The following is a 55,630-nucleotide window of genomic DNA, read 5'->3' as shown; positions in this document are numbered from 1 at the left end:
CCTTTTCCTTCCCGTTCAATTTGAGCGAGAGCGGCATGAAGCTGCGGACCGCAGTCACAGCGACAAGATCCAAAGACATCGCCAGTTAAACATTCAGAATGTACACGTACAAGAGTTGGTTCACCTGTAGAAATATCTCCTTTTACAAGAGCGATATGTTCTTTATCGTCAAGAGAATTGGAGTAGCCAATTGCTTGGAATGTACCAAAATCCGTTGGTAAAGTAATTTCGACTTCGCGCTGTACAAGTGTTTCATGATGACGGCGATATGCAATTAAGTCTTCGATTGTAATCATTTTAAGATTAAATTGCTTTGCAATCTCTAATAAATCAGGAACTCGTGCCATCGTACCATCTTCATTTATAATTTCACAAATAACGCCTGCTGGTTCTGCACCGCATAATTTTGCTAAATCTACAGCAGCCTCTGTGTGCCCAGCGCGGCGGAGAACACCACCTGCTTTTGCGATTAAAGGAAAAATATGTCCAGGGCGCTTAAAATCACTTGCTTTAGCTTTAGGGTTTAGTAGCTCCTGTACAGTTGTCGCACGTTCATGAGCACTAATACCGGTTGTTGTTGAAATGTGATCGATGCTAACTGTAAAGGCAGTGCCGTGAGAATCTGTATTATGTGAAACCATTGGCTTTAGTTCCAAACGATCGGCATAGTCTTCTGTAATCGGAACACATACAAGACCGCGCCCGTGTGTAATCATGAAATTGATTGTTTCCGGTGTAATGTACTCACCTAAGGCAATAAAATCCCCTTCGTTTTCTCTATTTTCATCATCACATACGATGACAACTTTTCCTTGCTTTAAATCTTCTAGCGCTTCTTCAATACGATGAAACATTTCATTTCCTCCCTTATAGGAATCCGTTGTCTTGTAAAAAGCTTTCTGTAAGCGAGCTTTTTTTAGGTGCTGCCTGCGTAATAAAACGTTCAATATATTTTCCAATCATATCGCATTCAATATTCACGATATCGCCGGCAGTTTTCTTTCCGATTACTGACTGACTTAACGTATGTGGAATGAGAGAGATTGTAATGGATGAGTCATCAACACCAAAAATCGTAAGACTCGTACCATCGATGGCAACGGATCCTTTTTGTAAACAATAACGAAGTAGTTCATTGGGTAATTGTATTTTGTAATATACGGCATTATAGCTTCGTTTTTTATTAACAATTGTTCCAATACCGTCAATATGTCCTGTAACGAAATGTCCACCAAAGCGACCATTTGCACTCATAGCGCGCTCTAAATTTACCTCTGCACCGCGGCTAAGAGTTTGCAGCGAAGTTGCTCGCATCGTCTCCGGCATAACATCAACGGTAAAAGAGTGTGTTGTAAAAGAAGTGACAGTTAAACATATCCCGTTTACAGCAATGCTGTCGCCTAAGTTTACATCCGACAAAATAGTTTGTGCGGAAATTGTAAGTTGCATTGCTTCGCCGGTTTGCTGCATGTTAGCAATTGTTCCAAGTTCCTCAACAATTCCTGTGAACATAAGGCACCTCTTTTCTTGGTGTGGCAACGACTTTTATGTCATCGCCGATTTGTTCCATCGATTGAATGTGCAAGGTAAGTGCATCTTGCAGTTTTGTGAAACCATTTCCGCCAAACCATGTTGGAGCATCTTTACCGCCAATTAGTTTTGGACTAATATACGTAATCAGTTCCTGAAAGCATTTCGCTTCTAAGAAACTCGCATGAATAGTTTGTCCGCCTTCGACAAAGAGAGAAAGAATATTTTTTTCTCCAAGAAGATCAAGCATTTCGTTTATTTCAATGTTACTTGTCTTCATTTGCAATACGGATACCATATCAGATTGAAATTTTGCAATTTTTTCTTTTGAAACGCTATTTCCAACAACAATCCATGTGGGCACCTCTCCATCTGTAATCACATGGGATGAAAGTGGAGTTCGTAAATGTGTATCAAGTACGATGCGAATCGGATTTTTTCCGCCATTTACAAGGCGCGTTGTTAAATACGGATTATCAGCAATGATTGTATTTACACCAACGAGAATGGCATCGTGTGTATGACGATAACGATGTACATCAGCCCGCGATGCTTCACCTGTAATCCATTTACTTTCTCCTGTACGAGTAGCGATTTTTCCATCTAGACTCATTGCTGTTTTTAAGGTTACAAATGGACGCTTTGTTTTCATGTAGTGAAAAAAGTAACGATTTAATTCTGTTGCTTCCTTTTCGAGTACACCAATTGTTACGTCAATTCCAGCCTCTTGTAAACGCTTGACACCTTGACCTGAAACAAGCGGATTACTATCGAGCACTGCAATGACTACTCGGCTTACGTTCTTTTTTATAAGTAAATCACAGCAAGGGGGGGTTCTTCCGTGATGACTGCATGGTTCTAACGTTACATATACTGTTGCACCATGGGCATTTTCACCCGCCATGTGTAGAGCGTGAACTTCAGCGTGTTCAGTTCCTGCTCGTAAATGAGCTCCTACTCCAATGATATTTCCATCTTTTACAACAACAGCACCGACCATTGGATTAGGACTTGTTTGACCAGCTGTATTTTTTGCTAATTGCAAAGCAAGTGCCATATATTCTTGATCTGTCATAAACTCACCTCTCTTAAAAAATCAAAAAACCCCAAGGACATAATCCTTGGGGTGAGAGAGACGATGTTTCTAGAAATATAAGAAGGATACGAGAGTATGCTTAAGAAACCTAGCAAATATCGATTTTTTCACATGCTAGTGTTATCCCGTTATTTCAGCAGAGAACCAAATGGTATACGAAAGAAAACAAGTGTATGTTTAAAAATAAACAATACAAATGCACATGCTGAAATAAACGTTGTATCCTATTATACGTACTAGAAAACATATCCTTCTCCCATCCAGACTATACTGTCGGTTCTAGATTCTCACTAGATCCACCGTTTTCAACTTGAAAACGGGTCACGGACTTAGAAGTGTGAACTTCATCACCGCCGGTTGGGAATTTCACCCGACCCCGAAGGATGCTGTTTGCTCACATTATAGCACAAAAAAGAAAAAAGGCTATAAAAAATATTTGAATGTGAAGAATTACATGAAAATAAAAGAGGAGCTAAAGCTGCATTAGCGGCGGGATTAATTTGCTATACTAGTGTAGCAAAGGTTTTATATCGTGTTTAAAACGAGGTGAGAGTATGAAAAAATATATTGCTGTAGGAATAGGCGGTATTATTGGAGCTTTGGCTCGCTATGGAGTAGGCCAATTGCTTGAACCAACATCTTCTGCTGGTTTTCCATTAGCAACATGGTTAGCCAATATGAGTGGTAGCTTTTTATTAGCATTTTTAACGATGTCTATTTTTCGGATGAAACAAGTTTCACCGCTTATGATAAGTGCTGTTGGTACAGGAATAATTGGTGCGTTTACAACATTTTCAACGTTTAGTGTGGAAACACTGAAGCTACTACAGCATGAAGCATTCACAATGGCATTTTTATATGTGGGCGCAAGTATGATAGGGGGATTACTTTTAGCTTTTAGTGGATTTTATGCTGGGAATATGCTGTATGAACGCAGGTTGAGGGAAGAAGGAGACATATGAGTATTCTACTTGTCAGTATCGGGGGCTTTTTCGGTGCAATTACACGTTTTTTTATTAGTACTGTAGCGAAAGAAAAGTACGGAAATGCTTTTCCATATGGAACATTTTTTATAAATATAATCGGCTCATTTTTACTTGGTATGTTAAATGGTGCTGAAGTAGCTAAAATGTGGATATTGTTATGTGGTACAGGATTTATGGGAGCATTTACGACGTTTTCAACATATCAGCTAGAAATGGTACAACTTATACATACACGAGAAGGGAAAAAGGCATTACTATATTTTGTTATGAGTTATGCAATAGGTATTGGCAGTGCTTTTGTTGGATTTTATATTGGGAACATGTAAAAATACGCGCACATTTTCTTGTGCGCGTGTTTTTTATTCTTTCGGTGCACGTACAACAGATTCAAATTTTCCTTTATGTGAACCATCGCAATACGGCATATTCTGGGATAATCCACAACGGCATAGAGAAAATGCCGGTTTAGCTGGAAATACATTCCCTTCAGCATCGATTAGTTCCACATCCCCTGTAATACGGAACGAACCATTATTATTTACTTTAATTTGTACTTTTTCCATTGTTACACCTCCTTACCAAACGCTTATGTCTATCATATACTTACTAGAATTACTTGACAATGTTTAGAAACAATGCTTTTTGTGAGAAAATAGAAATGATATAATAAGTCATATACTGAAAAGATATTAAGGTGAATATAAACATGAACAAACAATTACGTACATTACAAAACATTGCAAAAGAGCGAACGTGGGTATCATTTTTAAACAATAATCATCCATACAGCTTACTTCATTGGTCGATTGCTGGTGTGCAGCAAGAAGTAAAGGATGTATGGTTATTACAAGATGAAGTAACATTTCAAACAACAGAATTCCCATCGCTTGATGAAGCGGTAAAATGGATTTCTGAAAATATGGATCAAGTTACAGACGTATTGGCGTAACATAAGCTTGCTATTAGTAGGTACTTGATATAATAAGACTTCTGTTGTTGGTTGAGATAGGAAAAAGGCTAATTCATTAAGGGATGAATTAGCCTTTTTGTATAATTTCACAGGTTTTATCCCGCATTAACGGGCAGTAATACCTTCACCTCAAGATTCAGAGAAGAGCGAAGAAGATAGGTGGGGGATAACTGCCCGTAAAAGCCCGATTGGTTCAACTAACCATCAGTGGGGGATGAAGCCCCTACTGATGGAAGTTTCACTGTATTCCATATGTATAAAAACGTACAATGTGTACATCATACAATCGATAGAAACAGCAAAAGAAGGTGGAAGTTGTTGCGGAAACGATTGAGTATAATAAGTATCATCATGTGTTTTTGTATTGCCGGGTGTAATAGAGAGGAACAGGTTAATAAATCAAGTGTCAAAGGGGTTTTATCCGCCGATCAAATCGAATTTGATATTAAAAATATAAGCCGTGTAGCGCATTATGATGTGTGGACTGCGAAACAAAACCACACGCTTCTTGTTATAAACTTTTCTTTAGAAAACAATAGAAACAAAAGTATTGTTGTTAAACCTGCGCAGTTTAATGTTATTTCAACGACTGGAAAAATATACGGGGCCGTTCAAACGAAAAGGAATCCAAGTATATTGCATGATAGAAGGCTAAAATCATACGATTCATTGCAAACGAGCATTATATTTGAAATGCCTAAAAAAGAGGTGGAATCTGAATTGTTGTTTGCTCCTGATTTTGCTAAAGATGAACCGATTGTTCTTTCGTTAAAATAAATTGAAATTTCCATTAGTGGGAGGTTTTTATTCTTCACTGATGGAAAGCTCTCACTGCCCAAAAGTAGCGAAGTAAAAAACAGGCTTATGCAAGCCTGTTTTTTGTTTCGTTTACGTATGTTGTTAAAAATTGATCAATTGCTGTTTCATATGCTTCTTTATTTTCTGCATAAGAACAAGCGTGAGCGCCTTTTTCTGCAATAAAGAGTTCTTTTGCGCCTTCTTTTGCTTCATGCAATGCTTGTGTCATTTGGCATAAAATGTATTCATCGTCTTTACTGTGGATGAACAATACAGGATTTTTAATGTTTTTCACACAATCAATAGGAGAAACTTCCTGAATTGTATAACCATCACGCACTTTTAAAAAGGCATTAGCGAGTGGTAAAAGAGGCCATTTTGGTAAATGAAACTCAGCCTTTAAACGATAATGAAGCTGTTCGTAAAAATCAGAGAATGGACAGTCAGCAATGTAAAAATCAGCTCCGTCCTCAACCATGCCTGCATATTGTAATAACGTTGCTGCTCCCATGGATTCACCATGAATACCAAGTGTAATATTTGAACCGAATCGTTGTTTGAGCCAATCCACTACCGTCTTTAGATCGTGTTTTTCGTAATAGCCGTAACTTGTTGTTTTGCCTCCTGTTTGACCGTGGCGGCGATGATCATAAATAAACACGTTGAATCCTCTGTTTAAAAATAAATTTGCATACTTTATAGAATTCATTTTATTGACGGTGACGCCGTGGCAGAAAATCATGAACTTATTTGAATTGTTAACAGGAATATAGTAGCCATGAATGTTATAACCAAATTGCGAAGAGAGGTATACTTCTTCTTTCTGTAGAGCTTCAAAATCCTCCAAGCGAAAATGCTGTTTTGTTTCACGTTCTAAAATTTCTTCTTCTGTTTTTTTCTTTAAATACATGACTGCATTTGTGAAGAAAATGCCAATCCCAATAAGAGTACCCAATATCGTTAGTAATGCTGTCCAAAACGCTTTCATACTCCATCCTCCAAGCTACAATACATATGATACAATTATATTGTATCATAACAATCTGTAAAGGTGAGAGAAGTGAGTATGATGAGAATTCAAAATATAACAGCAGAGATGCGAGAAGAAATTGGTCAATTTATGCAAGAAAATTGGGGCAGTACTGTAATGGTTTCAAGAGGACATATCCATCAATTAGATCGATTACCAGGGTTTCTTGTAGTAGAAAATAACGAAATAATAGGAATTATCACATATTATATCATTGATAAAAATTGTGAAATTGTATCACTTGATAGTTTCAAAGAAAAAAGAGGGATTGGTACACAGCTTGTAGAGTGTGTAATAGATGCGGCAAAGAAACAATTTTGTGAAAAAATTTGGCTTATCACGACAAATGATAATGTAAATGCGATGCGATTTTACCAGAAACGAGGATTTACTATGACAAATCTATACATAGATGCTGTACAAGAAGCTCGTAAGTTGAAACGAGCAATTCCGATTATTGGCTATGAGGGAATTCCAATCTTACATGAAATTGAGTTTGAAAAAAAAATATGTCAAATTAAAAGTTAGATAAGCTAAAATATATGCTCTTATTTTATAAATAGGAAGTTTTTTTATTATAGGAATTTATTAGGAGAAAATGAATGTGATAATTACATGAATGTGCTAATTTGATAATTTCACAGACTAGTATACATCATATATAATTATAATGATTCTAATGATTAGGATGAGAAAAGGAGAGATGAGATGATATTTTTCTTTCAATTAGCAGTAATTTTGCTAAGTACAAAGCTTGCGGGTGACTTAAGTGTCAGGCTAGGGCAACCGTCTGTACTTGGAAAACTTATTGTTGGTATTGTGATTGGTCCAGCAGTATTGGGATTAATTGATAATACAGATTTACTGAAGCAATTAAGTGAAGTCGGGGTTATTCTCCTCATGTTTATGGCTGGTTTAGAAACGGATTTAAAGGAACTAAATGAAAATCGCAATTCTTCTTTAGCAGTAGCAGTGGGTGGAATTATTATGCCGTTTCTAGGTGGCTATGTTGCCGGTCTGATTATGGGAATGGAGCAAGCAAATGCAGTTTTTTTAGGCTTACTTCTTTGTGCAACTAGCGTTAGTATCTCTGTGCAAACGCTTCGGGATTTAGGGAAAATGAAAACGCGCGAAAGTACAACAATGCTTGGCGCAGCTGTGTTTGATGATATCCTTGTTGTTATTTTGCTTGCTTTTGCCATGAGTTTCTTAGGTGCAGGTGATGTGAATCTAACAATGATTATTTTGAAAAAGGTTGTCTTCTTTGCAGCAATTATCCTAATCGGATGGAAAGGTGTTCCAATGATTATGCGCTGGCTTTCTCCGCTTCGTGTGTCAGAATCTATTATTAGCGCAGCCCTTATTATTTGTTTCTCCTTCGCTTATTTTGGAGAATTACTAGGAATAGCGGGAATTATCGGAGCGTTTGCGGCAGGGATTGCTATCTCCCAAACAGATTATAAACATGAAGTTGAGAAGAAAGTTGAACCAATTGCCTATGCAATGTTTGTTCCTATTTTCTTTGTAAGTATTGGGATGAATATTACGTTTGCAGGACTTGGAGATAAAGTTTGGTTTATTGCCATTTTAACAGTAATTGCTGTGTTAACGAAATTGATTGGTTGCGGTCTTGGAGCACGTATGACAGGTTTTGATTTACAGTCTTCTACAATCATTGGATCTGGAATGGTTTCACGTGGCGAAGTAGCCTTGATTATTGCAGGACAAGGTTTGGCTTCAGGATTATTAGCGCAGGATTACTTTACAGCGATTGTTATTGTTGTTATTTTGACAACGATGATTACACCGCCGATGTTAAAGAAAACATTTGCGATAAAAGACAAGCAATTGAAAGAGGAAAGAAGTGCAATGTAAGCACTTCTTTTTTATGTAACAATTTTCAGAAATATATAACAATAACCTTGACGTAGGCTTTATTTTGTTTTACGGTGAGGTTGTAAACTATTTCCATGTTAAGGGGTGAAGATGTGGCAACGATACGCGATGTTGCAAAGTTGGCAGGAGTTTCAGTCGCAACAGTTTCACGAGTATTAAATGAAAAAGGGTATGTACATGAAGATACGGTAAAACAAGTGAAGAAAGCAATTGAAGAGTTGCAATATAGACCAAATGCGGTGGCCAAGGCGCTATTTAAAAAATCTTCTACGATGATTGCTCTGCTTGTACCTGACTTACAAGACCCGGCATCCTTACCATTACTTACAGTTATTGAAGAAGAAGCTTACAAAGAAGGATATCAAATTATTATATGCAATATGAAACATAAGCGTGGTTACATGGATGTATTGGAACAAAATAATATTGCAGGTGTTATTATGACACGTGATGTATATGAAAGCTTGCAAAAAGAAATAGTATCAGTTCCGTTTGTAATTGTAGATTCGGTTGAGGGGTTTTCTTTACATTATTATAATGCGGCGATACAAGCTGTTTCTGTTCTAGAAGAGAAAGGATGTCAGTTTCTTGCCTATATTCATGAAGATACAAATAATGAAGCGATGGAAGAATATTTCACTGGTTTTTTAGACGCGGTTTGGGAGAAGAAGATATCTTACCGAGTTATAGAAACGTATAGGGAAGAGATAGATTCAGAACAAATAGCTGTGGAGGTATTACAAAAATATCCATACATAGATGGTATCATTACTTGTAGCGATATTGTAGGGATTGGCTTTATTCGTGCTGCACAAAAGCTTTATATCTCCATTCCAAAACATTTACAAGTTATTGGTTTAAATGGAATTGTACAAGGGGAGTGGTCTACGCCAGCTTTAACGACAATTGCTCAGCCGATAACAAGTATAGGAGCACTTGCTATTCATAAGTTAATTGCAAAAATAAAAAAGGTGGAATATAACCAAGAGGTAGCTGATTTGGATTTCGTTCTAATTGAGAGAGAATCAACAAAGTAAAAGGTGCGTGAGAACACGCGCCTTTTTTTCTATTTTGTTACTCGTAGGGCCGTAGGAGTCTGATTGATGAAATTTTCACTTAATCAAGGGTGTAGTAAGAAGTGTTCTTGTTTAATATCAAGTAACATTGTTGCAAAACGTGTATGTTCTTCAAAATTTGGAGAATGAGCTGAGTTCGGAAACCAAATCATTTTTTTTATAGGTGCGTTAAGAACATCGCAATATTGTTGTACAAGTGCATAAGGCGTTTGATAGTCATAGCGTCCAGAACAAAAATAGACAGGAAATGAAACGCTCGGCACTTGTGAAAAGAAATCAATCGTTAACATCTCTTTCCATAATTCCCCAGACTTCATATTTCCGCTAAAAAATTTAATCCAATCTATCCATGTGTATTCAGGGGATAGAAACCCTTTTCGAATGAAAGAAAAGAATGTCCCATTTTGAATAGCTCCACCAAAGATACCGAGCCATTTCCTTTGGATAAGTAGTCTCCTTTTATCTAGAAATGGAGGCTTTCCAAGCTTTTTTAAAGAAGCAAGTGCACGGGTATGTCCGCGCTGCTTTGCGGATCGAATTAAATGTTCAAAAAGCAGTTTCTCATTTTGCTTCATATGCACAATTTGGCCCACTCCGATATATGCTTCGATGTATTGAGGAGATTGCTGTGCAGCAAATAATCCAATGATGCTGCCCCAAGAGTGTCCAAGAAGAAATAATTTCCTTTTTTGAAACCTTTTTAGAAGATAATCGATTATTTTATGTGTATCTAAAACGTATTGCTCAATTGTTAGCGATTCTTTGAAATCTCGCCATGAAAAGGATTTTCCTGCTCCGCGCTGATCCCAGTTGACAACAATAAAATGTTTCTCAAGTTCTGTTTGAAAATGGCGTGCAAATCCAATTTGAGCCATTCCTGGTCCACCGTGTAAGCATAATAGAAGAGGTTGATTGAGATCTTGCCCACGAATGAGTAACGATTGTTTTCGATTATTTATAAGAACATTTTCAATTGTAGCAATACTATTTGAGATGTGTTTCTTATTTTTATCGTAAAAAGAGGGGGTGCTGCTGCGGATGAACATGAGGACGACCTCCTTTTGATTGCGATATATTGAACAGTGATGTTTTTTTCATCATATACTAAATATACTAATAAGAAATTATTGTATCATAACATAATAACTTTATCCCGCATTAACAAGCAGTAAGTTCCCAGTGATGGAAGTTTCACGTTAGCCTATGTTTAATAGAGAGGAGGGAGGAGGTGGAAATTGGTGAAATTATTGATCGTTTAAATAATCATGAATCGATAGCAATTGTTGCGAAACGACTGGAAATGAGTCCATATACACTATCAAAAAAATTACGATTACTCGGATATGGATATGATAATGAGCAGAAAAAAAGGGTATTTATTGGAGAAGGGGAGGAGCCTCGTCATTTACAATTAAAAGAAGCTGTAAGTCTACAGCAGGAAAAAATAGATTATCAGCGCCTCATTTATGAGCAATTGCAACATATTTATGAGTTGTTGCAAAAACGCGAATATGGAATACGTATCACGTCTGTGGAGCAAGAAGAGAAAAAAAAACGTACATTTTCTCTTTCTAAACAAGTACTAGAACAATTAGATTGTCTTTCTGTTAGAAATGGTGTGCATAAGTCTAAACTTGTAGAAATTGCACTGAAAGAATATTTAGAAAGATATCGTGAAAGATAATAAAAGCGGGATTTCCCGCTTTTATCCTACTATTTGCAGGCAGTAAGATTTAAAAGAAGAACTGCCTGTAGAAGCTTGATTTCTTCCACTCATGAAAATTGTATGTTATAACGGCTAATTTATTTTTTGAACACGCCCTTCAATTTTTGCTTCGATCGGTAATTTTGCCTGCTTCACATAATCTACTAATGCATCTAAATCATTCGGTCCTGTTTCTGTATTTGTTCCATTTTTAAAGGAAACAAAACCGTCTCCACCAGAAGCTAAAAAGGCATTCGCTACGACAGTATATGTTTGCGAGTCAACAAGAGCTTCGCCGTTTGATAAACGTACATCAATTACTTTTTCACCATCTGCTTTGTTAGCGTCCCATTTGTACGTGATACCAGAGATTTGGAGCATACGTGTTTTATCTTTTTGCCATTGCTGATTTAAAATGTCCCGAATATCTTTTCCAGTCAATGTTGATTTTATTAATTGGTTGCCAAAAGGTTGAATGCCATATAGTTCTCCCCATGTAATATCTCCTGCATCTAAATCGTTGCGAATACCGCCAGGATTCATAAGAGCAATTTGTCCGTTCATCGCACTGCGCTGTGTATCTGCAATTAAGTTACCAAGTGTTGACTCTCCAGCAGGTGATTCTTTTCTGTCTAAAGCAGTTGCAGCTTTACCGACAACTTCATTTACAAGTGGAGCGACTTTTTCAGCATACTGCTCGACTTTTTTCTTAATTTGTGGATCAGGTTGAATGCCATCGTGAAATGTTGTAACAATCTCAGCCTTTTTCTCTACAATATCTTTTGTTTTCTTATCAATTTTTAAGTCAACGTCTGCGAAAGCTGTACCGTACGAATAAGCTTGTACAAGAAGTTTTCCATTTACAGTTCCATTTACATATGCATGGTTATGGCCGCCAAAAATGACATCGACTTCTGGATCGGTATTTTGAGCTAAACGAACGAGATCACCATCTGTAATTCCTTTATCATCCGTTGTACCAGGATTGTGTGCTAATACAACAATTGCTTTTACACCTAATCGTTTTAATTGTTGTGCAGACTTGTTAATTGCCTCTACTTCATCTGTGAACTTTACGTTTTCAACCATTTTAGGCATAACGATGCTTGGTGTTTCTGTTGTGACGACACCAATAAAGCCGACTGGAACTCCTTGTACCATTTTTACTGTAAATGGCGGTAAAAATAAACGACCAGTTGTTTTGTTGTAAACATTGGCTGCAACGTAAGGGAACTGAGCACCTTTAAAGTTGCCAGTCTTTTCATGATAGCCACCATAAATAAGGCGACGCATTTCGTCTACACCTTCATCAAATTCATGGTTTCCAATTGTTCCAACATCAAAGCCAAGGTCGTTGAAAATATCAATTGTTGGTTCATCTTGTAATAAAGCAGAAATTGGTGGACTTGCTCCAACTGCGTCTCCGGCATGAACAAGTAGCGTATTTTTGTTTTGTTTTTCGCGGTCTCGCAAGTATGCAGCTAAGTAATCGACCCCACCGGCTTCCTTATTGTTTATTTTTTTTACTGTGTTTAATTGACCGTGGAAGTCATTAATGCCTAGCATTTGAACATCAATGTAACGATTTTCTTGTGTTGGTGTAGAAGTGGGCTGTGCTGCAAATACGCTTGAAAATGTGACTGTACTTAAAACAGCAACTGCCGGTATAATTTTTTTCCACATGTTTTTTGTTTCTCCCCTTTATATAAATCTGACATCATACGACATCATTTTAATAGATTATAAGAAAACAATCTATATAAAATTCTATATTTTAAGAAAATTTATAAAACAAAATCTCTTTATTTTTATATAGAAAATAAATCATTAATTATGGATGATTAACTGTTTTGCATTTTCATGTGGAATTGGAGCTGGGATTCGGGCAACTTAATAGAGATGCAGATACAGCTCTTGTGGTTGCTGGTAAATTGCACTTTCTACTATAATAAAGAAAAAAGTAAAAGGTGATTTAATTATGGCAAAGAAAAAGCAAAAGCAAGCACAGAAACAAACAGGGATGAAGATGGAAAAAGAAACAGTAACAATTGGAGATCAATTAAACGAAGCATTAATGAAGCAGCTGAAAAGTAAACAAAAAGAGCTAAAAGAGCAAGAAGAGCAGAAAAAAGAAATAGAGTTAGAGAGAAAGCGTAAAGAACAGCGTGAGCGCGAAAAAAATAAATCATTTGAAGAATTATTAAGTGAAAGTAGTTTGTCATGGAAAGATTTTAAATAAGAAACGAATATAAAGGAGAATAGATGAAGAAAAAATAACGTGCCATATATATGCGGCACGTTATTTTTATAATTATTTTATGGAAGTAATAAAATTTTCCCTGTACTTTTTCTACTTTCTAAATAATGATGTGCTTTTGCTCCTTCGTTTAAGGAAAATGTAGTTGGTTTGGATAACTTGATTTTTCCTTGTTGAATCCATGTGAACAGTTCTTTAGAACGAAGAACACGCTCTTTATGAGAAGTGAGTACATTCCATAGATCACCGCCGGTTAACGTCTTAGATGTATCCATAAGCATGCGCGGGTCTACAGGCGCTGGATCGCCTCCTGCCATTCCGTAAAAAACAACGGTTCCTCCAATACGTGTTGCTTCAAAGCTATACATCAACGTAGAACCAACAGATTCATATACGACATCTACACCTTTTCCGTTAGTCGCATGCATGACTTTCTGTTTCCAGTCATCCTCATACAAAAAGGTCCAGTCTGCGCCAACTTCTTCGGCAGCTTTTGCTTTTTGCATAGAAGAGGTAAGGGCAATCACTTTACCGCCTAATAATTTGATAATTTGTACAAGAAGTTGTCCTACACCACCGGCAGCAGCGTGTACGAGTACAATGTCTCCTTCCTTTACTGCATAGCTATCGCGAGTTAAGTAGTGAGCTGTTAAACCTTGCAGTAAAATAGAAGCAGCTGTTTCATATGAAATATGATTAGGAAGTGGAATTGCTTTCTCTATTGGAACTGCTACAAGCTCTGCATTTGCATATGGAACATCTGCAAATGCAATAGAATCTCCTTGCTTTATGGTCGTAATATTATTTCCTACCATTTCTACAATTCCAGCGCCTTCGTAACCTAAAATATATGGTGGTTGACCAGCGAGGTGATAATTTCCTTTTCTTCTGTAAACATCGGCAAAATTTAAGCCAATTGCTTTCATTTTTACAAGAATGTCATTAGGTCCGATAACAGGATTAGGGATTTCTTTATATTGTAATACTTCTGGTTCTCCAAATGTGTTAAATACAAGAGCTTTCATCTTTTTCCCTCTACTTTGTGTATTTTGTTTTACGCTTACACTGTAAGATAAAAGGATGAAGAAAGCAAGAAATTGCTCTTTGGAAAAAGGGAGAAAAGGTTGTTCACATAAAATGAAACAACAATATATAAATCCATTTTAATTTTTTAACATATAAGCCGCTGCTATGTAGAAGAAAACATGACCTGCACTTGCTTTCTCCCTTTGTTTTCATTCTTGCATGTGGCAGGAAAAGGCTCTGACCGCTTTTATGCATGATCAAATGCTCTTGCCCACCTAAAAAGAAATAGTTATTTAAGTCGGTTTTCAATTTGTATTTATATACTTTCTTCTAGTTTCTTAACATAACAAGATTATGTAAACAAATCGCTTTTTTTGACTTTTTATTTTTTTCTTGTTGAAATGGAGTAAAGGAGGAGTTTTTTATGCATATTCCAACAACAACACTTCATAACGGTGTGAAAATGCCAATGCTAGGCTTAGGAGTATATAAAGCAAAAGAAGGGGAGGAAGTAAAGCGAGCGGTACAGACTGCGCTAGAAATCGGATACCGTGCGATTGATACGGCTACTATTTATGAAAATGAAAGCGGTGTCGGAGAAGCGATTCGTGAATTTGGAATTGCTCGTGAAGAGCTTTTTATTACAACGAAAGTATGGAACGATGAACAAGGATATGAAACGACGCTTAAAGCATTCGAAACAAGTTTAAAGAAGTTACAGATGGATTACGTGGATTTATATTTAATCCATTGGCCGATACGTGGAAAGTATGTGGATACATATCGCGCTCTTGAAAAATTGTATGAAGAAGGAAAAGTACGTGCGATTGGTGTGTCAAATTTCCATATTCATCATTTAAAACATTTATTAGCGAATTGTCATGTTAAACCAATGGTGAATCAAGTCGAGCTTCATCCAATGTTAGCACAATTTGAACTTCGCAATTTTTGTCAGCAAGAACAAATTCAAATGGAGGCATGGAGTCCGCTTATGCGAGGCGGAGAGGTATTTGAACATCCGGTTATCCAAGAGATTGCTAAAAAATATGAGAAAACACCTGCTCAAGTTATTTTGCGCTGGGATATTCAAAGTGGAATTGTAACAATTCCAAAATCTGTTACACCATCTCGCATTGCAGAGAATTTTCATATTTTTGATTTTTCATTAACAGAAGAAGAAGTGCAGCAAATTGATAAACTAGATTGTAATAAGCGTTCAGGAACAAATCCAGAGAAATACGATACGATGTAAAAAAGCTACCGATTTTTCGGTAGCTTTTTTCATCGATGAGATTCATATGTATCTAATTTCGCAATTGCTTGAATGTGTGTGTATTGTTCGTCTGTCAATGAATTTGTAGTGCCGGCTTTTATGTTCTCGCGTAATTGGTCAATTGAGCTTGCACCTGGAATGAGAGCTGCAATTGTCGGAGTATGTAGGCAATATTGAAGCGCGGTTTCTGTTAGAGAGCGCTCATTTGTTATTTCTTTCACACGAGATACGATGTGTTTTACTTCATCGTGATTGTAAGAGAGATAGTCTTTTTCTTTCACTTTAGCTAATTTCTGTGCATTGTTACTAGTTAATAAGCCTTTTGCGAGTGGACCGCGGGCAATGACGCTAATATTGTGTTCTTGTAAGAATGGGAACCATTCTTCTGGGCGGCGATTTAATATGTTATATTCCATTAAAACACTTACGATATTAGAACGCTCTGCATATTGGCGAATAACATTAGGACGGATGGAAGAAATCCCGTAATGACGAATGATTCCTTCTTGTTTTAGTTCTTCAAATGTTTCAATGACTTCGTCAGTATTATCTTCAATTGTTCCGCCATGTAGCTGATATAAATCGATATAATCCGTTTTTAATCGGCGTAGGCTTTCTTTTACTTCCTCTTTTATATATGCCTTAGAAGGGTCCCAAGTCCAACCGTTTTTTTCTTCTGTCCAGCGGTTCCCAACTTTTGTAGCAAGTACAACTTGCTCTCGTTTTCCTTGTAACGCTTTTCCGATAAATTCTTCATTTAATCCATAATTGTATAAATCGGCCGTATCTAAAAAATTAATACCTAAATCTAACGCTTCATGAATGATCTGAATGGCTTCTGTTTCATTTGTTCCAAGTGACATACATCCAAGTCCAATTTCACTTACATCTAAATCTGAATTTCCTAATTTACGTGTTTTCATCATTACCCTCCTTACTTTTATTGTACGAAAGCGTAAGGAGTTTCACAAACACTTTACCTTTGTGTATTTGTAAGCCAGTCATGAACAGTTTTATAACGTTGTTCATATTGTTTTAGCATATAACGAATTTCCCAGGCTTTTCCGACTAACGTTACTCGATTTGGTAAAATATACACTTTCATTTTCGTTTCGCTCCTTTCAATGTGATAGAATGTATGAAGAAAGACTAGGAAATAGAACAGGGAGATGAAGTCTTATGAGTAATCTTGAAGAAAGAACGATTGCGACTGAGCCTATTTTTGATGGAAGAGTAATTAAAGTTCGTGTTGATGAAGTAGTATTGCCAAATGGTGAGACGAGTAAACGTGAAATTGTGAAGCATCCTGGTGCGGTAGCGATTATCGCAATTACAGATGACGAGAAAATTGTGTTAGTTGAACAGTATCGCAAAGCGATGGAAAAAGCGCTTGTAGAAATTCCTGCTGGAAAGTTAGAGCAGGGAGAACAACCTGAAGCAACAGCAATTCGTGAATTAGAGGAAGAAACAGGGTACATATGTGATAATATGAAGCTCATCACGTCATTCTACACATCACCAGGGTTTGCAGATGAAATTGTATATGTATATGAAGCGACTGGTTTGAAGAAGAAGGAAGACAAAGCAGATCTTGATGAGGATGAGTTTGTTGAGTTAATGGAAGTATCATTAGAAGAAGCGCTGCAATTAATAAAAGAGCAACGTATTCATGATGCAAAGACAATGTTTGCAATTCAATATTTACAATTGAAAAAATAAACACTCGCTTTATGCGAGTGTTTATTTTTGTAAAATTTGAAGATGACTAGCTGTAGCGTCTCTTTTTTATCCCGCTATTCGCGGGCAGTAAGACCCCACCTCAAGATTCAGAGAGAAGCAAAGAAGATAGGTGGGGGATAACTGCTGGCATGCGCCCGATTGGTTCAACTAACCTTTTGTGAGGAAAAACGTCTCACAAAAGGAAGTTTCACTTTATTGTATTTTTGCATATACACATGTATCACGTAAACTACCATCGGGAGCAAGGAAGTCATTTTCTAGCGTACCTTCTAGAATAAACTCTAGGCGCTCTGCTACTAATCGTGCATTTGTATTATTGGCATCACAGCGAATTTCAAGTCGCTTCGCTCTGAGTTTATCGAACGCGAATTGAATGGCTCCTTTTAATGCTTCTGTCATATACCCTTGTTTTGTGTAAGAGCTATGAAGCCAGAAGCTAATAGAAAACTTTGGAATATCCCAGTTTTCTGGGTGAAGTGTGAGTGCACCGATGAATGTACCTGTTGTTTTATCATATAGATGAAACGGCAATGTTTCTCGAAGTAAAAATTTCCCATGGGCGGCTCTAACTGCTGCTTCTGCCGTTTCTTCAGTTTCATGCGTAATAGACATCCATGGCTGTAGATCCTCTAAAGAAGTTTGAATTGCTTCATAAACTTCTGTACCATCGCCAGGGAACGGTTTACGTACCTGCAGGCGCTCGGTCTGAAATAATGTTGGAAAATCTAATAATAGTTGTTTCAAAAGAAATCCCTCCTATTCTCTACCTTTAAGTTTAGCAAAGTGGCGTGGAATTTCAATGTTAATTCGTCATACTTTTTTCTTTCTATCATACATTCTAGTAAGAGGAAGAACGGGGGGACGTAATATGCTAAGGAAATCGTCTTGGCAAGATCGTGTAACATATCATGTACAGGAACACGCTTCATTATATGTATTTGTAGCTGTCCTTTTATTAATGGGGGTTATTTTTGGGGCGATCCTTGTGAATAGTTTACAAATAAGTCAAAAACAAGATTTGTATTTTTATTTAAGTCGTTTTTTTGGACAAGTTTCCAAAGGGCAATTTGCAAATGCAGGTGAGATGTTTCGCGAAAGCTACTTATCGCAACTGAAATATATTGGTTTTATTTGGATTTTAGGTATTTCCATTATTGGTTTGCCTCTTATTTTTATTTTATTATTTTTAAAAGGAGTGGTTGTTGGATTTACAGTAGGTTTCTTAGTAAGTCAACTTGGTTGGAACGGCTTATTATTAGCATTTGTGGCTGTACTTCCACAAAATTTAATTATTATCCCAACATTTCTTATTATGACGACGATCGCCGCTAGCTTTTCCTTGCGCATGATTCGTCATCAATTTATTCGAAAAGTAAATGAGCCTCTATTACCACTTTTTATCCGCTATACTTGCTTTTTTCTTATTATCGGTGCAGCGCTAGCGATTGCTTCAGGAATTGAAGCTTATGCATCGCCAAATTTTATGAAACAAGTCATGGAGACTATTAACAAAAAATAATTATACTTTGATAATTATTATCAAGTAATTTTGATTATTTTTCTTTTGACAGTTTCCCTTCTTCTGATATAATGGGGTAAGAGTGGCGAGGGAGGGAGTAGTACCGAATGGAAGAAAGAATTGATCGAATTAAAAAGCAATTGCATGCAGCGAGTTATAAGTTAACACCACAACGTGAAGCTACGGTTCGCGTACTGCTAGAAAATGAAGAAGACCATTTAAGCGCGGAAGATGTTTACCTCCTTGTAAAAGAAAAGTCGCCAGAGATCGGACTTGCAACCGTCTATCGGACTTTGGAATTATTATCCGAGTTAAAGATTGTCGACAAGATTAATTTCGGTGACGGTGTTTCGCGTTATGACCTAAGACAAGAAGGTGCATCACGTTTTCATCATCATTTAATTTGTACAGAATGTGGTGCAGTAGAAGAGATTCAAGAAGATTTACTTTGTGAAGTAGAAAAAAGAGTAGAAAATGAGTGGCGCTTTAAAGTCAAGGATCATCGTTTAACATTCCATGGTATTTGTGAGAAGTGTCAAGAAAAATTAACAGAAGAAAGTTAACCTTTTCCTATTTAGTTAGGAAAAGGTTTTTTTTTGCAAATGAGTAAGACTCCCCGCCTTAAGATTTTAGAGAGAGAAGTGCGGGAGTTTTCATAATTAGGTATAAATGATGAAAAGCTTGGCATATGTTGTAATAACATAAATTTTGGAGGAATTCACAATGCGCCGAGCAATTAAAGTTCTTTTTGATGGTATGAAAGTATTTTTATTGTTTATTAGTTGTACCATTTTGTTTTATTTCGCTATACTATGGATAAATGAAGAATATGAAAGTTATCATCGTTATGAAAAGCCTAAAGAAGAAACAGTAGAAAAAGTATCTGGAACAGAGGAGCCTGCGAAAGATGCTTTCGTCAACAGAATGATTTTTTTCTATGAAAATGGGGAGTAGAGAAGATTGGAAGATCAATTACAAGACTTTATTCATTATATGGTTGTTGAAAAAGGATTAGCTCAAAATACAGTTGTATCATATGAGCGTGATCTAAAAAGTTATACGAAGTATTTACAAAAAGTAGAACAAATTACATCTTTTCATGATGTAGCGCGCATGCATATTGTGAACTTTTTACATCATCTAAAAGATAATGGGAAATCTTCGAAAACGATGGCACGTCACATTGCATCTGTACGGTCGTTTCATCAATTTTTATTGCGTGAACGTGTTGTGGAACATGACCCGTCTGTACATATTGAAACACCTCAAGGTGAGCGTAAATTACCGAAAGTGTTATCGATTAATGAGGTAGAAGCACTATTGCAAATACCGAAAAGAACGAGTGCATTTGGGATTCGTGATAAGGCTATGTTAGAGTTATTATATGCAACAGGGTTACGTGTTTCTGAATTAATTGAATTAAACTTATCAGATGTACATTTAACAATGGGCTTTGTTCGTTGCGTCGGAAAGGGAAATAAAGAGAGAATCATCCCTCTCGGTAGTTTAGCGACAGAAGCGATTCAGTATTATATTGAAAAAGGAAGACCGGAACTCTTAGGAAAGAAAGTGGCCGAAGCACTCTTTTTAAATCATCACGGAAACCGTTTATCTCGTCAAGGGTTCTGGAAGATTTTAAAAAGGCTTGCACAAGAAGCAAATATTCAAAAAGAACTTACACCGCATACATTGCGTCATTCCTTTGCAACGCACTTATTAGAGAATGGAGCAGATTTAAGGGCGGTACAAGAAATGCTTGGCCATGCCGATATTTCGACAACACAAATTTATACACATGTTTCAAAAGCTAGATTAAAAGATGTATATAAACAGTTTCATCCAAGGGCATGAGTGTTCATGCCCTTTTACTTATTATAAAGTGAAACTTCCATCAGTGGGGGGCACCCCCACTGATAGTTAGTTGAACCAATAGGGCACATGCCAGCAGTTATTCTCTACCTACCTTCCTCGCTTCTCTTTTAATTTTGAGGTGGGGGTTTTACTGCCCCAAAATAGCGGGATAAAATCAAAGCACTTCACAAAAACTTCACAAACATTTCGTACATTGTTTTCAGCAGAAGGCTAGAATATGAACGTATATTTCCTCTATACTAAGATAGGAAGAAGGAGGAAGTTATGATGAAAAAACTTTTAATTACATTATTTATCACAATGCTAGCGTTAGCTGGTTGTAATACGAAATCGGACGAGACAACGAAAAAGAATAAGTCGCTTGAAGAAGTAAAGGTAGAAATAAAAACGAACCCTGAAACATTAAAGCCGAATGAAAAAGTAGAAGTACAAGCAATTGTTACACAAGGAAAAGAAAAAGTAACAGATGCAGATGATGTAAAGTTTGAAATTTGGAAAGATGGTGAAGAGAAAAAAGAGATGCTAGACGCGAAAAATAAAGGTAACGGTGTTTATGCAATCGATAAAACATTCCCATCTGATGGTGTTTATCATATTATCGCACATACAAATGCACGTGATATGCATGTGATGCCAGAAGTGAAAGTGGCTGTTGGAAATGCAAAAGTTGAGGATACAAAAAAAGAAACAGATGGTCATCATGACGATCATGCTCATGGTGATACAATGATTCATCTGATGGCAGATGGTGTGAAAGCAAATACAGAATCTACAATGAACGTACATGTAAAACAAAAAGAAGAAGCATTAACTGGTGCGGAAGTTCAACTTGAAATTTGGAAAGACGGTGCAGAAAAGCATGAGTTTATTCCAGCAAAAGAAGGTAACAAAGGCGAGTATACAAGTACTTATACATTTAAAGAAGCAGGAACATATAAAGTGAAGGTTCATGTGCGAAAAGGTGATCTTCATGATCATAAAGAAGAAACAGTTGAAGTGAAATAAAGTGAAACTTCCATTAGTGGATGTCTTACTGTCCGCGAATAACGGGATAAAAAACGGCTCTTTTAAAGAGCTGTTTTTTTATGTCGAGAAACATATATCGGTTTCATTAGCGGTTCTAGGTAGAATATATTACAATGAAAATGTGAAAAAAAAACGAAATGTGATAAAAATTTCTTAAAAAGAAAGCGTGAACATGTTATGATAGCAGCATGAGATGTCTGACATCTGACTTAGGAGAAAAGGGAAGTTTTTACATCGATTTGAACATACTACATAAGTAGCATATATAGGAGGTTACAGTTGTGAATAAATATAAACGTATTTTTCTTATCGTAATGGACTCCGTAGGAATTGGAGAAGCACCAGATGCTGAGAAATATGGCGATAAAGGTTCTGACACACTTGGCCATATTGCAGAGCATATGAACGGATTACAAATGCCAAACATGATGAAATTAGGTCTTGGTAACATCCGTGAAATGAAAGGGATTGCAAAAGCAGAGAAGCCACTTGCATATTATACAAAAATGCAAGAAAAATCTATGGGAAAAGATACAATGACAGGTCATTGGGAAATTATGGGTTTGTACATTGATACACCGTTTCAAGTATTCCCAGAAGGGTTCCCGAAAGAATTACTTGATGAGTTAGAAGCGAAAACAGGACGTAAAATTATTGGGAATAAACCAGCTTCTGGAACGGGAATTTTGGATGAACTTGGACAGGAACATATGGAAACCGGTGCATTAATTGTGTACACGTCTGCTGATAGCGTATTGCAAATTGCTGCTCATGAAGAAGTTGTACCGCTTGAAGAACTATATAACATTTGTAAAATTGCACGTGAGTTAACACTTGATGAAAAATATATGGTAGGCCGTGTTATTGCTCGTCCATTCGTTGGAGAGCCAGGAAACTTCACACGTACGCCAAACCGTCATGATTACGCACTAAAACCATTTGGTCGTACGGTAATGAATGAATTAAAAGATAGTGACTATGATGTTATCGCAATTGGTAAAATCTCTGATATTTATGATGGAGAAGGTGTAACGCAATCTCTTCGTACAAAATCTAACATGGATGGTATGGATAAGCTTGCAGATACAGCGAGTATGGACTTTACAGGTTTAAGCTTTGTAAATCTTGTTGACTTTGATGCACTATTCGGTCATCGTCGTGATCCTCAAGGTTATGGAGATGCACTGCAAGAATATGATGCACGTCTTCCTGAAGTACTTGAGAAGTTAAAAGAAGACGACTTGTTAATTATTACAGCTGACCATGGTAATGACCCAATTCACCACGGTACAGACCATACGCGTGAATATGTACCATTATTAGCATATAGTCCAAGCATGAAAGAGGGCGGAAAAGAATTACCGCTTCGTCAAACATTTGCTGATATCGGTGCCACAGTTGCAGAAAACTTCGGTGTAACAATGCCGAAATATGGAAAAAGCTTTTTGAACGAGCTAGATAAATAGGAGGAACATCAAATGAATCGTGAGTTAATTTCAAAATCTGCTTCATACTTAAAAGGAAAATTTCAAGAAACACCAACAGTAGGGTTAATCCTTGGTTCAGGTCTAGGTGTATTAGCTGATGAAATCGAAAATGCAGTAGCTGTACCGTACAGTGAAATTCCTGAGTTTCCTGTATCTACTGTAGAAGGTCATGCTGGTCAACTTGTATTTGGTACACTTCAAGGTGTTACAGTTGTAGCAATGCAAGGTCGTTTCCATTACTATGAAGGATACGATATGCAAAAAGTAACATTCCCAGTTCGTGTTATGAAAGAGTTAGGAGTAGAAGCAGTTATCGTTACAAATGCTGCTGGCGGTGTAAATACATCATTTGAGCCAGGCGATTTAATGTTAATTTCAGACCATATTAACTTTATGGGCCATAATCCATTAATCGGACCAAATGATTCTGAGATGGGTGTACGTTTCCCTGATATGTCTGAAGCATACAGTAAAGACCTTCGTAAAATGGCAAAACAAGTTGCTGCTGATTTAAATATTAAAGTACAAGAAGGCGTATATGTTGCGATGACAGGTCCTGTATATGAGACACCTGCAGAAATTCGTATGATTCGTACAATTGGCGGTGATGCAGTCGGAATGTCAACTGTCCCAGAAGTTATTGTCGCTGGTCATGCCGGTATGAAAGTACTTGGTATTTCTTGTATTTCAAATATGGCAGCTGGAATTTTAGATCAGCCGCTTCATCATGATGAAGTAATTGAAACAACAGAGCGTGTAAAAGCAAACTTCTTAGCACTTGTAAAAGCAATTGTAAAACAAATGAAGGGGTGAGTTCACAATGAGAATGGTGGACCTAATTGCAAAAAAACGTGATGGCAAAGCATTAACGACAGAAGAAATTAATTTTATCATTGAAGGCTACACAAATGGTGATATTCCAGATTACCAAATGAGTTCACTTGCAATGGCAATTTTCTTTCAAGATATGAATGAGCAGGAACGTGCTGATTTAACGATGGCAATGGTAAATAGCGGCGATACAATTGATTTATCAGCAATCGAAGGAGTAAAAGTAGATAAACACTCAACTGGTGGTGTTGGTGATACAACTACGCTTGTGTTGGGCCCATTAGTTGCTGCTTTAGGTGTACCGGTTGCGAAAATGTCTGGTCGTGGTCTTGGGCATACAGGTGGTACAATTGATAAATTAGAAGCAGTTCCAGGATTTCATGTAGAAATTGAAAATGAGGAATTTATTCGTCTTGTAAATGAAAATAAAATTGCTGTTATTGGTCAAAGCGGAAACTTAACACCCGCTGACAAAAAGTTATATGCACTTCGTGACGTGACAGCAACGGTAAACTCTATTCCGTTAATTGCAAGTTCTATTATGAGTAAAAAAATTGCTGCTGGTGCGGATGCAATCGTTCTTGATGTTAAAACAGGTGCGGGTGCATTTATGAAAACGGACGAGGATGCGAAGCAATTAGCTGCAGCGATGGTTCGCATCGGTAACAATGTAGGACGTAAAACGATGGCTGTTATTTCTGATATGAGTCAGCCGCTTGGTGAGGCAATCGGTAACGCTTTAGAAGTGAAAGAAGCGATTGATACATTGCAAGGAAAAGGGCCAAAAGACTTAGAAGAGCTATGTTTAACGCTTGGAAGTCAAATGGTATATCTTGCTGGACAAGCTTCTTCTTTAGAAGATGCGCGTGAAAAGCTCATCGAAGTCATGAACAATGGAAAAGCATTAGAATCATTTAAAACGTTCTTAGCAGCACAAGGCGGTGACGCTTCAGTTGTAGATGATCCTTCTAAATTGCCGCAAGCACAATATAAGATTGAAGTAGAGGCAAAAGAAGATGGATTTGTATCTGAAATTGTTGCAGATGAAATTGGTACAGCAGCAATGCTTTTAGGAGCAGGTCGTGCAACGAAAGAATCTGAAATCGATTTAGCAGTTGGACTTATGCTTCGTAAAAAAGTGGGCGATAGCGTGAAAAAAGGTGAAGCGCTTGTAACAATTTACGCGAATCGTGAGAATGTAGAAGACGTAAAACAAAAAATTTACGATAACATGAAGGTATCTGCAGAGCATGTAGATGCACCGAAGTTAGTACACGGTATCGTAGAAAAATAAAGTGACAATTTGTTCACGAATTGTGAGATAAAAAAGCTAAGGAGTTTGCTCCTTGGCTTTTTTTGCATATAATAATAATGGGTGAAAATATGATAAGAATTTGTGCAGTAACAAAAGAAAATGAAGTATTATATGATTTGTCATTAGAAGAAACAAAGCGAGAAGATATTGTGTGGTTTTGGCTAGATTTATGTAAACCGACGAAAGAAGAGTATACATATATTTTACAAGACTATTTCAAATTCCATCCCCTTGCGATTGAAGATTGTTTAGAATATGTACAGAGGCCAAAGGTTGACTTTTATGAAGGGTATCACTTTTTAGTTCTTCATGCTTTTAGTGAAGATGGATTAGAGCCGCATGAAATTGATTTGTTCGTTAGTGATCATTTTGTTGTATCCTTTCACTTTTCGCACAATAAGGCGATTGAACGAGCATGGAATAAACTTGGGGAAAGACAACGTATAAAGAGAAGCACTCTTCATGTGACGCATACAATTATTGACCAAATTGTCGATGATTATTTTGCTCCAGTATATTATATTGAAGATCATTTAAATGCAATTGATGATAATTTAACAGGAGATACAACAAGTACTGTATTAGAAGAGGTATTTGATATTCGTAATGATTTATCAAAATTACGAAGAACAATTGTACCGATGCGCGATTTATTGTATCGTATTTTAAATTCAACGCGTTTTCATGGTGTGAATGATCATGAAATTTATTTTAAAGATATTTATGATCACTTGTTAAAGCTGTCTGAGATGATTGAAACAAGCCGAGAGCTAACAGCTGATATTCGGGATAGTTACTTTTCCCTAAACTCTCATCATATGAATAATATTATGAAAACATTAACGGTTTTTTCAACCATTTTCATGCCATTAACATTTATTGTTGGTGTATATGGAATGAATTTTGACAATATGCCAGAGTTAAAGTGGGAGTATGGTTATTATATTTGTTTAGCCATAATGGCTCTTATTGGTGGTGGCATGATGGTATGGTTTTATAAGAAGGGCTGGTTTAAATAATAAAAAAACGCCGGGAATTCCCGGCGTTTTTTATTTAGCCAATGACAGGTAACACAAACATGAGTAAGAAGAGACATGTGATAATATAAAGAGGTTTTGCAACTTCTTTATGCTTACCGAGTGCTACTTTTAAGATTGGATATGCAATGAATCCAAAAGCAATACCATCAGCGATGCTATATGTGAGCGGAATCATAACGATAATTAAAAACGCTGGAAATCCTTCTGAAAAATCGTTCAGAGGAATTTGTTGAATGTTTGTAATCATTAAACCGCCAATAATAATTAAGATTGGAGCGATTGCACTATCTGGAATTAACTTTACAAACGGCAAAGCAAACAATGAGGCAAAGAATAAACCACCAGTGACGATAGACGTCAGACCTGTCTTACCGCCCGCTGTAATACCAGCAGCACTTTCTATTGTAGAAACAGTTGGACTTGTGCCAAATAGACCACATGTTATCGCTGAAATTGCATTTGCTTGATAAGCGCGAGGGAATTTACGCTGATCTTCTAATAAACCGTGCAAAAGTCCCATGTTTTCAAAAATGAGTACCATACTCAATGAGAACGTTGCAATTAAAAATGGTAAAGAAGTCAGTTTCCCAAACGACATTGCACCAAAAACATCACCATAGTTAGCAAATGAAAATGAACTATTGCCAACTTGACTTGTATCAACAATACCAAATAACCAGGAAATTCCGGTTCCAATTGCAATGGTCCATAAAAAGTTTCCACGTACATTACGAATAAACAAAACTAATGCAACAATAAGCGTAAGCAGTGTAGCTAGAACAACTGGACTACTTAATTTTCCTAATGCAACAGCAGTGTTTGAATTCGCAACGACAAGACCACCTTTTTGTAAGCCGATAAATGCTAAAAATAGCCCGATACCGACAGTAATCGCTTCTTTTAACGACTGTGGAATTGCACTGGAAAGTGTACGAGCAATAGGTGTAAACGCGGCAATTGTAAAAATAATACCAGCGATAAAGACAGCTGCTAATGCTTCTTGCCAAGTTAAACCAAGCGTATGCACAGCTGTGTACGTGAAAAACGCATTTACCCCCATACCTGGTACAAGGATTACTGGTGCATTTGCCCAAAATGCCATCAATAGACATCCGATAAATGAGCTAAATACAGTTGCTAAAATTCCTGCTTCAAGAGGAATACCAGCATCTGATAAAATAGATGCATTCACAATCATAATATAAACAATCGTGAAAAATGATGTTACACCAGCAAGTACTTCCTGTTTTGGCGATGTGTGATGTAGGTCTAATTTAAATGTTTTTTCAAGGATTCCTTTCATGTTAAACCTTCTTTTTCATATCCCTCTCCCACCCGTGATATCCCTATATAGGACTCACCGTCTATTATTATAACAAAACAAAGAGTTTTTACAATAAAAAAATGAGAACGTTTTCTTTTTTACTAGATGTACAATTAAATATAGGTGAAAATAGCACGGACAGTCGAAATGATTTCCAATTCTCCTGATTGAATAGGAGGAGCACCGCTATGGACAGCGGAATAAGCAACAAATTCCCGCGGCATATGAGAGGACTCTTCAACGACAGAAATGGGAATGGGATTTACATTTAGATTATATGTACTAGCAATCGTCCTTGCTTTTTCTTGGGCATTTTGCACAGCGAGTACTAATGCTTGTTTGTAATAAGCATTAGGCTCTGAAACGCGAAATACAAGTCCTTTGGCGACATTTGCCCCGTTTGCTACAGCTGCTTCATATACTTCCCCTGCTTTTTGTACATTCAACACAATAATTTCATATAAATGCTCAACTTGATAACCGCGTAACACAGCCTTTTCGTTCACGTATTCATATTGCGGTGTAATGGTGTAGGAAAGCGTTTTGATATTTTGCTCTGTAATTCCAAGTTGTTTCAAAGAATCAAGTAATTTAGCAGAAAGAGCAGCATTTTCTTCTTGTGCTTGCTTAACATTTGTACCTTCAGTACGAACACCAATTGTTAACACGACAACATCAGGTTTTGCTTTTACGACACCTTCACCTTGTACAGTAACAGTTGCTTCTTTACCATTACGTAACTCATGTAAATATGGGGGCATTCCAATTTGCATAACTGTTCACCTTCCTTTCTCTATTTATATGAAAGAAGTGAGTCCACTTTTTCCTTAAATTTAGAAATATAGTGGGAAATCTAAGTAGAAAGAAAATATATACAATTAAGGTATTCATGCATTATAATATGTGTAAATATTATAAAAAAGGGTCGAGAACAGTGAACGAAAAACGAGAAGCACTTATTTTAGACTTATCTATCTCCTTTCGGAAAATGATTCGTTTATTACAAAATGATATTAATGAACTCTTTTCTGAACATATGCCATGGAATGAGTTTTCTGTACTGCGTGCATTATATTGGAAAAGTCCGCAAATGGCATCGCAAATTGCAAGTGAAGTGAATGTTACATCGAGTCATATTACAGCGGTTACAGATCGTCTTGTTCGTAAGGGGCTTGTAACGAGAAAGCGCTCTGATTCAGACAGGCGCATTGTTTATTTAGAAATTACGGATACCGGGAAAGATGTTGCCGAAAAGCTTGAAAATGTTCGAAAAGAATATTATAGAGAGAAGTTCCAGGACTGGAGCGATCAAGAAATTGAAATGGTACTAGAGCTCTTTGGCAGAGTTCTATAAAAAATAGAAAAGCAATTTTTGCTTTTCTATTTTTTATGGCTTCATCATACTACAGAACGGATGCGCTGCATAAAAACAGACCTACATTCCTATACTTTACCTATATGGAATAGGAGGCAGACTATGAAACGTATTGTTTCTTTTGGAATTATCGGTATATGTTTACTATGTTACAGTATAGAGATAAGTGCAGCGTCTCCAAATCAAATTGTACAAAAAGAACTAGAATATATCTCAAATCATAAGCCTGTTTTATACTCACAATTATGGATGCGCTCGATGCAAACTTCTGTTTTGTTTCATCATAGTGATAGCATTCATCATCAAGATACTTTACATAATATAAAACATTCTTCCCTCGTAAAAGTAAAACAAATTTCACTGGCTAAAGCTTCTGTTTATATTCCGCGAGTTTCTCAGTATGTGTCAAAATTTGGGGAAGAAAATGTACAAGTGTACTATTTAGCTGTGCAGTATGACGTAAAAAAAGAAAATCCATACCAACTAAATGGAATAAATTACTTTTTACAAGTATTTGTACAAGAGTATGGGGACTGGAAAATTGCTGAAAGTGTTGTCGCACCGACAGATCAAATCGTGACAAACGATGATGGATTTGGGACAGACGAAGAGAAGGCATATAGCGAAAGACGAAAGAATGCAAAATAGCCTCCTAACTAGGAGGCTATTTTCACGTTGTTTATCTCGCTATTTGCGGGCAGTAAGACCCCCACTTTAAGATTGAGAGAGATGCGAAGAAGATAGATGGGGAATAACTGCCCGTAAAAGCCAGATTGGTTTAACTAACCATCAGTAGGGGATGAAAAACCCCCAACTGATGGAAGTTTCACTTTATCTTACAAAATAGTCACCCTTTATTTTCTTAACCGAAGACACAACCGCATTCTCTTTAATAGAATATACTCCTTCAGCTGTTAAGCGTACAGCCGGTAGATGGGTCGATGTTAAAAAGAACATTGTATATAATGGATCGATATGTTGATGTCCTCTCTCCTTCAGAAGTTGCACAAGCCCCGTCGTTTTTACAATCAGTTCATGCATAGGCAACTTGCTCATTTTCCCTCCAAGTGGCAATTCCAAATTGAATAAGGTTTCCTCGCCTTCCATTAATATGGTACCGCCCCCTTGATCGAGCAGTTGGTTTACAGCTTTCACCATGATCTCTTTGTTTTGCCCTATAACAACGATATCTTGAGATGCTGTGTAGGTTGTCGCTACAGCATCTAGGTGATCGGCAAATCCTTTTAATATGCCGTTAGTAACCCATTTCCCCTTTTGATCAATAAGACTGACATAACAATATCCTTTTCTAGCCTCCAACTCAATAATGCCTTGCTTTAGCGGTAATGCTTCTAGACTGGATTTCGTAATGACCGCATTAAGCATTTCTATTACAGGGACTTCCGGATGTTCAGCGGTCATATCCAGCCATTCCGGCTGAACGCGCCATTCTATGTGCATGGGTTCAAATTGCAATTGTCGCCAATCACATGCAGGAAACGGCTTCAAGAGCTGCCCGTTTGTCACAACCAGCTGTCCGTTTGCTATAACCTTGACAGGGGAAGGTTTGCTTATATCCTCGAGAAATAGAATATCTGCGACTCGTCCCGGAGCGATTCCACCGATTTCTTGATCCAATCCATAATATGTTGCGGGATTCAAAGTGGCCATCCGATAAGCGGCATGGAAAGGAACACCATTATCGAGAGAAATCTTAATAAGATAGTCCATCAATCCATGTTGAAGAAACGGAGGCATAGAGCCATCTGTTGTTAACATAAGCCTTGAAGCGGAAGAAAAATCAAAGTTGAGCTCTTGTAAGTCTTTGATTAGGCCCGGCAAATCAGGACGTATGGAGGAGTGACGCAAAGTTGCATACATACCTAAACGAAGCCTTCTGATTACTTCCTCTCCATTGATAGCTTCATGACAAGCCGTAACACCGAGTGCTGCCAAAGCATTTAAGGTTTCACTGGAAGCCCCTGGGTTATGCCCCTCAATTCTTTTGCCAAGCCTCCGTGCTTCTGCTATTCCTTCAAGTATTGTTTCATCGCCAGTCAAGGCAGCAGGCCAAGCAGTTAATTCGCCAGCTTGTATAACCCGCTTATGACTAAGCAAACTGACCAAGCGCTCAGTCGTGAATTTCGCTAACATATCCGGGTGGTTGCTTTGTGGATCCATCCTTGCCCACCAATAATTTTTGATAGGCAAATGACTGCTGTAGTCCATTAAATATTCCAAGTTTTTCTGATCTGTATTTAAATAAAATATTAGATTATCATTCACTAAAGTCGTTGTACCTAAGCTTAAAGCGAATTCTCCGAATGAGGTAAGATTATAATACTGATATGGATGTGCATGAGGTTCGATGTATCCTGGAACTAATGTAAAGCTGGATGCATCTATAATTTTCGTTTTCTCATCAATTTGCGGTTCACGCATTCCTACATAAGCAATACGATCTTCATACAAAACGATATTGTTTCTTTCCAGCTCTCCTGTGTATACATTAAACACAATTCCTCCTGTAATCCAAATTGTTGCTGGATGCTTACCCCTAGATACTTCTATAAGTTTCCACAATGTATCCTTTTCAATGGATCTCATGTAAGTTTCCCCCTTATCTGCTTTTTCCACGCTCAGAATTATTTCAGTTCACGTTAAAATATCTAAAAATTCAGTTTTATACCTTTTTATATTTTACTATAAAGGGGGATTGCAATGTAGACTATCTTTCCTTCTTCTGTTTTTTTGTAGGTTAAATCTATGCTATAACCGCGCAGCAAACGAAGTGTGACTCACTTTTTCAGGCTCTGTTCTACATAGTACATATGAAAACTCCTCTTTCAATTGTAAAGAGGAGAGGAGAAAGGCGAGTGTATAGTAACAAGTTTGTTTTTCGACACTCTGAAAATAGCCTCCTGACTAGGAGGCTATTTTGCATATAAAGAAAGTTTATGTTTTGACATTCGCTGTAAAATGAAATATGTGAGAATACCAAATCCTATAAAATACATATAGTGAAGCGGGATAGATTTACTGCCATCTGTGAAAATTTCGGTGCCAAGAAGTCCGAAACAAATAGAAGTGCATGTTGAAAAATAGACATGAAGTCTTTGATATAGCAGTATTTTTCCATTATGCTCATTTGGTGAGCGTGCATATAAGTAGGTTCCTAATGGAAGACAAATAATCATATAAATTGCAGGACTTAGTAGTGTCCAAGCAGACGGAATATGGTGATAAGTAGGTCCTGCATGTATAGTTCCGTCTTCATTTTTTATAGCTTCTCTATGTGGATCATAGTCGTAGTTAATGGTGAAATGAGCAAGAGGAGCTATAATACTTGTATTTTCTGTATACAGTGAACTTTTAATATAAGCATTATTATATTCTTGTTGTGATAAATCAGCATGCAATGCAAAGAAAGGAAACGCAAGCTGAAAAATATAAATGGGAAAAACCATTATAATATAGCTTAGCGCACCTTGTGAGATAATGTTTCCTGTAATGGTTCCGATAAAGAGAGCTAATGAGTACACTGCAATCAATGTCATAATTGTATATGCAAAGTATAGATGAAATGGTGTGAATGATTGATACTCGGCGTGTATCGTAGTTTTGTAGACGATATACATTAGAAACCAGCTTACACTAAGTGCACTGACGATATGAACAGTACCGAAAAACCATTTTGATAAAAACAGGTGAGAGCGTTTAAATGGCATAGACCAAAAAAAATCGATAGTTTGATTATGGCGTTCCCAGCCTATTAATACGGTAGCCAATGCAATTAATAGCAGAGCAGGAAAAAACGTAGGACTTTCTCCACTCAAATGATATGAATAATAAGTATCCGTAGTGTCGCGCAAGTATTTAGCTGTGTGATGTGCATTCGTATAATATTCATATGGTAAGAGATACAACGTACTTAGCCAAAATAACACAATAACATACTTTCCTTGTTTCCAGTTTTGCATCCATAGCGGTTTATGAAACATGTAATTCACCTCAATTTATACGTATATTCTTTTTGATTAAAATGGTATCGTTACTTTCCACCGAAAGAAAATTTCCATTTAAGTAGATGTGTAAAAACGAAGTAGCTGACAATGCTGGCTATGAAAAAACCGACGTAATAAGAAAGGAATGCATCTCTTCCTCCGAGTAATCTACCTCCAAATAAAGCAAAACAAAGAACAGTACAACCAACAAACCATTTCTGTAACTGTGGAAACAATAGTATTTTTCCGTTTTGTTCGTTTGGAGCACGTGTGTAAAGAAAAGTTGCGATTGGTAAAAAGATAATGATATAAGCAAATGGCGTCAGTAATTTCCACGCAGATGGAACAGATGTCGTTTCCTTTGGATCGTCTTGCGGCAATGTGGAAATTTCATTTCCGTGCTCATCGAACTTCGCGATAGGATGGTAATTAAAATGAATGTTGAAAGACTCCAACGGTGCAACGATACTTACATGTTGTAAGTATTCATGAGTTTTACGCTCTATTTCTCCTAATGCTTCTACTGAATCTCTCGTATGAGTATATACAAATCCGGATATTAACAATACTAAACCGTATGGTAGAAATAATAGAATTGTAGTTAAGCTACTTTGTGAGAAAATATTTCCGGTAATGGTACCGATAAATAAAGTGAATGTATAGGTTGCAATGAGTACAATCGTAGCGTATAAAAAGTAAGTGTGGAATGGAGTAAATATTTGATACTGATCGTGAAACGATACGTTCTTTATTCCATACATACTTATCCAACAAATGATATTTACTGTAATAATGTTCAACACGCCAAATAACCATTTTGTTAAAAAGATATCTTTTCTTTTAAAAGGCATAGAGAAAAGAAAATCAGTTGATTGATTATTTCGTTCCCATCCAATCAAGACGCAAGCAAGTGCAATGAGAATGATACCTTGTAAGAAGATGGTGTCAAATGTATTAAAAGAATAGGAATAATAATAAACATAATCATCAAATTTCATTTTAGACCGGCTAAGCTCTGATTGAGCAGCACTATAATATTCATAAGGTAACAAATATAAACTACTTAACCAAAACAATAGAACAATATATTTACCTTGTTTATACGTTCGCATCCATAACGCTTTATGAAACATGTGAACCCTCCTCGAACGCTGTAACAAATACATCCTCAAGTGACATTGGTAACTCTTCTAATAGGAGCGGCTGCTCTTTATGAAATTTTTCTAACGTAGCTGCTACGTTTCCTTCGATTAAGACGGTATATACTTTTCCTGTTTGGTTTAATACTTTCACATTACATAAATTCACTAGCTTTTGTGGTAGTGAGCGTTCGTAAGCTACTTGAATTTTTGCATAGCGTGATTTTGTATCTTCTAAAGCTGTGATAGATGCAATTGTATGATCTTTTAAAATGATGACTGTATCTGCGATTTTTTCCACTTCATCTAGGTGATGTGTAGAAATGAGAATGGTAATTTCTCGCTCTGCCACTTCTTCAATTATAAACTGAAGAATCTGTCTTTTTGCGATAGGATCAAGTCCATTTGTCGGCTCATCTAAAATAATATATTCTACTCCAGTAGAAAAAGCTAAAATCATTGCTAGCAAAGCTTTCATTCCACGAGAGTAGCTGCGAATACGTTTCTCTGGTAAGTTAAAGCGCTCTAGTAGTTTATAAAAATAGTCTTCATTGAAATTATGATAAACTGCCTTATAAAATTTTACGATTTCTTTTACTGTATATCCGCTTAATACGTTTGTAGAGTCTGGGACATATACAACCGTTTGTTTCACTTCAGGATGTTTGTGCACGTCTATTTCGTTATATGTAACAGTTCCTTCATCTGGATTTAATATTCCAACAAGTGTTCGCAATAGTGTTGTTTTTCCAGCTCCGTTTCTCCCAAGTAATCCGACGATGCTTCCTTTTTTTAAAGTAAATGAAATATCTTCTAATATTATTTGATTATCAATTGTTTTCTTTACGTTTGTCACCTTCAGCATGAGTATTTCCCCCTAATTCTTTATAGTATGAATCAATCCAATCATGAATTTTTTCTTTTGAAATACCGAGATATGAAGCTTCTAGTAATAATTGATGAAATTGTTTTTCCACCATAGCAATTTTCCTTTCATCTTGTGTTGGAGTAATCGATTGGCATACAAATGTTCCTTTGCCGCGCAGCGTTTCAATAATTCCTTGTCGTTCTAACTCTTGATACGCTTTACTCACTGTATTTGGATTTATCACGAGTGAAGAGGCAAGTTCCCGAACAGAAGGGAGTTTATCATTTGGTGCGAGCATTGCTTTTAAAACTAGTTCCTTTACGTTGTGAACAATTTGTTCCCATATCGGAGTGTTGCTTCTTGGATCAAGTTGAATGTGCAAGAGCAATGCCTCCTTCCTGATGAATTTTTAAGTGTACTATTAAACGTAATACACTTAATACAATATATAGCATACTTTTGTTTGTCAATGCTATTTTTAGAAAAAGATGGTATAAAAACCCTTCATCTGGAAAAGATAGGTGTGATATAGAATGGAGGGTTAGTCATGAAGCGATTGATTGGAATACTTGTTTGTTTCATGTTATTGCTTTCCGCTGTTCCAATTGGTTTTGCGCAGTCTGAGAAAAAAGAAGCGGAAACAAAACCAAAGCTAGCGGAACAAGCATCGTCAGCGATTGTTATTGAACAGGATACGGGAAAAGTTTTATTTGAAAAAAATCCAAATGAAAAGTTGCCACCTGCTAGTATGACAAAAATTATGACCATGCTACTCATTATGGAGCAAATTGAAAAAGGAAAGCTAACACTGAAAGATAAAGTGAGAACGAGTGAACATGCAGCTTCTATGGGCGGATCACAAATTTTCCTGGAGCCTGGTGAAGAAATGACAGTCAATGAAATGTTAAAAGGCATTGCAATTGCATCTGGGAATGATGCATCAGTTGCAGTTGCTGAACACATTGCTGGGTCAGAAGAAGGATTTGTAGACATGATGAATAGAAAAGCAAAAGATTTAGGACTTAAAAATACTCATTTTCAAAATCCAACAGGCCTTCCAGCCAAGAACCATTATTCAACAGCATATGATATGGCAGTTATGGCAAAGGAATTAATGAAATATCCGTTAATTCGTAAATATACAGGTAAATATGAAGATTATTTACGAGAAGATACAGATAAGAGATTTTGGCTTGTAAATACAAATAAGCTTGTTCGTTTCTATCCAGGTGTTGATGGCGTGAAAACAGGCTTTACAACAGAGGCAAAATATTGTTTAACAGCATCTGCAGAACGAAATGGCATGCGCGTTATTTCTGTTGTCATGGGATCTCCAACATCAAAAGAACGGAATGCGGAAGTAACGAAGCTTCTTGATTATGCATTTAGTCAATATATGACGAAAAAAATGTATACAAGAGGCGAAAAAATTCAGACGGTAAAAGTAGGAAAAGGGAAAAAAGAAACAGTCGACTTAGTTGCGTCTGACAATGTTTCTCTACTAATGAAAAAGGGAGAAACGATGAAAAATATCAAAAAAGAAGTAGTGGCTGAGGAAAAAGTGAAAGCTCCAATTAAAAAAGGAGATGCTTTAGGTACACTTGTCATAAAAAAAGATAATCAAGTATTACTCAAACAGACAATTGTTGCGAAAGAGGATGTCGCAGCAGCAAGCTGGTGGGAGTTATTTAAACGAAGTTTTGGGATGTTTTCGACATCGAAATAGCGGCAATTTTGTTGCCGCTTTCTTTTGTTGAGTTTGTTGTTATTTCAATGGTAAGAGATGTTGCTAGAAGGTTCATTTTATGACGAAATAGTACTTCTTTTGTCAGGTGGAAGGATTCTACATTTATTTTAGAGAAAAACTTCTTATATGTTTTGCGTGTATACGCGAATTTTGAATGTAAGGAGGAAATAGGGTGAGTCTTTCCATTCATTTAGAAGTAAAGCGTGACGTCTTATGTGTTCGTTTAGCAGGCGAACTGGATCATCATGCTGCCGAAGAGTTGCGAGCGAAAGTCACTGATATGATTGAGACGCATCATGTTCATCATATTATTTTAAACTTAGAGCAATTAGCGTTTATGGATAGCTCTGGTCTTGGTGTTGTGTTAGGAAGATATAAACATGTCAAAAGCTTAGGCGGCGAAATGGTTGTATGTGCAATTTCTCCTGCTGTAAAGCGCTTGTTTGAGATGTCAGGGCTATTTAAAATTATTCGTTTAGAAGAAAATGAAGCGCATGCGCTCGCGACATTGGGGGTGGCGTAGATGAGAAATGAAATGAACCTTCAATTTTCAGCATTAAGTCAAAATGAATCGTTTGCTCGGGTTACGGTTGCGGCTTTTATTGCACAGCTCGATCCAACGATGGAAGAGTTAACTGAAGTGAAAACAGTTGTGTCTGAGGCGGTAACAAATGCTATTATTCATGGGTATGAAGGGCATGCAGATGGCATTGTGTATATTACGGTTATTTTGGAAGATGACATGGTAAAGTTAACGATTCGTGATGAAGGGATTGGAATTCTAGATTTAGATGAAGCAAGGCAACCCCTTTTTACAACAAAACCCGAATTAGAGCGTTCCGGAATGGGATTTACCATTATGGAAAATTTTATGGACGAAGTAGAGGTTATTTCTAATGAATCTTTCGGGACAACGATCCATTTGACGAAGTATCTATCAAAAAGTAACGCTCTATGCAATTAAGGAGAATTGCCTATGGACATAGAGGTCAGAAGTGAAAAAGGAAAAGGAAAAGGGCAGTTAAAGGATCACGAGTTAAAAGAATTAATTCAAAGAAGTCAAGATGGTGATCAAGGAGCGAGAGATTTAATTATACAAAATAATATGAGACTTGTTTGGTCGGTTGTACAACGTTTTTTAAATCGTGGTTATGAGCCGGAAGACTTGTTTCAAATTGGTTGTATTGGTTTGCTAAAATCTGTCGACAAATTTGATTTATCTTTTGATGTAAAGTTCTCAACATATGCGGTCCCAATGATTATTGGAGAAATTCAACGTTTCTTACGTGATGATGGGACAGTGAAAGTAAGTCGTTCTTTAAAGGAAACTGGAAATAAAATTCGCAAAATGAAAGATGAATTATCAAAAGAGTATGGCCGTGCACCGACAGTTACTGAAATAGCAGAGGCGCTAGAGTTAACGCCAGAAGAAGTTGTAATGGCGCAAGAAGCAAGCCGTACGCCATCATCCATACATGAAACGGTGTATGAAAATGATGGTGATCCTATTACCATTTTAGATCAAATTGCGGATCGTTCTGAAACGAAGTGGTTTGATAAGATTGCTTTAAAAGAAGCGATTCGTGAATTAGATGAACGTGAACGACTGATTGTGTATTTACGGTATTATAAAGATCAAACGCAATCGGAAGTAGCGGAGCGCTTAGGAATTTCTCAAGTACAAGTGTCACGGCTAGAAAAGAAAATATTAAAGCAAATGAAGGACCGAATAGGCGAATAGTCTATTCGTTTTTTTATTTCAAAAAAAGTTGTATTAGAAAATTTTCCAATATCCATACTACAACTACGAGGAATAGTTAAGAGGTGATTGGAGTGGAGCAAACGATATATGTAAAGATGAGAAGTCGCCTGCAAGTGTCGCCTGCTTATGAGATTAAAGTTGGTGATGTTGCACAAGTAGTTGGAGATTCAGACATTGTAGACGAAATAAAACGACAGGCTGTATACAAAATTACAAAGAAAGATAAAACGCATGTGGTAATTGATGTGATGAAAGTCATTCAGCGCATTCAACAGTATTCTAGCAGCTTACAAATTAATTTGCTTGGTTCAGCACAAACTATTGTTGAAATCGTATATGAGAAAAAACGAGTAAATCCATTTTTTTTTGGAATGGTTTGGCTATTACTATTTGTGGGAGCTGCCCTTGCAATTATTTATTTTCATGAAGACGTTAGTATGCAGCAAGTACATCAACGCTTGTATTACATGATTACAGGAGAAAACAATAAAAAGCCACTTTTATTTCAAATCCCATATTCGTTAGGACTTGGACTTGGAATGATTCTTTTTTTTAATCATGTTTTTCAAAAACGCATTAATGAGGAACCGAGCCCATTAGAAGTTGAAATGTTCCAATACCAGCAATCTCTCGATCAATATGTGATGATGAATGAAAATAAAGAAATGATAAAGAAAATCCCAAATGATTGAATATATCGGGGTAATCTTTATTGGATTTGCTGGTGGAATTGCTGTTGGAGGAGGATACGTTGCATTTTTAACTGTATTAGGTGTGATTCCAAGGCTTGCTCAGTTAACAAAAAGTGGTCATCGTGTTCAATATTATGAATGGGCTGTTGTGAGCGGTGCATTAAGCGGCGCATGGTGCAGTTTACGCGATATCACATTGGTGGCTTCACCGTATTGGCTTTTGCTCCTTGGATTGTTATGTGGCACATTTATTGGAATGCTTGCCGCTGCCTTAACAGAAGTGCTGAATGTACTTCCGATATTGGCAAAACGTGTTGGGGTTGATGGGAAAATTGTTATTCTTCTTATCGCACTTGTTCTTGGTAAGGTGGTAGGTTCTTTATTTCATTGGATTTATTTTGTGAAATAGGAGGTATGTAAATGACACCGCGAAAATTGAAAGATGATTATACAAATAACGTGAAAAAGTATCAATCAAAACCTAACTATGTTATGAATTGCGTCAAGGCTTTTGTTGTGGGAGGGCTTATTTGTATATTAGGTGAAGCTTTGATGAAGATGTATATACACTATTTTGATTTTACGGAGAAAAATGCGGGAAATCCAGCAATCACAACATTAATATTATTGTCGGCCATTTTAACGGGGATTGGTGTATATGATAAACTTGGACAATTTGCAGGGGCAGGGTCAGCAATCCCGGTTACTGGATTTGCAAATTCAATGGTGAGTGCAGCGATGGAACACCGCAGTGAAGGGATTGTTCTTGGGATTGCCACTAATATGTTCAAGATTGCTGGAAGTGTAATTGTATTTGGTGTTGTTGGAGCGTATGTTGTAGGTCTCATTCGGTATACATGGAAGCTGTTTATCTCGCCCTAATGGCAGTAATCTCTTACCTTAAGATTCAGAGAAAACGAAGAGGATAGGTGAGGTGGAAAATCACTAAGGGAAGTTTCACTTTTTGTAAGTAAAGGAGAAGACAGATGAGATTAACTGGGAAACAAACGTGGGTATTTCAAAACGATGTATATGTGAATGCGACAGGAACGGCTGTTGGGCCGGAAGAAGCGGAGGGGCCGCTTGGAGGTAGTTTTGATATTACATATGATGATTTGCATTGTGGAGAAGAGAATTGGGAGCTAGCAGAAAGACGATTAATGAGAGATTCAATTCAACAAGTATTGCGAAAAGAAAAGCTGCAAGCATCTGCTATCGATTTTTTTTTAGCTGGAGATTTATTAAATCAAACGGTTACAGCAAATTATGTTGCTAGAGAACTTTCGATTCCATTTCTGGGAATGTTTGGAGCATGTTCAACTTCTATGGAGACTCTCGCTGTTGGCGCTGCATTTATTGATGGTGGATTTGCAAATCGCGTATTAGCAACAGTTAGTAGTCATAATGCCACTGCTGAAAGGCAATTTCGTTATCCAACAGAGTATGGAGGGCAAAAACCAACTACAGCGACGTTTACTGTTACAGGAGCTGGTACAGCTTTAATTAGTCGTGAAAGAAGTTCAATTAAAGTAACATCAGCAACCATTGGAAAAGTTCAAGATTTAGGCATAACAGATCCATTTGATATGGGATCTGCTATGGCGCCTGCTGCAGCCCATACAATTCAACAGCATTTTGAAGATTTAAAAAGAAGTGCTGCAGATTATGACTTAATTGTGACGGGTGATTTATCTGCAGTCGGGACACCAATTACGCGGCAACTTTTATTAGATGAAGGCTATGACATAGGTAATGTCTATAATGATTGCGGTTTAATGATTTATAGAGACGACCAGCAAGTATTTGCAGGAGGAAGTGGTTGTGCCTGCTCTGCAGTTGTGACGTATGGACATTTAATGAAAGAAATGAGAAAGGGGAATTTACAACGGATTTTTGTTGTAGCAACAGGTGCCTTGTTAAATCCGATTATGATTCAACAAAAAGAAACGATTCCAACGATTGCACACGGTATCGTATTTGAAAGAATAAAAGGGGTGTAATATGTGGAATTTATATATGCGTTTGTAGTTGGAGGTGCGATCTGTGTTATTGGACAATTACTGTTAGATTTTACAAAATTAACAACTGCACATGTTATGGCAATCTTCGTAGTAGCTGGCGCTGTTTTGGATGGATTTGGAATTTATGATAAATTAATTCAGTTTGCTGGAGCAGGAGCGACTGTTCCTATTACAAGTTTTGGTCATTCTTTATTACATGGTGCGATGGAAGCTGCAGAAAAGCATGGTTATCTTGGGATTGGAATGGGTATGTTTAAGTTAACATCTGTTGGAATTTCAGCAGCAATTTTATTTGCATTTTTAGCAGCACTTATTTTTAAACCGAAAGGATAAACAACATGAGAAGAAGGGTTATTTTGGTGACAGACGGAGATGAATATGCACAGCGAACAATCGAGTTACTGACAAAGGAGTTTGGGGGACGATGTATTTCGGCATCACAAAGTAATCCAACGAAATTAACAGGGAGAAAGATTGTTGAGCTTATCATGCAAACACCACATGACCCAGTTTTTGTTATGTTTGATGATAGTGGATATATTGGAGAAGGTTCAGGAGAAAAAGCACTAAAATATGTAGCAACGAATAAACAGATTGACGTGCTTGGCGTGTTAGCTGTCGCTTCTAATACGCATCATTGGGAATGGGCCCGCGTTGATGTAAGTATCGATCGAGAAGGACGGTTAACTGAATATGGTGTTGATAAGTTTGGGTTAGCGGATGTTGAAATAGGAAGGATTAACGGTGATACCGTTTACTGTTTAGATGAACTACATGTCCCCATTATTGTTGGAATTGGAGATATTGGAAAAATGTACGGAAATGATGACTGGAAGCGTGGATCACCTATTACAAAAAAAGCAATTCAAGTAATCTTAGAAAGGAGTGGGTTTTATGACCAACAAACAAAAGACTAGTATACCAATTTCTTCATTTTTAAGCGATAATGAAAATTATTTAAAACAAACAGTTGGACTTGGTGTCACGTTTGATGTAGGGATTCGAAAATTTCGTATTTTAGATAAAGAAATTGGTGTTCTGTTTGTGAACGGTTTGTGTGATACGAACTATATTATACATATTTTGGAGGAGGCAGTTGATACAAATGAAATACAAAGGTATGAAGATACCGTAAAGCTGCTAGAAAATCGTCTCATTCATCAGCAAGTAAGTAAAATAAAGACGATGGAAGATGTAATATTTCAAGTTTTATCAGGTTTAATTGTTATTTTTGTCGAGGGAGAAACAGAAGCATTTGTAATAGATGTTCGTAGCTATCCGGGACGAACTCCAACAGAGCCGGATACAGAAAAAGTTGTTAGAGGTGCTCGCGATGGATTTGTTGAAAATATTATTGTGAATACAGCTCTTATTCGGCGGCGTATTCGTGATCCTCGCTTGCGGCATGAGATGATACGGGTAGGCGAGCGGTCACAAACGGATATTTGTATCGCATATGTACAAGATATTGCGAATCCAGACTTAGTGAAAATAATAAAGCAAGAGTTAGAAAATATTCAAATCGATGGTATAACGATGGCTGATAAAACCATCGAGGAGTTTCTTGTCAACCAAGGATACAATCCTTTTCCGCTTATTCGATATACAGAAAGACCAGACGTCGCTGCGAATCATTTGCTAGAAGGACATGTTTTACTATTGACAGATACTTCCCCTAGCGCAATTATTACACCAACAACATACTTTCATCATGTACAGCATGCTGAGGAGTTTCGTCAAAATCCTGCTGCCGGAACGTTTTTACGTTGGACTCGATTTCTCGGAATATTATTTTCACTGTTCTTATTACCACTTTGGCTTACGTTTGTATTGGACCCTACTTTATTGCCAGAAAAACTTGCGTTTATTGGACCAAATAAAACGACAAATTTACCGATTTTCTTGCAAATTATTTTAGGGGAAGTAGGATTGGAATTTTTGCGAATGGCATCTATTCATACACCAACACCACTGTCATCAGCAGCCGGGTTAATTTCAGCTATATTAATTGGTCAAATAGCAATTGATGTCGGTCTATTTGTACCAGAAGTTATTTTATATATTGCCATTTCTATGATTGGAACATTTGCAACGCCAAGCTATGAATTAGGATTAGGGAATAAAATTGCTAAATTATTCCTCATTATATGTACAGCTATATTTCGAGATACAGGATTTGTTGTTGGAATGACGGTGTTAATTTTATTTTTAGCATCGATTAAAAGTTTGCAAACACCGTACCTTTGGCCATTTCTTCCATTTGATTTGGGAGCATTCATGAAAATTTTCATTCGGCCGTCTGTTCCTAGTTTGAAAATGCGTCCAAGTATAGTTCATCCACAAAATATAAGACGACAAAAATGAGCAGAAGGAAACTTCTGCTCATTTTTATTATAAATTTATATGTTTTTAACAAAAACATAACATTTCTTTTGTACACTAGAAGTACATATGTTGTATGGAAGGGGAGATTGCATGATTAAGTTATTTGTGAGCGATTTAGATGATACACTCGTTTATAATGTGAATCGGATTCGTCGAGATGATGAAAAAGCATTATGTTGGCTAGCAGAGAAAGGAACGAATATTTGTTTTGCTTCTGGCCGTTTTACTCATCGTATTCATGATGCTGTGAAGCAATTCACTTTCCCTTATTATACAACAGGGTTAAATGGTGCGGTCTTATTAACGAAAGAAGGGGAAATGCTCCACGAATCGACTTTTAATCGTGAGATTGCCCGGGAAATATATAAATATATACATGAAAAAGAGATGGCGGATATTGTATGTGCGAAGGAGCATCGATATACGAAAAAGAAAAATGAGCATCATCGTATGTTTGAAGAATATATTCAAGTGAAAATCGCAGAAGTGGAGACATTAGATGAAGAGTTTGGACAAACCATTCATCCTGCAAAATTATTTGTATATGGAGAAGAAGAAAAAATTACAATGTTAGATGAAGAACTGCGAAACAAGTTTCAAGACAAAGCAGAAGTAGTGATTTCGGGAAAGAGATATGTGGATATTATGCCAGTTGGAATTAGTAAAGGAAGTGCACTGCAACTTTTAATGGAACATTTACAAGTAGAAGCACATGAAGTAGCATGCATTGGGGATTCCTTTAATGATGTTTCAATGTTTTCTGTGACGCCGCATTCTTTTACGTTGCATCATGCTCATCCATATGTGAAAGAAAAAGCGAGTCATGTTGTTCGTTCTGTAGAAGAAGCAATTATGCAACTCCCGTTATTAGCATAAAAAAAAGCTCGTCAATGACGAGCTTTTTTTTAATTAAATAGTGATTTGATAAAGTCAATAAAGCTAGAGAACACACCTTTTAGACTTTCTAAAAAGCCCTGACCTTCATCGGAACTTAGAAACGATGAAACATGGTCTTTCGCTTTATTTAATTGGTTACTAACTTGATCCCAATCGATATTTAGGTTTTTCATTTTGTCAAAGAGTGCTACTAAATTATTGAGTTGTTCATCAGTTAATGTAATTCCAAGTTGATCTGCAACCTTTTTAATGAGTGAACGTAAATCTTCTGTTGTTTTTGGCTGCTCTTTTGCTATTTCTTCTTTAACGTTTGCAACAAGTTGCACAGCTTTATCATTCCCGATTTCGTCACCAAGTTTTGCGGTTTGAACCATTTCTTCGTTTGCAACTTTTTTTACTTCTTCTGGAATTTCCTTTTTCGATGTTGTTTCGTAAGCCTTCATTAAACCTGTTAAAGCTGCAGTTCCTGACACTTTAAATGGTGCTGTTATGTATATATTCGCATCTTTTACACCTGCTGTAATTAATGCGTTTGTATACATTGCATCTGTTACCCAATTAATATTATGCGCTTGTACAACAAGACCAGACCCTTTTTTTGTATACGTAATCATAGAAGAAGAAATTGCTTTTGTGCCGATTTGTGCGTTTGGTACAACTCCATCTAAATATTTATGTTCTTCCGCATTTGATACTGTAATAATTTGCGCATCTTTTGGCGCTTTCATTTCTTCAAGAAGCTGTTGTTTTTGCTGCTCTGTTAAATTTTCTCCTAATGTAACAATAGACTCTCCCTCAATCACGTCTGCGTATGAAGCTGTTGGAATTAAAAAGACCATCATAGCTAATAGCAGCGCTAATAGTTTCGTTTTCACGAAAAATCGCTCCCTTTCTCTTTCTGAAATTTTCGGGCAACAAAGTAATTATAGTATATTTTCTGTATTTGTCATCCGTCTTCAGAATGATTTCTGGAAGAAATAGCAGGATTGTCGGATTTTATCCCGCTATTCGTGTGCAGTAAGCCCTTGCTGATAGAGGTTTCGCTTTATTAAGAAGGTATTGGTGTTGAAATAGAGAAGTATATTTTTAACATATTATTTATTTGGAAGGAAGAGATAGAGTGCGACCTTTGTTGAGGGCTGAAGCGTTGATTTTTAATCGTGATAGGATAAGTAGATTGATTCAATGTGATACAAACGAAGAGTTTTACCCCGCACTAACGGGCAGTAAGACACCCACCTGAAGATTCAGAGAAAGCAAAGAAGATAGGTGGGAGATAACTGCCCGTAAGAGCCCGATTGGTTCAACTAACCATCAGTAGGGGTGAAGAACCCCCGCTGATGGAAGTTTCACTTTATCGTTTGCCTGGTGGGTCGATTGAGTTTGGAGAAAGTGCTGCAGCGGCAATTGAAAGAGAGTTTGTGGAAGAATATGATTTACAAGTAACAGCAGAGCATTTTGCAGCTGTAAATGATGATATTTTTGAGGCAGATAATCAAAAATATCATCATTGTACGTTATTGTATTGGTGTACTGTTAAAGAAGATGAGCAGGCAGTAAGATGGCATAAAGAGCATTCTGACAGTATGTTAAAGTGGAAGAAATTAGTAAAATAAAAGCAACGCCAATATATCCAGAAGGGGTTATGAAAATTATTGAACAGAATAAAAATGAACCTGTGCATTGGCTTGAGGAAGTAACATACTAAATTTAACAAGGTTTTTGCAATAATATTTTTGTTTATTACAGTGATTGTGGTAATATAAGGCTGAGATTGTTGAAAGGAGCTTATTATACATGAAAACTTTAGGATACATATTAATGGAAAACGGTGAAAAAATCGAATTAGAATTTTTCCCAGAAGAAGCACCAAAAACAGTAGATAACTTTAAAAAACTAGCAAATGAAGGTTTTTATAATGGGGTTACTTTCCACAGAGTAATTCCTGGTTTTGTAAGCCAAGGTGGCGATCCAACAGGAACAGGAGCAGGCGGTCCTGGCTACAGCATTCCTTGTGAAACAGATGGCAACCCTCATAAACACGGTGTAGGCGCACTTTCTATGGCACATGCAGGAAGAAATACTGGAGGAAGCCAGTTCTTTGTTGTACATGAACCACAACCGCATTTAGACGGTGTTCACACTGTATTCGGTAAGGCAACAAGTGGTATTGAGACAGTATTAAATATGCGTCAAGGCGATGTTATGAAAGAAGTTAAGGTTTGGGAAGAGTAAAATGTGAAAAGAGAGCAAAATGCTCTCTTTTTTTATTTAAAAAAGAATTTGTAAGTGAAGAGCAGTAAAAGATATATATAGGAGAATTTACGTATCTTTTATTTCGTTATTTGCAGGCAGTAAACATCTACCTCAAGATTCTGAGAAAATAAAGAAGGTAGGTGGAGGATTACTGCTAGCATACCTCGATTGGTGAGAGTTTTCCATCAGTGGGGGATGAAAAAACATTGATGGAAGTTTCACTTTATATGCCATTTAGGCTAGATACAAACAATATTATGCTAGTGGCATAATATAAATAGAATATCCATATTTGACTTCCTCTTTCCCTCTTTGTATGATTATAAAGTTGTTTTTTGGGGCAAATCTTCTCAGCTAATTAGAAATATTGTAAAATAGATATGATGTAAGATCTAAAATGCTGGTTGAGGGGATATATGATTTGTAACTTTTGTAAGAAGGGATAAATTTCATGTTAATTCGTTTTAAAAAAAGTTATGAAAAAATTGCGATGGGACTTCTGTCTTTTATGCCAATGGAAAAAGATATAAAACGATTACAAGCAACGATGAAGGATTATGAAAAAAATGATAATTGGCAGCTCTATTTATGGAAAGAAGACGATGCTATTGTTGGAATTATTGGGACGGTAAAACAAGATGAAGGTGTATTAGAAATTCAGCATATTAGTGTGAATCCTTCGCATCGTCATGTGGGAATTGGAACAAAAATGGTACAAGAATTACAAACAATGCTGCCGAATGTTACGGTATGCGGAAACGAACAAACTTCTAGATTTTGTGAGAAATGCAAAGAAGTTGAACATAATGTGCATTAATAAAAGCAGAGATAATATTATCTCTGCTTTCTTTTTTGTAATTGTATATTTCGCTCGTTAATCACATCTTCACGATTGCGGTGAGAATGTTTATGAATAATATCCGCACTTGGAGTAGAAGAAGTATCTTTCCAAGGAAGTCCTTTGTTTTTACATAATTGCATGCATATGTCTTCTAGATTCGGATCAGAAAAAGGAAGAAATAGTACTGTATAAGACTCATGATTTTGAATGATGTGCAGTCGTTCCTGAAGGAGTAATAATAGTTTTGGGTAGTCTAAACTTAACGCCTCTATGTGCTGTTTTTCATTTTGCAAAATGAATAGTGCACTTTTCATCATTCGCTCGGCACCATTCCAATTACAACGTCTATGGTGATATAAAGCGACAGCAATTTGAATAAGTCCTACCCAATGTTGTTCGCGTTCCCCGCGTGGTTTTGTTTTCCAATGTTCTTCTAAAATTTCGTGACATTCAAAGTAGTCGTAATCACTATGAAAATGAATTAAAAACTGTATGTATGCTTCATGATACATGTTTTTCACTCCTATTCTAAGCAGCGTGCATATATAGTGTATCATAAATATAAAGCGACTAGAGGTTGTTCTAGTCGCTTTATGTCAGTTAGCAGAAGCAAGCTGCGCCGACAATAATTAATAAAATAAACAACACAACCAGCAGAGCGAATCCGCCGTGGAAACCTCCAGCACCATGTACCATAGTTTGTAACCTCCTACAATGTGTACTCATTACACTGCTATCATATGAACGGGATAGGCATTGTGGCCTAGGTATACGTCTATTTTTGATTAAATTTTTGAAAAAGGTTGGATAGTGTATGGAGTATGCTCTATACTTATGGAGTGACAGAAAAAATGTGGTGGGATGATTTGTGCAATATAATTTTAAAGTTGAGGCATTTGAAGGCCCTTTAGATTTGTTATTACATCTAATTAATCGTTATGAAATTGATATATATAACATTCCTGTAGCGGAAATTACAGAACAATATTTATCATATATCCATGCGATGAAAGAATTACAGCTTGATGTTGCAAGTGAATATTTAGTTATGGCTGCGACGCTATTACAAATTAAAAGTAAAATGTTGCTTCCAAAGCATGAAGAAGATGTACAGGATAGCAGTGAAGAATTTATAGAAGATCCTCGGCAAGAGTTAATGGAACGTCTAATTGAGTATAAGAAATATAAGCAAGTTGCTACCCAATTAAAAGAAAAAGAGCAAGAACGAGCACAGCTATATACACGTCCTCCTCTTGATTTTATGATGTTTCAAAAAGAGGAAGATGAAAAGCTGCCGATTGATGTTACGCTATATGATATGCTGGCAGCATTTCAAAAGCTAATGCGTCGAAAGAAAATACAACGTCCGGTAACAGCTACAGTTGCTCGGCAAGAAATTCCAATTGAACGACGAATGGGTGATGTTTTAAAACAATTAGAAATGGCAGGAGGTCGTCAAAGTTTTTATGATTTATTTGCAGATGATGACCGGGAAATGGTTGTTGTTACATTTTTAGCAATTTTAGAGCTTATGAAACATCAGCAAATTGTCATTGAACAAGAGCATAATTTTGATGAAATCTTTTTATTGAAACCATAGTTGTACTGTTTGACCGAACGCAATATATTGTTGTTCGGTCTTTATGACGTATAGGGATACAAAGAATGTGAGAAAGGAGCTTTTATCGTTGGATAGACAAGAACAAAAGGCAGTTATAGAAGGGCTGCTGTTTGTAGCAGGGGATGAAGGGATTTATCCGGAACAAATCTCAAAAGTGTTAGAGATAGAAGTGAAAGCTGTAATAAATCTTGTAGAGGAACTACAGACAGAATATGAGCAATTGCACCGAGGTTTGCAAATTGTTCAATTTGCAAAGGTGTATCGTTTTACAACGAAAAAAGAACATGCCTCGTATTATCAAAAATTGATGGATGCACCAACAGCTACATCCTTATCGCAAGCAGCATTAGAAACATTAGCAATTGTTGCTTATCGCCAGCCAATTACGAGAACGGAAATCGAGGAGATTCGCGGTGTAAAAACAGATCGCGCTTTGCAAACGCTTGTTTCTCACTTGTTAATTAAAGAAGTAGGGCGTGTAGAAGGGCCAGGACGTCCCATTTTATACGGCACAACAAAAGAATTTTTAGATACATTTGCATTACAAACATTAGATGAATTACCTGCTCTGTCAGAAGAAGGCGAAGGAATGAATGAAGCGGATTTATTCTTTGGTTCTCTACAAGAAATTTCGAAGTAAAAGCTTGGCATTTTGCCAAGCTTTTTTGTATATGAAATGAAAGCTGCGTCATACTAAATAGAAAAAGGAGAAGGTGTATGAAAGATGTGCGTATCGCTCTTTTTCTATTTTCAATTGTATTATGTATAACTTTAAATAGTGCATCCCCTATAGGTCAGCATACTTCTATACATACGGTTTCTTCCTTTTCAAGTCAACGTACGCACTTAGGTAAGATGACTGTAAATTTTTTAAGAGTTGGGCAAGGAGATGCAACAATTATTTCTTTACCGAACGGGAAAACGATTTTAATTGATGGTGGACCGTATGAAGCTGGGGAGCCTATTATTGATACATTAATTAAAAAAGGGATTAAACGCTTAGATGTTGTCATTAGCACACATCCTGACATGGATCATATCGGGGGACTAATTCCAATTATTGAACAAATGCCGGTTTCACTTGTGTTAGATAGTGGGAAACTATATAGTTCATTTACATATCACACGTACATAAGAAGTATTAAAAAAAGAGGAGTGCCGTTTTTAAGTGTAAAAGAAGGACAATATATCCCTCTGGACCCTCACATTTCTATTCAAGTGTTAAACGATGGGAAAGCGAAACGAGAAAATAACGAATCGTCTATTGTATTGAAAATTCGTTATGGTAAGGCTGATTTTTTATTTATGGGAGATGCAGATACACATACAGAAGAAGAAATGATAAAACAATATGATATGCATGCAGATGTATTAAAAGTTGGTCATCATGGCTCGTATACATCAACGAGTGAAAAGTTTATAACAGCTGTTGCACCGCAGTTTGCTGTTATCTCATATGATAAAAAGAATCCATATGGTCATCCACATCGAAGTGTGATGAAACGGTTATATCGGCATGGTATCGCCGTATATACTACAGTGAAACATGATGTTGAAATTGAGACAGATGGTGAGCGTATTGTTATTCAGCATCAGTTACCTTTACCGTTGTTAAAATAGTGTAAGTATATCTCATTTCAGCATTGAGATATATAAGCTGCTGAAATTACAAATATAGTTAATTACGTTTATATACAGTAGCGTTCCAAAGCTTTTCTTGATATCCGTTCAATAAAATATCTAAATCATGCATAATACGATGTATTTCTACAAGTGTAGTTGCTCTTCTTTCTTCACGGGCTTGTTTCGTGTAAGAAACAATATTTTGGAAGTCTTTTTGTAAAGCCCCTTCAACTGCCGGTGTGTACTGCAAGAATTGTTCTTCAATTTGTTTTAAAGCAGCATCATGCTCAGTCCATAAAGAAGAGGAGGGGGTCCAGTTTTTATATTGATCATAGCAGACCAACTTGTTTAGCAATTCATGCTGTTCGTGAATTGATTTGTAAATAGCTGCAGTTTGTGCATCCTTTGGAGGTTCTGGAGGTGATGTAACTTGTTTAGATATATTCATTTTCGTCATCATATAATAAGACCCAGAGCCAATCAGAACTACTGTTACAAAGATAATACATGAAATAATTGTTGACTTTTTCATAAAATTGTTAACCTCTCCTTTTGAATAAATAATACTATATATTATAATTAGAGAAGAAAAAGAAATTACCTTTTTCCTATATTAAAAATTTACTCATAATGTATAGACAACTACTCGTGTATATATTATGATGAAAATAGGCAAATAGGTAATAATACAAGTAGTATTATATGGGAAAGGACGATGGAAATGAAAACGCAAGTTGTCATCAATGCCAAAATTTATACAGGTCATGAAGTGCTAGAAAACGGTTTTATTCGTTACACAGATCAAATTCAAGAACTGGGATTGATGGCTCAGTATGTACCAAAAGAAAATGAAGAGATTCATGATATAAAAGGGAATCTTGTAATTCCAGGAATGATTGATATTCATATTCACGGTGGATACAATATTGATGCAATGGATGCAAATAGCGACGGATTAGTAACTCTCGGCAAACAGATGTTACAAGAAGGGGTTACAACTTTTTTTCCAACAACAATGACACAGTCTCCTGAGGCAATTGAAGCGGCTCTAAGTGCTGCAAAAGAGGCGGAGGGAAAAGGTGCGCATTTTGAATATATTCATTTAGAAGGCCCGTACGTTTCAAAAAAACGTGCAGGTGCACAGCCGCTTGAGTACATTGTTCCTGCAAATATTGAACAATTTAAACAATGGCAAGAAGCAAGCGGGAATTTAATTAAACTGGTAACATATGCTCCTGAAGAAGAAGGTGCGCGTGAGTTTGAACAATACCTCGCGAAAACTGGGGTTATCGGTACGATTGGACATACAGATGCAACTGATGAGCAATTAACAGGTAGAAGTATTACACATGCAACTCACCTTTATAATCAAATGCGTGGGTTGCATCATCGTGAGCCGGGTGTAGTTGGTCATGTGCTATTAAACCCAGATGTAATGGTTGAAGTGATTACAGATGGTATTCATATTCATCCGGATATGGTGAAATTGGCATATAAATTAAAAGGACCTAAAAAAGTGAGTGTCATTACAGATGCGATGCGTGCAAAAGGTTTAGCAGATGGATTATATGAACTTGGTGGACAACCGGTTATTGTAAAAAATGGCAGTGCGCGATTAGAAGATGGCACATTAGCAGGCAGCATTTTAACGATGGATCAAGCGTTTCGTAACGTGATTGCGTTTACTGGATGTTCTGTTGAAGAAGCAGTTCTTATGACATCAATTAATCAAGCTGAAGAATTTGGATTAGTAAATAAGGGTGCTTTAGAAACAGGAAAAAATGCGGATTTTGTTATTATGTCTAAAGATTTATATGTACAAGATACAGTTCGATTGGGAGCTCATATGAAAGAGGGGAAATAAATGAATATCGTTGTTGTAAAAACTCCAGAAGCATTAGCGGAAGCAGGTTATAAATTAATTGAACAAGTTGTAAAATCAAAAGAAAGTCCAGTGCTAGGAATGGCTACAGGAGGCTCTCCATTGGGAATTTACGCATTAATGAGAAAAAATAAACTTGATACAAGCTGTGTAACCACTGTAAACTTAGATGAGTACGTAAATTTACCACATGAAGACAAAAACAGCTATCATTACTTTATGCAAGAACAGTTGTTTGATCATCTTCCATTTAAAAAAACTTATGTACCAAATGGAATGGCAGGCGATTTACAAGAGGAATGTAAACGTTATGAAAGCATTATTGATGCCAATCCAGTTGATTTGCAAATTCTTGGAATCGGTGAAAACGGTCACATCGGATTTAATGAGCCGGGAACACCATTTGATTCTGTAACTAACATTGTTGAGTTAACAGAATCTACCCGTCAAGCAAACCGTCGTTTCTTCGAAAAAGAAGAAGATGTGCCAACTCATGCAATTACAATGGGAATCGGTAGCATTATAAAGGCGAAACAAATTTTACTTGTTGTTTCTGGCTTGAAAAAAGCAGAAGCGATTAAGGAAATGCTACAAGGGAACGTAAACGAAGGTTGTCCGGCTACAGTTTTACAACGTCATCCAAATGTAACCGTAATCGCAGATCAAGAAGCTCTATCTTTATGCAGTGAGGCGATTGCTGATGAACATCGACAAGTATTCACCATTTCCGATCTATTATCAGATTCAAGAGTGGGTGAAGCAACTAATTGAAGACGGTGAATGGAAGCCGGGAGATAAAATTCCATCTGAAAATGAATTATGTGATAAGTTTGAAGTAAGTCGAATGACAATCAGACAGGCAATTAATAATTTAGTTGAACAAGGATATTTATATCGAAAGCGTGGAATTGGAACTTTTGTACAACTTCCGAAAGTTGAACAAAAGTTACAAGGCATGACTGGATTTACGGAGGATATGCTCTCTCGTGGAATGAAACCTAGTAGTGCGCTATTAAGCTTTCAACTTGTTCCAGCTACTGCTAAAGTAGCAGACAGGCTTAGAATTCAAGAGGGAGAATCAGTTTACGAAGTGAGACGTATTCGCTTAGCTGACGAGGAACCAATTGCGTTTGAAACAACGTATTTGTCACCATCTCTTGTAAAAGATATTAATGAAGAAATTTTGCAGCAATCATTGTATGAGCACTTAGAAAAAAAACTAGGCTTTAAGCTAGTTCGTGCTACGCAATCTATTGAAGCATCTATTGCAACGGACGAAGAGGCTGCGCATCTTCATATTCCGAAGAAAGCACCTGTGCTTGTAATGAGACAATGGTCGTATGCAGAAGGTGAGTTGCCGCTGGAATACGTAAAGTGTATTTACAGAGGAGATCGTTATAAGTTTATTACAAATATTTCACGCAATAAGTAGAACATAATGTTTTATGTAGTGAAATAAAGTGAAACTTCCACCAGTGGGGGCATCCCGCACTGATGGAAAGCTCTCACCAATCGTGCTTTTATTGCCCGCGAATAGCGGGATAAAAATACGACTCATCCTTATAAGGAGTGAGTCGTATTTTTATATCCTTCATTATTATAATGAAGAACATATTCAATCGCATCTTTAACAGAAGGAACAGTATGAGTTGCATGTTGCCTAACTTCATCATCTGCACCAGCCATCGCAAAGCTATGAGGTGTTAAAGCGAACATTGGGATGTCATTGTAGGAATCACCAATACAAGCTATTTCGTTAGGCTGAATGTTAAATTCCTCTAATAAGACAGAAATAGCAGAACCTTTACTAATGTGAGGTGGCATAACATCTAAACACTGCTCGGCAGAAATAAAGGTGCTTACTTTCCCTTTAAAATTTTCATCAATTTGCTTTTGAAGAGTAACTAAATCTTCTTTCGTACCCCCAACTGAAATTTTATTTGGGAAAATTGTTTTATCGATTTTTTCGAGCAAATTTGGTTCTGCAACGGAAGTCATTTTTACTTGCTTTTCGAGCTCATGAATAAACGGTGTTTTTTCCTCAATATAATAATTATATTCATCACTTACATAACGAAAGAATGGTTCTTTATTTGTTATAGACAACAGCTCTGGTAAAATAGTAGAATCAAATGTTGCTGATAACAATTGTTTATTTTCGTGTGTATATACAAATACACCATTCACACTAATACGATGAAAGTTCATGTCAACTTTGTCCATTAACTCGGCAATTTCATTATCAAGTCTTCCAGAAGCGAAACAAAGGATTATATTTTGGTCAGCAAGGCTACGCAGTGCATCTATATCTTGTTCATCGATTACACCTCCGTGTTGCATCATTGTGCCATCAATATCGCTTATGAACATTTTAATCATGGTGTTGCTCCTTTCTACTAGACGTATATCTTTACATTATACGCATCTCATACAATCATGTCTAAAAAACGACATTTACAAAATGGTAGATGTTTTACATTGACGAAAAATAAGATTGTTCTGTAACATGAAAGAAGACCTTTTTACGCGCAAGGGTGGTGTTGTATGAATAATTGTCTCGAAATTAAAAAAGTTTTAAATAATAATGTTATTATTGCTGCCCATCCAGAACATGAAGAAGTAGTTGTCATTGGAAAGGGAATTGGGTTTGGCAAAAAAGCAAAAGAAATGTTACAAGTAGAACAGATTGAAAAAATGTTCGTGTTAACAAATGAACGTGA

67 protein-coding genes and 1 riboswitch (2 of these 68 running past the window's edge) are annotated in these 55,630 nt (G+C 36.7%); of the genes, 44 read left to right on the top strand and 23 right to left on the bottom strand.

Features of this window, described 5'->3' with window-relative positions:
• The 3 genes in view from NKR74_RS17245 to ribD are tightly spaced (at most 13 nt apart) and all read right to left on the bottom strand, a layout consistent with a single transcriptional unit that may run on beyond the window.
• Positions 1 to 854, bottom strand: the 5' portion of a protein-coding gene (locus NKR74_RS17245; protein ID WP_253630351.1) for a bifunctional 3,4-dihydroxy-2-butanone-4-phosphate synthase/GTP cyclohydrolase II. Its footprint begins 340 nt before the window's first position; only the first 854 of its 1,194 coding nucleotides appear in the window; the start codon lies at positions 852 to 854; its stop codon lies off the left edge, out of view.
• A gap of 13 nt (positions 855 to 867) precedes the next feature.
• On the bottom strand, positions 868 to 1,512 hold the full coding sequence (ribE, locus tag NKR74_RS17240; protein WP_098310649.1) for a riboflavin synthase: 645 nt from the start codon (positions 1,510 to 1,512) through the stop codon (positions 868 to 870).
• On the bottom strand, positions 1,493 to 2,605 hold the full coding sequence (gene ribD / locus NKR74_RS17235) for a bifunctional diaminohydroxyphosphoribosylaminopyrimidine deaminase/5-amino-6-(5-phosphoribosylamino)uracil reductase RibD (protein ID WP_253630350.1): 1,113 nt from the start codon (positions 2,603 to 2,605) through the stop codon (positions 1,493 to 1,495). Before ribD ends, ribE begins: the two co-directional genes overlap by 20 nt.
• Positions 2,606 to 2,870: 265 nt before the next feature.
• Positions 2,871 to 3,014, bottom strand: a riboswitch (FMN riboswitch).
• Between the two features lie 166 nt (positions 3,015 to 3,180).
• Here ribD and crcB (NKR74_RS17230) point away from each other — a divergent pair.
• Both crcB (NKR74_RS17230) and crcB (NKR74_RS17225) read left to right on the top strand, forming a co-directional pair.
• A complete protein-coding gene (gene crcB, locus NKR74_RS17230; protein ID WP_253630349.1) occupies positions 3,181 to 3,588 on the top strand; it encodes a fluoride efflux transporter CrcB in 408 nt (135 codons plus the stop codon).
• Positions 3,585 to 3,938, top strand: coding sequence for a fluoride efflux transporter CrcB (gene crcB, locus NKR74_RS17225; RefSeq protein ID WP_098310652.1), 354 nt, complete (start codon positions 3,585 to 3,587; stop codon positions 3,936 to 3,938). The genes crcB (NKR74_RS17230) and crcB (NKR74_RS17225) overlap by 4 nt, the downstream gene beginning before the upstream one ends.
• 33 nt (positions 3,939 to 3,971) lie before the next feature.
• Here the strand turns inward: crcB (NKR74_RS17225) and NKR74_RS17220 are convergent, their stop codons facing one another.
• Positions 3,972 to 4,175, bottom strand: coding sequence for a CDGSH iron-sulfur domain-containing protein (locus NKR74_RS17220; RefSeq protein ID WP_098310653.1), 204 nt, complete (start codon positions 4,173 to 4,175; stop codon positions 3,972 to 3,974).
• A 143-nt stretch (positions 4,176 to 4,318) separates the two neighbouring features.
• Here NKR74_RS17220 and NKR74_RS17215 point away from each other — a divergent pair, with 143 nt between their 5' ends.
• Together NKR74_RS17215 and NKR74_RS17210 are read left to right on the top strand one after the other, a co-directional pair.
• Positions 4,319 to 4,561, top strand: a complete 243-nt coding sequence (locus NKR74_RS17215; protein ID WP_098310654.1) for a DUF2552 family protein — start codon at positions 4,319 to 4,321, stop codon at positions 4,559 to 4,561.
• A gap of 336 nt (positions 4,562 to 4,897) precedes the next feature.
• Complete coding sequence (locus tag NKR74_RS17210; RefSeq protein ID WP_253630348.1) at positions 4,898 to 5,359, top strand: DUF4352 domain-containing protein; 462 nt, start codon at positions 4,898 to 4,900, stop codon at positions 5,357 to 5,359.
• An 85-nt stretch (positions 5,360 to 5,444) separates the two neighbouring features.
• Here the strand turns inward: NKR74_RS17210 and NKR74_RS17205 are convergent, their stop codons facing one another.
• Positions 5,445 to 6,368, bottom strand: coding sequence for an alpha/beta hydrolase (locus NKR74_RS17205; protein WP_253630347.1), 924 nt, complete (start codon positions 6,366 to 6,368; stop codon positions 5,445 to 5,447).
• Between the two features lie 78 nt (positions 6,369 to 6,446).
• Here NKR74_RS17205 and NKR74_RS17200 point away from each other — a divergent pair, with 78 nt between their 5' ends.
• The 3 genes from NKR74_RS17200 to NKR74_RS17190 all read left to right on the top strand — a co-directional run bounded on the left by NKR74_RS17200 (position 6,447) and on the right by NKR74_RS17190 (position 9,343).
• Positions 6,447 to 6,938, top strand: a complete 492-nt coding sequence (locus NKR74_RS17200; protein ID WP_253630346.1) for a GNAT family N-acetyltransferase — start codon at positions 6,447 to 6,449, stop codon at positions 6,936 to 6,938.
• A gap of 180 nt (positions 6,939 to 7,118) precedes the next feature.
• Entirely contained in the window at positions 7,119 to 8,285 is a 1,167-nt protein-coding gene (locus tag NKR74_RS17195; RefSeq protein ID WP_098310658.1) for a cation:proton antiporter, read from the top strand.
• 113 nt (positions 8,286 to 8,398) lie between these two features.
• Complete coding sequence (locus NKR74_RS17190) at positions 8,399 to 9,343, top strand: LacI family DNA-binding transcriptional regulator (RefSeq protein WP_098310659.1); 945 nt, start codon at positions 8,399 to 8,401, stop codon at positions 9,341 to 9,343.
• An 83-nt stretch (positions 9,344 to 9,426) separates the two neighbouring features.
• Here NKR74_RS17190 and NKR74_RS17185 read toward each other — a convergent pair whose 3' ends face one another.
• Positions 9,427 to 10,428, bottom strand: coding sequence for an alpha/beta fold hydrolase (locus tag NKR74_RS17185; RefSeq protein WP_098310660.1), 1,002 nt, complete (start codon positions 10,426 to 10,428; stop codon positions 9,427 to 9,429).
• A gap of 182 nt (positions 10,429 to 10,610) precedes the next feature.
• On the opposite strand from NKR74_RS17185, the gene NKR74_RS17180 reads away from it, so the two are divergent.
• Entirely contained in the window at positions 10,611 to 11,066 is a 456-nt protein-coding gene (locus NKR74_RS17180) for a ribbon-helix-helix domain-containing protein (protein ID WP_098310661.1), read from the top strand.
• A 114-nt stretch (positions 11,067 to 11,180) separates the two neighbouring features.
• Here NKR74_RS17180 and NKR74_RS17175 read toward each other — a convergent pair whose 3' ends face one another.
• On the bottom strand, positions 11,181 to 12,770 hold the full coding sequence (locus tag NKR74_RS17175; protein WP_253630345.1) for a bifunctional metallophosphatase/5'-nucleotidase: 1,590 nt from the start codon (positions 12,768 to 12,770) through the stop codon (positions 11,181 to 11,183).
• A 295-nt stretch (positions 12,771 to 13,065) separates the two neighbouring features.
• Between NKR74_RS17175 and NKR74_RS17170 the strand changes: the two genes are divergently transcribed.
• Positions 13,066 to 13,326 (top strand): DUF3886 domain-containing protein, encoded by a 261-nt coding sequence (locus NKR74_RS17170; RefSeq protein WP_098310663.1) that lies wholly within the window; start codon positions 13,066 to 13,068, stop codon positions 13,324 to 13,326.
• A 77-nt stretch (positions 13,327 to 13,403) separates the two neighbouring features.
• On the opposite strand, the gene NKR74_RS17165 is transcribed toward NKR74_RS17170, so the two are convergent.
• Complete coding sequence (locus NKR74_RS17165) at positions 13,404 to 14,369, bottom strand: quinone oxidoreductase family protein (protein ID WP_253630344.1); 966 nt, start codon at positions 14,367 to 14,369, stop codon at positions 13,404 to 13,406.
• 425 nt (positions 14,370 to 14,794) lie between these two features.
• Here NKR74_RS17165 and NKR74_RS17160 point away from each other — a divergent pair, with 425 nt between their 5' ends.
• Positions 14,795 to 15,622, top strand: coding sequence for an aldo/keto reductase (locus NKR74_RS17160; RefSeq protein WP_253630343.1), 828 nt, complete (start codon positions 14,795 to 14,797; stop codon positions 15,620 to 15,622).
• A gap of 29 nt (positions 15,623 to 15,651) precedes the next feature.
• On the opposite strand, the gene NKR74_RS17155 is transcribed toward NKR74_RS17160, so the two are convergent.
• Together NKR74_RS17155 and mciZ are read right to left on the bottom strand one after the other, a co-directional pair.
• On the bottom strand, positions 15,652 to 16,566 hold the full coding sequence (locus NKR74_RS17155; protein ID WP_253630342.1) for an aldo/keto reductase: 915 nt from the start codon (positions 16,564 to 16,566) through the stop codon (positions 15,652 to 15,654).
• A 53-nt stretch (positions 16,567 to 16,619) separates the two neighbouring features.
• Positions 16,620 to 16,748 (bottom strand): Z-ring formation inhibitor MciZ, encoded by a 129-nt coding sequence (gene mciZ / locus NKR74_RS17150; RefSeq protein ID WP_253630341.1) that lies wholly within the window; start codon positions 16,746 to 16,748, stop codon positions 16,620 to 16,622.
• 74 nt (positions 16,749 to 16,822) lie between these two features.
• Between mciZ and NKR74_RS17145 the strand changes: the two genes are divergently transcribed.
• Positions 16,823 to 17,362: an NUDIX hydrolase gene (locus NKR74_RS17145; protein ID WP_098310670.1), complete on the top strand. Its 540-nt coding sequence runs from the start codon at positions 16,823 to 16,825 to the stop codon at positions 17,360 to 17,362.
• 213 nt (positions 17,363 to 17,575) lie between these two features.
• Here NKR74_RS17145 and NKR74_RS17140 read toward each other — a convergent pair whose 3' ends face one another.
• The gene (locus NKR74_RS17140; protein WP_098310671.1) at positions 17,576 to 18,127 is read right to left on the bottom strand and encodes a GNAT family N-acetyltransferase; all 552 of its coding nucleotides are present in this window, start codon (positions 18,125 to 18,127) and stop codon (positions 17,576 to 17,578) included.
• A 124-nt stretch (positions 18,128 to 18,251) separates the two neighbouring features.
• Here NKR74_RS17140 and spoIIM point away from each other — a divergent pair, with 124 nt between their 5' ends.
• The 9 genes from spoIIM (at position 18,252) to corA (ending at position 26,452) form a co-directional block, all read left to right on the top strand.
• Complete coding sequence (gene spoIIM, locus NKR74_RS17135; protein ID WP_098310672.1) at positions 18,252 to 18,902, top strand: stage II sporulation protein M; 651 nt, start codon at positions 18,252 to 18,254, stop codon at positions 18,900 to 18,902.
• 107 nt (positions 18,903 to 19,009) lie between these two features.
• Positions 19,010 to 19,465, top strand: coding sequence for a ferric iron uptake transcriptional regulator (gene fur / locus NKR74_RS17130; protein ID WP_098310673.1), 456 nt, complete (start codon positions 19,010 to 19,012; stop codon positions 19,463 to 19,465).
• Between the two features lie 160 nt (positions 19,466 to 19,625).
• Entirely contained in the window at positions 19,626 to 19,856 is a 231-nt protein-coding gene (locus NKR74_RS17125; protein WP_098310674.1) for a YqzK family protein, read from the top strand.
• A gap of 6 nt (positions 19,857 to 19,862) precedes the next feature.
• The gene (gene xerD / locus NKR74_RS17120; protein ID WP_253630340.1) at positions 19,863 to 20,753 is read left to right on the top strand and encodes a site-specific tyrosine recombinase XerD; all 891 of its coding nucleotides are present in this window, start codon (positions 19,863 to 19,865) and stop codon (positions 20,751 to 20,753) included.
• 285 nt (positions 20,754 to 21,038) lie between these two features.
• Positions 21,039 to 21,779 (top strand): FixH family protein, encoded by a 741-nt coding sequence (locus tag NKR74_RS17115; RefSeq protein WP_253630339.1) that lies wholly within the window; start codon positions 21,039 to 21,041, stop codon positions 21,777 to 21,779.
• A 302-nt stretch (positions 21,780 to 22,081) separates the two neighbouring features.
• Entirely contained in the window at positions 22,082 to 23,266 is a 1,185-nt protein-coding gene (deoB, locus tag NKR74_RS17110) for a phosphopentomutase (RefSeq protein WP_309247640.1), read from the top strand.
• A gap of 12 nt (positions 23,267 to 23,278) precedes the next feature.
• Positions 23,279 to 24,100 (top strand): purine-nucleoside phosphorylase, encoded by an 822-nt coding sequence (locus tag NKR74_RS17105; protein ID WP_253630338.1) that lies wholly within the window; start codon positions 23,279 to 23,281, stop codon positions 24,098 to 24,100.
• 7 nt (positions 24,101 to 24,107) lie between these two features.
• A complete protein-coding gene (locus NKR74_RS17100; protein ID WP_098310679.1) occupies positions 24,108 to 25,412 on the top strand; it encodes a pyrimidine-nucleoside phosphorylase in 1,305 nt (434 codons plus the stop codon).
• 77 nt (positions 25,413 to 25,489) lie between these two features.
• The gene (corA, locus tag NKR74_RS17095) at positions 25,490 to 26,452 is read left to right on the top strand and encodes a magnesium/cobalt transporter CorA (RefSeq protein ID WP_141525086.1); all 963 of its coding nucleotides are present in this window, start codon (positions 25,490 to 25,492) and stop codon (positions 26,450 to 26,452) included.
• A gap of 34 nt (positions 26,453 to 26,486) precedes the next feature.
• Here corA and NKR74_RS17090 read toward each other — a convergent pair whose 3' ends face one another.
• Together NKR74_RS17090 and NKR74_RS17085 are read right to left on the bottom strand one after the other, a co-directional pair.
• A complete protein-coding gene (locus NKR74_RS17090; RefSeq protein WP_253630337.1) occupies positions 26,487 to 27,776 on the bottom strand; it encodes an NCS2 family permease in 1,290 nt (429 codons plus the stop codon).
• A gap of 134 nt (positions 27,777 to 27,910) precedes the next feature.
• Positions 27,911 to 28,570: an SIMPL domain-containing protein gene (locus NKR74_RS17085; RefSeq protein WP_098310681.1), complete on the bottom strand. Its 660-nt coding sequence runs from the start codon at positions 28,568 to 28,570 to the stop codon at positions 27,911 to 27,913.
• A 161-nt stretch (positions 28,571 to 28,731) separates the two neighbouring features.
• Here NKR74_RS17085 and NKR74_RS17080 point away from each other — a divergent pair, with 161 nt between their 5' ends.
• Entirely contained in the window at positions 28,732 to 29,151 is a 420-nt protein-coding gene (locus tag NKR74_RS17080) for a MarR family winged helix-turn-helix transcriptional regulator (protein ID WP_141525087.1), read from the top strand.
• Between the two features lie 123 nt (positions 29,152 to 29,274).
• Entirely contained in the window at positions 29,275 to 29,820 is a 546-nt protein-coding gene (locus NKR74_RS17075; RefSeq protein ID WP_098310683.1) for a hypothetical protein, read from the top strand.
• Between the two features lie 183 nt (positions 29,821 to 30,003).
• Here the strand turns inward: NKR74_RS17075 and NKR74_RS17070 are convergent, their stop codons facing one another.
• From NKR74_RS17070 to NKR74_RS17050, 5 genes are all read right to left on the bottom strand, one after another.
• Positions 30,004 to 31,779, bottom strand: a complete 1,776-nt coding sequence (locus NKR74_RS17070; RefSeq protein WP_253630336.1) for an adenine deaminase C-terminal domain-containing protein — start codon at positions 31,777 to 31,779, stop codon at positions 30,004 to 30,006.
• Between the two features lie 326 nt (positions 31,780 to 32,105).
• Positions 32,106 to 33,173 (bottom strand): ABC transporter permease, encoded by a 1,068-nt coding sequence (locus NKR74_RS17065; protein WP_253630335.1) that lies wholly within the window; start codon positions 33,171 to 33,173, stop codon positions 32,106 to 32,108.
• 50 nt (positions 33,174 to 33,223) lie between these two features.
• Complete coding sequence (locus NKR74_RS17060) at positions 33,224 to 34,309, bottom strand: ABC transporter permease subunit (RefSeq protein WP_253630334.1); 1,086 nt, start codon at positions 34,307 to 34,309, stop codon at positions 33,224 to 33,226.
• The gene (locus NKR74_RS17055) at positions 34,299 to 35,180 is read right to left on the bottom strand and encodes an ABC transporter ATP-binding protein (RefSeq protein ID WP_253630333.1); all 882 of its coding nucleotides are present in this window, start codon (positions 35,178 to 35,180) and stop codon (positions 34,299 to 34,301) included. Before NKR74_RS17055 ends, NKR74_RS17060 begins: the two co-directional genes overlap by 11 nt.
• On the bottom strand, positions 35,146 to 35,565 hold the full coding sequence (locus tag NKR74_RS17050) for a GntR family transcriptional regulator (protein ID WP_141525088.1): 420 nt from the start codon (positions 35,563 to 35,565) through the stop codon (positions 35,146 to 35,148). Before NKR74_RS17050 ends, NKR74_RS17055 begins: the two co-directional genes overlap by 35 nt.
• A 165-nt stretch (positions 35,566 to 35,730) precedes the next feature.
• Between NKR74_RS17050 and NKR74_RS17045 the strand changes: the two genes are divergently transcribed.
• From NKR74_RS17045 to NKR74_RS16990, 12 genes are all read left to right on the top strand, one after another.
• Positions 35,731 to 36,909: a D-alanyl-D-alanine carboxypeptidase family protein gene (locus NKR74_RS17045; protein WP_253630332.1), complete on the top strand. Its 1,179-nt coding sequence runs from the start codon at positions 35,731 to 35,733 to the stop codon at positions 36,907 to 36,909.
• Positions 36,910 to 37,102: 193 nt separating this feature from the next.
• Positions 37,103 to 37,453 (top strand): anti-sigma F factor antagonist, encoded by a 351-nt coding sequence (spoIIAA, locus tag NKR74_RS17040; protein WP_098310690.1) that lies wholly within the window; start codon positions 37,103 to 37,105, stop codon positions 37,451 to 37,453.
• Positions 37,454 to 37,894, top strand: coding sequence for an anti-sigma F factor (gene spoIIAB, locus NKR74_RS17035; protein WP_098310691.1), 441 nt, complete (start codon positions 37,454 to 37,456; stop codon positions 37,892 to 37,894). It abuts the gene before it with no gap.
• A 12-nt stretch (positions 37,895 to 37,906) separates the two neighbouring features.
• Positions 37,907 to 38,671 (top strand): RNA polymerase sporulation sigma factor SigF, encoded by a 765-nt coding sequence (gene sigF, locus NKR74_RS17030; protein ID WP_098310692.1) that lies wholly within the window; start codon positions 37,907 to 37,909, stop codon positions 38,669 to 38,671.
• Positions 38,672 to 38,763: 92 nt separating this feature from the next.
• Positions 38,764 to 39,384 carry a stage V sporulation protein AA gene (locus NKR74_RS17025; RefSeq protein WP_098310693.1) on the top strand — a complete coding sequence of 207 codons (621 nt, stop codon included), beginning with the start codon at positions 38,764 to 38,766 and terminating at the stop codon, positions 39,382 to 39,384.
• Positions 39,377 to 39,793 (top strand): stage V sporulation protein AB, encoded by a 417-nt coding sequence (locus NKR74_RS17020; protein WP_098310694.1) that lies wholly within the window; start codon positions 39,377 to 39,379, stop codon positions 39,791 to 39,793. Before NKR74_RS17025 ends, NKR74_RS17020 begins: the two co-directional genes overlap by 8 nt.
• A gap of 11 nt (positions 39,794 to 39,804) precedes the next feature.
• Positions 39,805 to 40,266, top strand: a complete 462-nt coding sequence (gene spoVAC / locus NKR74_RS17015) for a stage V sporulation protein AC (RefSeq protein ID WP_253630331.1) — start codon at positions 39,805 to 39,807, stop codon at positions 40,264 to 40,266.
• Positions 40,267 to 40,370: 104 nt separating this feature from the next.
• Positions 40,371 to 41,384: a stage V sporulation protein AD gene (gene spoVAD, locus NKR74_RS17010; protein ID WP_253630330.1), complete on the top strand. Its 1,014-nt coding sequence runs from the start codon at positions 40,371 to 40,373 to the stop codon at positions 41,382 to 41,384.
• A gap of 3 nt (positions 41,385 to 41,387) precedes the next feature.
• Complete coding sequence (spoVAE, locus tag NKR74_RS17005; RefSeq protein ID WP_253630329.1) at positions 41,388 to 41,738, top strand: stage V sporulation protein AE; 351 nt, start codon at positions 41,388 to 41,390, stop codon at positions 41,736 to 41,738.
• Between the two features lie 5 nt (positions 41,739 to 41,743).
• Entirely contained in the window at positions 41,744 to 42,322 is a 579-nt protein-coding gene (gene spoVAEA, locus NKR74_RS17000) for a stage V sporulation protein SpoVABEA (protein ID WP_098310698.1), read from the top strand.
• Positions 42,300 to 43,769, top strand: coding sequence for a spore germination protein (locus NKR74_RS16995; protein WP_253630328.1), 1,470 nt, complete (start codon positions 42,300 to 42,302; stop codon positions 43,767 to 43,769). Before spoVAEA ends, NKR74_RS16995 begins: the two co-directional genes overlap by 23 nt.
• 111 nt (positions 43,770 to 43,880) lie before the next feature.
• On the top strand, positions 43,881 to 44,666 hold the full coding sequence (locus NKR74_RS16990) for a Cof-type HAD-IIB family hydrolase (protein ID WP_253630327.1): 786 nt from the start codon (positions 43,881 to 43,883) through the stop codon (positions 44,664 to 44,666).
• Between the two features lie 29 nt (positions 44,667 to 44,695).
• On the opposite strand, the gene NKR74_RS16985 is transcribed toward NKR74_RS16990, so the two are convergent.
• Positions 44,696 to 45,562 (bottom strand): DUF1002 domain-containing protein, encoded by an 867-nt coding sequence (locus NKR74_RS16985; protein ID WP_253630326.1) that lies wholly within the window; start codon positions 45,560 to 45,562, stop codon positions 44,696 to 44,698.
• A 465-nt stretch (positions 45,563 to 46,027) separates the two neighbouring features.
• On the opposite strand from NKR74_RS16985, the gene NKR74_RS16980 reads away from it, so the two are divergent.
• The 3 genes from NKR74_RS16980 (at position 46,028) to NKR74_RS16970 (ending at position 47,760) form a co-directional block, all read left to right on the top strand.
• The gene (locus tag NKR74_RS16980; protein ID WP_253630325.1) at positions 46,028 to 46,303 is read left to right on the top strand and encodes an NUDIX domain-containing protein; all 276 of its coding nucleotides are present in this window, start codon (positions 46,028 to 46,030) and stop codon (positions 46,301 to 46,303) included.
• 181 nt (positions 46,304 to 46,484) lie between these two features.
• The gene (locus tag NKR74_RS16975; RefSeq protein ID WP_098310703.1) at positions 46,485 to 46,922 is read left to right on the top strand and encodes a peptidylprolyl isomerase; all 438 of its coding nucleotides are present in this window, start codon (positions 46,485 to 46,487) and stop codon (positions 46,920 to 46,922) included.
• 472 nt (positions 46,923 to 47,394) lie between these two features.
• The gene (locus tag NKR74_RS16970) at positions 47,395 to 47,760 is read left to right on the top strand and encodes a GNAT family N-acetyltransferase (protein WP_098310495.1); all 366 of its coding nucleotides are present in this window, start codon (positions 47,395 to 47,397) and stop codon (positions 47,758 to 47,760) included.
• Positions 47,761 to 47,777: 17 nt separating this feature from the next.
• Here NKR74_RS16970 and NKR74_RS16965 read toward each other — a convergent pair whose 3' ends face one another.
• Both NKR74_RS16965 and NKR74_RS16960 read right to left on the bottom strand, forming a co-directional pair.
• Positions 47,778 to 48,296, bottom strand: coding sequence for a DUF309 domain-containing protein (locus tag NKR74_RS16965; protein WP_253630324.1), 519 nt, complete (start codon positions 48,294 to 48,296; stop codon positions 47,778 to 47,780).
• 88 nt (positions 48,297 to 48,384) lie between these two features.
• Entirely contained in the window at positions 48,385 to 48,480 is a 96-nt protein-coding gene (locus tag NKR74_RS16960; protein WP_098310497.1) for a YjcZ family sporulation protein, read from the bottom strand.
• Between the two features lie 172 nt (positions 48,481 to 48,652).
• Here NKR74_RS16960 and NKR74_RS16955 point away from each other — a divergent pair, with 172 nt between their 5' ends.
• The 3 genes from NKR74_RS16955 to NKR74_RS16945 all read left to right on the top strand — a co-directional run bounded on the left by NKR74_RS16955 (position 48,653) and on the right by NKR74_RS16945 (position 51,025).
• Positions 48,653 to 49,384, top strand: coding sequence for a segregation/condensation protein A (locus NKR74_RS16955; RefSeq protein ID WP_253630323.1), 732 nt, complete (start codon positions 48,653 to 48,655; stop codon positions 49,382 to 49,384).
• 88 nt (positions 49,385 to 49,472) lie between these two features.
• The gene (gene scpB, locus NKR74_RS16950; RefSeq protein ID WP_253630322.1) at positions 49,473 to 50,045 is read left to right on the top strand and encodes an SMC-Scp complex subunit ScpB; all 573 of its coding nucleotides are present in this window, start codon (positions 49,473 to 49,475) and stop codon (positions 50,043 to 50,045) included.
• A 77-nt stretch (positions 50,046 to 50,122) separates the two neighbouring features.
• The gene (locus NKR74_RS16945) at positions 50,123 to 51,025 is read left to right on the top strand and encodes a ComEC/Rec2 family competence protein (protein WP_253630321.1); all 903 of its coding nucleotides are present in this window, start codon (positions 50,123 to 50,125) and stop codon (positions 51,023 to 51,025) included.
• Positions 51,026 to 51,083: 58 nt separating this feature from the next.
• On the opposite strand, the gene NKR74_RS16940 is transcribed toward NKR74_RS16945, so the two are convergent.
• Positions 51,084 to 51,560, bottom strand: a complete 477-nt coding sequence (locus NKR74_RS16940) for a hypothetical protein (protein ID WP_253630320.1) — start codon at positions 51,558 to 51,560, stop codon at positions 51,084 to 51,086.
• Positions 51,561 to 51,749: 189 nt separating this feature from the next.
• Here NKR74_RS16940 and nagA point away from each other — a divergent pair, with 189 nt between their 5' ends.
• From nagA to phnF, 3 genes are read left to right on the top strand one after another with little or no spacing between them, the layout of a single operon-like run.
• A complete protein-coding gene (gene nagA, locus NKR74_RS16935) occupies positions 51,750 to 52,892 on the top strand; it encodes an N-acetylglucosamine-6-phosphate deacetylase (protein ID WP_253631172.1) in 1,143 nt (380 codons plus the stop codon).
• Positions 52,893 to 53,681 carry a glucosamine-6-phosphate deaminase gene (locus NKR74_RS16930; RefSeq protein ID WP_253630319.1) on the top strand — a complete coding sequence of 263 codons (789 nt, stop codon included), beginning with the start codon at positions 52,893 to 52,895 and terminating at the stop codon, positions 53,679 to 53,681.
• Positions 53,611 to 54,342, top strand: coding sequence for a phosphonate metabolism transcriptional regulator PhnF (gene phnF, locus NKR74_RS16925; protein WP_098310503.1), 732 nt, complete (start codon positions 53,611 to 53,613; stop codon positions 54,340 to 54,342). Before NKR74_RS16930 ends, phnF begins: the two co-directional genes overlap by 71 nt.
• A gap of 128 nt (positions 54,343 to 54,470) precedes the next feature.
• Here phnF and NKR74_RS16920 read toward each other — a convergent pair whose 3' ends face one another.
• Positions 54,471 to 55,289: an HAD family hydrolase gene (locus NKR74_RS16920; RefSeq protein WP_253630318.1), complete on the bottom strand. Its 819-nt coding sequence runs from the start codon at positions 55,287 to 55,289 to the stop codon at positions 54,471 to 54,473.
• Positions 55,290 to 55,454: 165 nt separating this feature from the next.
• On the opposite strand from NKR74_RS16920, the gene glcT reads away from it, so the two are divergent.
• A protein-coding gene (gene glcT / locus NKR74_RS16915; protein ID WP_098310505.1) for a glucose PTS transporter transcription antiterminator GlcT crosses the window boundary here: on the top strand, positions 55,455 to 55,630 show its beginning. 673 nt of this gene lie beyond the right edge of the window; only the first 176 of its 849 coding nucleotides appear in the window; it begins with the start codon at positions 55,455 to 55,457; its stop codon lies beyond the right edge, outside the window.

Origin of the sequence: Bacillus sp. 3103sda1 (assembly GCF_024159135.1) — a bacterium.
Classification (GTDB): domain Bacteria; phylum Bacillota; class Bacilli; order Bacillales; family Bacillaceae_G; genus Bacillus_A; species Bacillus_A rhizoplanae.
The sequence above is the reverse complement of the archived record's forward strand: the minus strand, read 5'-3'. Positions and strand labels throughout refer to the sequence as shown.

Bases quoted from the DNA above. Each gene is read 5' to 3' on its own strand.
- NKR74_RS17195 (WP_098310658.1), top strand. From the start codon at position 7,119: ATGATATTTTTCTTTCAATTAGCAGTAATTTTGCTAAGTACAAAGCTT.
- NKR74_RS17020 (WP_098310694.1), top strand. From the start codon at position 39,377: ATGATTGAATATATCGGGGTAATCTTTATTGGATTTGCTGGTGGAATT.
- NKR74_RS17060 (WP_253630334.1), bottom strand. From the start codon at position 34,309: ATGTTTCATAAAGCGTTATGGATGCGAACGTATAAACAAGGTAAATAT.
- NKR74_RS17215 (WP_098310654.1), top strand. From the start codon at position 4,319: ATGAACAAACAATTACGTACATTACAAAACATTGCAAAAGAGCGAACG.
- mciZ (WP_253630341.1), bottom strand. From the start codon at position 16,748: ATGAAAGTGTATATTTTACCAAATCGAGTAACGTTAGTCGGAAAAGCC.
- NKR74_RS16920 (WP_253630318.1), bottom strand. From the start codon at position 55,289: ATGATTAAAATGTTCATAAGCGATATTGATGGCACAATGATGCAACAC.
- spoVAEA (WP_098310698.1), top strand. From the start codon at position 41,744: ATGAGAAGAAGGGTTATTTTGGTGACAGACGGAGATGAATATGCACAG.
- NKR74_RS16945 (WP_253630321.1), top strand. From the start codon at position 50,123: ATGAAAGATGTGCGTATCGCTCTTTTTCTATTTTCAATTGTATTATGT.
- NKR74_RS16995 (WP_253630328.1), top strand. From the start codon at position 42,300: ATGACCAACAAACAAAAGACTAGTATACCAATTTCTTCATTTTTAAGC.
- NKR74_RS17160 (WP_253630343.1), top strand. From the start codon at position 14,795: ATGCATATTCCAACAACAACACTTCATAACGGTGTGAAAATGCCAATG.
- NKR74_RS17155 (WP_253630342.1), bottom strand. From the start codon at position 16,566: ATGAAAACACGTAAATTAGGAAATTCAGATTTAGATGTAAGTGAAATT.
- NKR74_RS17145 (WP_098310670.1), top strand. From the start codon at position 16,823: ATGAGTAATCTTGAAGAAAGAACGATTGCGACTGAGCCTATTTTTGAT.
- NKR74_RS17090 (WP_253630337.1), bottom strand. From the start codon at position 27,776: ATGAAAGGAATCCTTGAAAAAACATTTAAATTAGACCTACATCACACA.
- NKR74_RS17105 (WP_253630338.1), top strand. From the start codon at position 23,279: ATGAATCGTGAGTTAATTTCAAAATCTGCTTCATACTTAAAAGGAAAA.
- spoVAC (WP_253630331.1), top strand. From the start codon at position 39,805: ATGACACCGCGAAAATTGAAAGATGATTATACAAATAACGTGAAAAAG.
- NKR74_RS17165 (WP_253630344.1), bottom strand. From the start codon at position 14,369: ATGAAAGCTCTTGTATTTAACACATTTGGAGAACCAGAAGTATTACAA.
- spoIIM (WP_098310672.1), top strand. From the start codon at position 18,252: ATGCTAAGGAAATCGTCTTGGCAAGATCGTGTAACATATCATGTACAG.
- NKR74_RS17185 (WP_098310660.1), bottom strand. From the start codon at position 10,428: ATGTTCATCCGCAGCAGCACCCCCTCTTTTTACGATAAAAATAAGAAA.
- NKR74_RS16940 (WP_253630320.1), bottom strand. From the start codon at position 51,560: ATGAAAAAGTCAACAATTATTTCATGTATTATCTTTGTAACAGTAGTT.
- NKR74_RS16980 (WP_253630325.1), top strand. From the start codon at position 46,028: ATGGAAGTTTCACTTTATCGTTTGCCTGGTGGGTCGATTGAGTTTGGA.
- NKR74_RS17220 (WP_098310653.1), bottom strand. From the start codon at position 4,175: ATGGAAAAAGTACAAATTAAAGTAAATAATAATGGTTCGTTCCGTATT.
- NKR74_RS16990 (WP_253630327.1), top strand. From the start codon at position 43,881: ATGATTAAGTTATTTGTGAGCGATTTAGATGATACACTCGTTTATAAT.
- NKR74_RS17205 (WP_253630347.1), bottom strand. From the start codon at position 6,368: ATGAAAGCGTTTTGGACAGCATTACTAACGATATTGGGTACTCTTATT.
- NKR74_RS16930 (WP_253630319.1), top strand. From the start codon at position 52,893: ATGAATATCGTTGTTGTAAAAACTCCAGAAGCATTAGCGGAAGCAGGT.
- NKR74_RS17045 (WP_253630332.1), top strand. From the start codon at position 35,731: ATGAAGCGATTGATTGGAATACTTGTTTGTTTCATGTTATTGCTTTCC.
- NKR74_RS16970 (WP_098310495.1), top strand. From the start codon at position 47,395: ATGTTAATTCGTTTTAAAAAAAGTTATGAAAAAATTGCGATGGGACTT.
- NKR74_RS17175 (WP_253630345.1), bottom strand. From the start codon at position 12,770: ATGTGGAAAAAAATTATACCGGCAGTTGCTGTTTTAAGTACAGTCACA.
- crcB (WP_253630349.1), top strand. From the start codon at position 3,181: ATGAAAAAATATATTGCTGTAGGAATAGGCGGTATTATTGGAGCTTTG.
- NKR74_RS17075 (WP_098310683.1), top strand. From the start codon at position 29,275: ATGAAACGTATTGTTTCTTTTGGAATTATCGGTATATGTTTACTATGT.
- phnF (WP_098310503.1), top strand. From the start codon at position 53,611: ATGAACATCGACAAGTATTCACCATTTCCGATCTATTATCAGATTCAA.
- ribE (WP_098310649.1), bottom strand. From the start codon at position 1,512: ATGTTCACAGGAATTGTTGAGGAACTTGGAACAATTGCTAACATGCAG.
- NKR74_RS17170 (WP_098310663.1), top strand. From the start codon at position 13,066: ATGGCAAAGAAAAAGCAAAAGCAAGCACAGAAACAAACAGGGATGAAG.
- NKR74_RS17070 (WP_253630336.1), bottom strand. From the start codon at position 31,779: ATGAGATCCATTGAAAAGGATACATTGTGGAAACTTATAGAAGTATCT.
- NKR74_RS17100 (WP_098310679.1), top strand. From the start codon at position 24,108: ATGAGAATGGTGGACCTAATTGCAAAAAAACGTGATGGCAAAGCATTA.
- NKR74_RS17065 (WP_253630335.1), bottom strand. From the start codon at position 33,173: ATGTTTCATAAACCGCTATGGATGCAAAACTGGAAACAAGGAAAGTAT.
- NKR74_RS17115 (WP_253630339.1), top strand. From the start codon at position 21,039: ATGATGAAAAAACTTTTAATTACATTATTTATCACAATGCTAGCGTTA.
- NKR74_RS17055 (WP_253630333.1), bottom strand. From the start codon at position 35,180: ATGCTGAAGGTGACAAACGTAAAGAAAACAATTGATAATCAAATAATA.
- sigF (WP_098310692.1), top strand. From the start codon at position 37,907: ATGGACATAGAGGTCAGAAGTGAAAAAGGAAAAGGAAAAGGGCAGTTA.
- nagA (WP_253631172.1), top strand. From the start codon at position 51,750: ATGAAAACGCAAGTTGTCATCAATGCCAAAATTTATACAGGTCATGAA.
- NKR74_RS16975 (WP_098310703.1), top strand. From the start codon at position 46,485: ATGAAAACTTTAGGATACATATTAATGGAAAACGGTGAAAAAATCGAA.
- NKR74_RS16965 (WP_253630324.1), bottom strand. From the start codon at position 48,296: ATGTATCATGAAGCATACATACAGTTTTTAATTCATTTTCATAGTGAT.
- NKR74_RS17125 (WP_098310674.1), top strand. From the start codon at position 19,626: ATGCGCCGAGCAATTAAAGTTCTTTTTGATGGTATGAAAGTATTTTTA.
- corA (WP_141525086.1), top strand. From the start codon at position 25,490: ATGGGTGAAAATATGATAAGAATTTGTGCAGTAACAAAAGAAAATGAA.
- crcB (WP_098310652.1), top strand. From the start codon at position 3,585: ATGAGTATTCTACTTGTCAGTATCGGGGGCTTTTTCGGTGCAATTACA.
- spoVAD (WP_253630330.1), top strand. From the start codon at position 40,371: ATGAGATTAACTGGGAAACAAACGTGGGTATTTCAAAACGATGTATAT.
- fur (WP_098310673.1), top strand. From the start codon at position 19,010: ATGGAAGAAAGAATTGATCGAATTAAAAAGCAATTGCATGCAGCGAGT.
- NKR74_RS17085 (WP_098310681.1), bottom strand. From the start codon at position 28,570: ATGCAAATTGGAATGCCCCCATATTTACATGAGTTACGTAATGGTAAA.
- ribD (WP_253630350.1), bottom strand. From the start codon at position 2,605: ATGACAGATCAAGAATATATGGCACTTGCTTTGCAATTAGCAAAAAAT.
- NKR74_RS17200 (WP_253630346.1), top strand. From the start codon at position 6,447: ATGATGAGAATTCAAAATATAACAGCAGAGATGCGAGAAGAAATTGGT.
- spoIIAB (WP_098310691.1), top strand. From the start codon at position 37,454: ATGAGAAATGAAATGAACCTTCAATTTTCAGCATTAAGTCAAAATGAA.
- NKR74_RS16960 (WP_098310497.1), bottom strand. From the start codon at position 48,480: ATGGTACATGGTGCTGGAGGTTTCCACGGCGGATTCGCTCTGCTGGTT.